This is a genomic window from Chromohalobacter canadensis, assembly GCF_029544075.1.
Classification (GTDB): domain Bacteria; phylum Pseudomonadota; class Gammaproteobacteria; order Pseudomonadales; family Halomonadaceae; genus Chromohalobacter; species Chromohalobacter canadensis_A.
Map to the genome: position 1 here is coordinate 1 of NZ_JAJQJH010000012.1, position 57,157 is coordinate 57,157.

At 60.1% G+C, this 57,157-nt stretch carries 52 protein-coding genes and 1 tRNA gene (1 of these 53 cut by a window edge); 37 read left to right on the forward strand and 16 right to left on the reverse strand.

Annotated elements, in window-relative coordinates:
* Positions 1–55: 55 nt before the first annotated feature.
* Together LUN51_RS13420 and LUN51_RS13425 are read right to left on the reverse strand one after the other, a co-directional pair.
* Positions 56–131: transfer RNA gene (locus tag LUN51_RS13420), tRNA-Gly, on the reverse strand.
* A 224-nt stretch (positions 132–355) separates the two neighbouring features.
* The gene (locus tag LUN51_RS13425) at positions 356–766 is read right to left on the reverse strand and encodes a CBS domain-containing protein (RefSeq protein WP_277811670.1); all 411 of its coding nucleotides are present in this window, start codon (positions 764–766) and stop codon (positions 356–358) included.
* A gap of 262 nt (positions 767–1,028) precedes the next feature.
* Between LUN51_RS13425 and LUN51_RS13430 the strand changes: the two genes are divergently transcribed.
* From LUN51_RS13430 to LUN51_RS13490, 13 genes are all read left to right on the forward strand, one after another.
* Positions 1,029–1,298 carry a hypothetical protein gene (locus tag LUN51_RS13430; protein ID WP_277811671.1) on the forward strand — a complete coding sequence of 90 codons (270 nt, stop codon included), beginning with the start codon at positions 1,029–1,031 and terminating at the stop codon, positions 1,296–1,298.
* Between the two features lie 118 nt (positions 1,299–1,416).
* Complete coding sequence (locus LUN51_RS13435; RefSeq protein ID WP_040244018.1) at positions 1,417–1,575, forward strand: YqaE/Pmp3 family membrane protein; 159 nt, start codon at positions 1,417–1,419, stop codon at positions 1,573–1,575.
* Positions 1,576–1,750: 175 nt separating this feature from the next.
* Positions 1,751–3,544, forward strand: a complete 1,794-nt coding sequence (locus LUN51_RS13440; protein ID WP_277811672.1) for a type IV pilus assembly protein FimV — start codon at positions 1,751–1,753, stop codon at positions 3,542–3,544.
* Between the two features lie 55 nt (positions 3,545–3,599).
* Entirely contained in the window at positions 3,600–4,526 is a 927-nt protein-coding gene (truA, locus tag LUN51_RS13445; protein WP_277811673.1) for a tRNA pseudouridine(38-40) synthase TruA, read from the forward strand.
* On the forward strand, positions 4,523–5,158 hold the full coding sequence (locus LUN51_RS13450; RefSeq protein WP_277811674.1) for a phosphoribosylanthranilate isomerase: 636 nt from the start codon (positions 4,523–4,525) through the stop codon (positions 5,156–5,158). Before truA ends, LUN51_RS13450 begins: the two co-directional genes overlap by 4 nt.
* Positions 5,159–5,169: 11 nt before the next feature.
* A complete protein-coding gene (trpB, locus tag LUN51_RS13455; protein ID WP_277811675.1) occupies positions 5,170–6,384 on the forward strand; it encodes a tryptophan synthase subunit beta in 1,215 nt (404 codons plus the stop codon).
* Positions 6,385–6,392: 8 nt separating this feature from the next.
* Positions 6,393–7,196, forward strand: a complete 804-nt coding sequence (trpA, locus tag LUN51_RS13460; RefSeq protein WP_277811723.1) for a tryptophan synthase subunit alpha — start codon at positions 6,393–6,395, stop codon at positions 7,194–7,196.
* 90 nt (positions 7,197–7,286) lie between these two features.
* Complete coding sequence (accD, locus tag LUN51_RS13465) at positions 7,287–8,219, forward strand: acetyl-CoA carboxylase, carboxyltransferase subunit beta (protein ID WP_277811676.1); 933 nt, start codon at positions 7,287–7,289, stop codon at positions 8,217–8,219.
* Positions 8,220–9,521, forward strand: a complete 1,302-nt coding sequence (gene folC / locus LUN51_RS13470) for a bifunctional tetrahydrofolate synthase/dihydrofolate synthase (protein ID WP_277811677.1) — start codon at positions 8,220–8,222, stop codon at positions 9,519–9,521.
* Positions 9,518–10,192, forward strand: coding sequence for an SPOR domain-containing protein (locus LUN51_RS13475; RefSeq protein WP_277811678.1), 675 nt, complete (start codon positions 9,518–9,520; stop codon positions 10,190–10,192). The genes folC and LUN51_RS13475 overlap by 4 nt, the downstream gene beginning before the upstream one ends.
* On the forward strand, positions 10,192–10,788 hold the full coding sequence (locus tag LUN51_RS13480) for a CvpA family protein (RefSeq protein ID WP_277811679.1): 597 nt from the start codon (positions 10,192–10,194) through the stop codon (positions 10,786–10,788). Before LUN51_RS13475 ends, LUN51_RS13480 begins: the two co-directional genes overlap by 1 nt.
* Before the next feature lie 88 nt (positions 10,789–10,876).
* Positions 10,877–12,397, forward strand: a complete 1,521-nt coding sequence (gene purF / locus LUN51_RS13485; RefSeq protein ID WP_040244006.1) for an amidophosphoribosyltransferase — start codon at positions 10,877–10,879, stop codon at positions 12,395–12,397.
* A gap of 11 nt (positions 12,398–12,408) precedes the next feature.
* Positions 12,409–13,599, forward strand: a complete 1,191-nt coding sequence (locus tag LUN51_RS13490) for an O-succinylhomoserine sulfhydrylase (RefSeq protein WP_277811680.1) — start codon at positions 12,409–12,411, stop codon at positions 13,597–13,599.
* A 91-nt stretch (positions 13,600–13,690) separates the two neighbouring features.
* Here the strand turns inward: LUN51_RS13490 and rsgA are convergent, their stop codons facing one another.
* Positions 13,691–14,722, reverse strand: coding sequence for a small ribosomal subunit biogenesis GTPase RsgA (gene rsgA, locus LUN51_RS13495; RefSeq protein WP_040244003.1), 1,032 nt, complete (start codon positions 14,720–14,722; stop codon positions 13,691–13,693).
* Between the two features lie 101 nt (positions 14,723–14,823).
* Here rsgA and orn point away from each other — a divergent pair, with 101 nt between their 5' ends.
* Positions 14,824–15,387 carry an oligoribonuclease gene (gene orn / locus LUN51_RS13500; RefSeq protein WP_277811681.1) on the forward strand — a complete coding sequence of 188 codons (564 nt, stop codon included), beginning with the start codon at positions 14,824–14,826 and terminating at the stop codon, positions 15,385–15,387.
* 22 nt (positions 15,388–15,409) lie between these two features.
* On the opposite strand, the gene queG is transcribed toward orn, so the two are convergent.
* Positions 15,410–16,510, reverse strand: coding sequence for a tRNA epoxyqueuosine(34) reductase QueG (gene queG, locus LUN51_RS13505; protein ID WP_246939427.1), 1,101 nt, complete (start codon positions 16,508–16,510; stop codon positions 15,410–15,412).
* Positions 16,511–16,603: 93 nt separating this feature from the next.
* Here queG and LUN51_RS13510 point away from each other — a divergent pair, with 93 nt between their 5' ends.
* The 11 genes from LUN51_RS13510 (at position 16,604) to LUN51_RS13560 (ending at position 29,838) form a co-directional block, all read left to right on the forward strand.
* Entirely contained in the window at positions 16,604–18,100 is a 1,497-nt protein-coding gene (locus LUN51_RS13510) for an NAD(P)H-hydrate dehydratase (RefSeq protein ID WP_277811682.1), read from the forward strand.
* A gap of 31 nt (positions 18,101–18,131) precedes the next feature.
* Entirely contained in the window at positions 18,132–18,611 is a 480-nt protein-coding gene (gene tsaE, locus LUN51_RS13515) for a tRNA (adenosine(37)-N6)-threonylcarbamoyltransferase complex ATPase subunit type 1 TsaE (protein ID WP_246939421.1), read from the forward strand.
* A 77-nt stretch (positions 18,612–18,688) separates the two neighbouring features.
* Complete coding sequence (locus tag LUN51_RS13520; protein ID WP_277811724.1) at positions 18,689–20,107, forward strand: N-acetylmuramoyl-L-alanine amidase; 1,419 nt, start codon at positions 18,689–18,691, stop codon at positions 20,105–20,107.
* A 45-nt stretch (positions 20,108–20,152) separates the two neighbouring features.
* A complete protein-coding gene (gene mutL, locus LUN51_RS13525; RefSeq protein ID WP_277811725.1) occupies positions 20,153–22,075 on the forward strand; it encodes a DNA mismatch repair endonuclease MutL in 1,923 nt (640 codons plus the stop codon).
* A 31-nt stretch (positions 22,076–22,106) separates the two neighbouring features.
* Positions 22,107–23,045 carry a tRNA (adenosine(37)-N6)-dimethylallyltransferase MiaA gene (gene miaA / locus LUN51_RS13530; protein ID WP_277811683.1) on the forward strand — a complete coding sequence of 313 codons (939 nt, stop codon included), beginning with the start codon at positions 22,107–22,109 and terminating at the stop codon, positions 23,043–23,045.
* A gap of 124 nt (positions 23,046–23,169) precedes the next feature.
* Positions 23,170–23,421, forward strand: coding sequence for an RNA chaperone Hfq (gene hfq / locus LUN51_RS13535; protein ID WP_040243993.1), 252 nt, complete (start codon positions 23,170–23,172; stop codon positions 23,419–23,421).
* A gap of 14 nt (positions 23,422–23,435) precedes the next feature.
* Positions 23,436–24,755, forward strand: coding sequence for a ribosome rescue GTPase HflX (hflX, locus tag LUN51_RS13540; RefSeq protein ID WP_277811684.1), 1,320 nt, complete (start codon positions 23,436–23,438; stop codon positions 24,753–24,755).
* 61 nt (positions 24,756–24,816) lie between these two features.
* Positions 24,817–26,178 carry an FtsH protease activity modulator HflK gene (gene hflK, locus LUN51_RS13545; protein WP_277811685.1) on the forward strand — a complete coding sequence of 454 codons (1,362 nt, stop codon included), beginning with the start codon at positions 24,817–24,819 and terminating at the stop codon, positions 26,176–26,178.
* 2 nt (positions 26,179–26,180) lie between these two features.
* Positions 26,181–27,074, forward strand: a complete 894-nt coding sequence (hflC, locus tag LUN51_RS13550) for a protease modulator HflC (protein ID WP_277811686.1) — start codon at positions 26,181–26,183, stop codon at positions 27,072–27,074.
* A gap of 253 nt (positions 27,075–27,327) precedes the next feature.
* Positions 27,328–28,509, forward strand: coding sequence for an ATP phosphoribosyltransferase regulatory subunit (locus LUN51_RS13555; protein ID WP_277811687.1), 1,182 nt, complete (start codon positions 27,328–27,330; stop codon positions 28,507–28,509).
* A 33-nt stretch (positions 28,510–28,542) separates the two neighbouring features.
* The gene (locus tag LUN51_RS13560; protein WP_277811688.1) at positions 28,543–29,838 is read left to right on the forward strand and encodes an adenylosuccinate synthase; all 1,296 of its coding nucleotides are present in this window, start codon (positions 28,543–28,545) and stop codon (positions 29,836–29,838) included.
* Between the two features lie 164 nt (positions 29,839–30,002).
* Here LUN51_RS13560 and LUN51_RS13565 read toward each other — a convergent pair whose 3' ends face one another.
* The 3 genes from LUN51_RS13565 to LUN51_RS13575 all read right to left on the reverse strand — a co-directional run bounded on the left by LUN51_RS13565 (position 30,003) and on the right by LUN51_RS13575 (position 33,255).
* Entirely contained in the window at positions 30,003–31,598 is a 1,596-nt protein-coding gene (locus tag LUN51_RS13565; RefSeq protein ID WP_277811689.1) for a solute:sodium symporter family transporter, read from the reverse strand.
* A gap of 200 nt (positions 31,599–31,798) precedes the next feature.
* A complete protein-coding gene (locus LUN51_RS13570) occupies positions 31,799–32,248 on the reverse strand; it encodes a hypothetical protein (RefSeq protein ID WP_277811690.1) in 450 nt (149 codons plus the stop codon).
* An 8-nt stretch (positions 32,249–32,256) separates the two neighbouring features.
* Entirely contained in the window at positions 32,257–33,255 is a 999-nt protein-coding gene (locus tag LUN51_RS13575; RefSeq protein WP_277811691.1) for a glucosyltransferase domain-containing protein, read from the reverse strand.
* 326 nt (positions 33,256–33,581) lie between these two features.
* Here LUN51_RS13575 and LUN51_RS13580 point away from each other — a divergent pair, with 326 nt between their 5' ends.
* From LUN51_RS13580 to LUN51_RS13595, 4 genes are all read left to right on the forward strand, one after another.
* Positions 33,582–35,171, forward strand: a complete 1,590-nt coding sequence (locus LUN51_RS13580) for a glucan biosynthesis protein G (RefSeq protein ID WP_246893771.1) — start codon at positions 33,582–33,584, stop codon at positions 35,169–35,171.
* Positions 35,164–37,665, forward strand: a complete 2,502-nt coding sequence (mdoH, locus tag LUN51_RS13585) for a glucans biosynthesis glucosyltransferase MdoH (RefSeq protein ID WP_040243978.1) — start codon at positions 35,164–35,166, stop codon at positions 37,663–37,665. The genes LUN51_RS13580 and mdoH overlap by 8 nt, the downstream gene beginning before the upstream one ends.
* Before the next feature lie 110 nt (positions 37,666–37,775).
* Entirely contained in the window at positions 37,776–38,018 is a 243-nt protein-coding gene (locus LUN51_RS13590) for a GlsB/YeaQ/YmgE family stress response membrane protein (protein ID WP_040243976.1), read from the forward strand.
* 66 nt (positions 38,019–38,084) lie between these two features.
* Positions 38,085–39,416: an acyltransferase family protein gene (locus tag LUN51_RS13595; RefSeq protein WP_277811692.1), complete on the forward strand. Its 1,332-nt coding sequence runs from the start codon at positions 38,085–38,087 to the stop codon at positions 39,414–39,416.
* Positions 39,417–39,498: 82 nt separating this feature from the next.
* Here LUN51_RS13595 and gabT read toward each other — a convergent pair whose 3' ends face one another.
* Together gabT and LUN51_RS13605 are read right to left on the reverse strand one after the other, a co-directional pair.
* Positions 39,499–40,779 carry a 4-aminobutyrate--2-oxoglutarate transaminase gene (gene gabT / locus LUN51_RS13600; RefSeq protein WP_277811693.1) on the reverse strand — a complete coding sequence of 427 codons (1,281 nt, stop codon included), beginning with the start codon at positions 40,777–40,779 and terminating at the stop codon, positions 39,499–39,501.
* A 13-nt stretch (positions 40,780–40,792) separates the two neighbouring features.
* Complete coding sequence (locus LUN51_RS13605; RefSeq protein ID WP_052445102.1) at positions 40,793–42,241, reverse strand: NAD-dependent succinate-semialdehyde dehydrogenase; 1,449 nt, start codon at positions 42,239–42,241, stop codon at positions 40,793–40,795.
* A 204-nt stretch (positions 42,242–42,445) separates the two neighbouring features.
* Between LUN51_RS13605 and LUN51_RS13610 the strand changes: the two genes are divergently transcribed.
* The 3 genes from LUN51_RS13610 (at position 42,446) to LUN51_RS13620 (ending at position 47,111) form a co-directional block, all read left to right on the forward strand.
* Complete coding sequence (locus LUN51_RS13610) at positions 42,446–44,902, forward strand: DUF1266 domain-containing protein (protein WP_277811694.1); 2,457 nt, start codon at positions 42,446–42,448, stop codon at positions 44,900–44,902.
* Positions 44,903–45,186: 284 nt separating this feature from the next.
* Entirely contained in the window at positions 45,187–45,807 is a 621-nt protein-coding gene (locus tag LUN51_RS13615) for a C40 family peptidase (protein WP_277811695.1), read from the forward strand.
* A gap of 101 nt (positions 45,808–45,908) precedes the next feature.
* Positions 45,909–47,111 (forward strand): MFS transporter, encoded by a 1,203-nt coding sequence (locus tag LUN51_RS13620; protein WP_277811696.1) that lies wholly within the window; start codon positions 45,909–45,911, stop codon positions 47,109–47,111.
* Between the two features lie 10 nt (positions 47,112–47,121).
* Here LUN51_RS13620 and msrA read toward each other — a convergent pair whose 3' ends face one another.
* Positions 47,122–47,724, reverse strand: coding sequence for a peptide-methionine (S)-S-oxide reductase MsrA (msrA, locus tag LUN51_RS13625; protein WP_277811697.1), 603 nt, complete (start codon positions 47,722–47,724; stop codon positions 47,122–47,124).
* A gap of 86 nt (positions 47,725–47,810) precedes the next feature.
* On the opposite strand from msrA, the gene LUN51_RS13630 reads away from it, so the two are divergent.
* A complete protein-coding gene (locus LUN51_RS13630; RefSeq protein ID WP_246893764.1) occupies positions 47,811–48,485 on the forward strand; it encodes a CDP-alcohol phosphatidyltransferase family protein in 675 nt (224 codons plus the stop codon).
* 70 nt (positions 48,486–48,555) lie between these two features.
* Here LUN51_RS13630 and LUN51_RS13635 read toward each other — a convergent pair whose 3' ends face one another.
* Positions 48,556–49,044 carry an FKBP-type peptidyl-prolyl cis-trans isomerase gene (locus tag LUN51_RS13635; protein ID WP_040243966.1) on the reverse strand — a complete coding sequence of 163 codons (489 nt, stop codon included), beginning with the start codon at positions 49,042–49,044 and terminating at the stop codon, positions 48,556–48,558.
* 266 nt (positions 49,045–49,310) lie between these two features.
* Between LUN51_RS13635 and LUN51_RS13640 the strand changes: the two genes are divergently transcribed.
* A complete protein-coding gene (locus tag LUN51_RS13640) occupies positions 49,311–49,595 on the forward strand; it encodes a hypothetical protein (RefSeq protein WP_246893763.1) in 285 nt (94 codons plus the stop codon).
* A 61-nt stretch (positions 49,596–49,656) separates the two neighbouring features.
* Here LUN51_RS13640 and LUN51_RS13645 read toward each other — a convergent pair whose 3' ends face one another.
* The 3 genes from LUN51_RS13645 to LUN51_RS13655 form a co-directional block, all read right to left on the reverse strand.
* The gene (locus tag LUN51_RS13645) at positions 49,657–50,646 is read right to left on the reverse strand and encodes a lipid A deacylase LpxR family protein (RefSeq protein WP_246893762.1); all 990 of its coding nucleotides are present in this window, start codon (positions 50,644–50,646) and stop codon (positions 49,657–49,659) included.
* A gap of 149 nt (positions 50,647–50,795) precedes the next feature.
* On the reverse strand, positions 50,796–51,263 hold the full coding sequence (locus LUN51_RS13650) for a glycine zipper 2TM domain-containing protein (RefSeq protein ID WP_246893761.1): 468 nt from the start codon (positions 51,261–51,263) through the stop codon (positions 50,796–50,798).
* A gap of 109 nt (positions 51,264–51,372) precedes the next feature.
* Positions 51,373–51,837 (reverse strand): DUF6314 family protein, encoded by a 465-nt coding sequence (locus LUN51_RS13655; RefSeq protein ID WP_277811698.1) that lies wholly within the window; start codon positions 51,835–51,837, stop codon positions 51,373–51,375.
* A gap of 28 nt (positions 51,838–51,865) precedes the next feature.
* Between LUN51_RS13655 and LUN51_RS13660 the strand changes: the two genes are divergently transcribed.
* Together LUN51_RS13660 and LUN51_RS13665 are read left to right on the forward strand one after the other, a co-directional pair.
* Entirely contained in the window at positions 51,866–52,741 is an 876-nt protein-coding gene (locus LUN51_RS13660) for a carboxylate/amino acid/amine transporter (RefSeq protein ID WP_246939387.1), read from the forward strand.
* 94 nt (positions 52,742–52,835) lie between these two features.
* A complete protein-coding gene (locus LUN51_RS13665) occupies positions 52,836–54,512 on the forward strand; it encodes an FMN-binding glutamate synthase family protein (protein WP_277811699.1) in 1,677 nt (558 codons plus the stop codon).
* 37 nt (positions 54,513–54,549) lie between these two features.
* Here the strand turns inward: LUN51_RS13665 and zntR are convergent, their stop codons facing one another.
* A complete protein-coding gene (gene zntR, locus LUN51_RS13670) occupies positions 54,550–54,990 on the reverse strand; it encodes a Zn(2+)-responsive transcriptional regulator (protein WP_040243956.1) in 441 nt (146 codons plus the stop codon).
* 15 nt (positions 54,991–55,005) lie between these two features.
* Complete coding sequence (locus LUN51_RS13675; protein ID WP_246939355.1) at positions 55,006–55,986, reverse strand: DUF1853 family protein; 981 nt, start codon at positions 55,984–55,986, stop codon at positions 55,006–55,008.
* Positions 55,987–56,152: 166 nt separating this feature from the next.
* Between LUN51_RS13675 and LUN51_RS13680 the strand changes: the two genes are divergently transcribed.
* Positions 56,153–57,157: the 5' portion of a PLP-dependent aminotransferase family protein gene (locus LUN51_RS13680; protein WP_277811726.1), read on the forward strand. Its footprint extends 459 nt past the window's final position; 1,005 of the gene's 1,464 nt are visible here — the first part of the coding sequence; it begins with the start codon at positions 56,153–56,155; its stop codon lies off the right edge, out of view.

Here is a 57,157-nt window from a genome sequence, read left to right on the forward strand (position 1 = left end):
CGGGCTGGCGCACCAGCTCGCGACCCTAGTGTTACTTCAAAGGATTCAAACAAAATGGAGCGGGCAACGAGGCTCGAACTCGCGACCCTCAGCTTGGGAAGCTGATGCTCTACCAACTGAGCTATGCCCGCTCGACGCAGGGATGTTAATCAAGCCAGCCAGGGCTTGGCAAGCCTGACTGTGGCAGCGCTCGATAAAAATGCGCGAGGCGAGGGAACTTTTGCCTGTAATACGGTCTGAGTTAGTGCAAGAAACGTGATTCCAGGCAGTCGCTAGGAAATGCGTTTTGAGCTTACTGTTCTCGATTGACCGCCGTGCCTTTGCACGGCGGTTTTTTTATGGGTTGGCGTCGGCCTCAGCAGCGGTTGCGCATTACCAATAGGGCGGCGAGAACCTCGCGACGGGTCACCAGGCCGATGACGTGTCCGTCATCGACAACGGGATATACCTTGGGACGTTCGCCACGCATGGATTCGGCCAAGTCGACGATGCTCTTGTCGGGCGTCACCGTCAGTACCTCGTCTCGCATCAACTCGCCGACCAATGCGGGTTGGCCGCAGTGATAGGCGCTATCCAGCAACTGGCCCAACACATCCTGTTCCGAGATGAAGCCGATCAGGCGGTCTTGGGCATCGACGACGGGCGCACCGGGCAGTCGGTGGCGACCCAGACCATCGGCGAGCGCCGAGATCGAGGTGTTGGCGGTGACTCGATAACCATCGCCTATCATGATATCGCCGACGACGGCGGGGGATGAGCGCGACATGGCAGGCCTCCTGGGAACGACGGGCAGGATCGAAGAATAGCCCCTAGCCCTCTAGTCGAGGATAGCTCATTCTCACGTTAGCATTGTCGAGCGTGGCGGTTGTCTAAACGATCAAGAGGCGGTTACTTGAAAGTCGCTCTCATGCCTTCATCTTAAAGGAGTTACGCTATAGTGATGGCGTAGGATAATGACGTCGCGCTGAAGTAGCGCAAACCATTGGCACGAGACGTAATACACAGGGCTCGGCTCTTCGGGAGGCAACATGAACGCACGCGATTACTTGGCCAAGCAGGGCATCGGCCTCGATAAAGAAGAGGACAAGCCTACCACTCTCGAAGAGCAGGCTTGGGCACGCGCCCGGGGCGCGGCAAGCCATCGTCCGCGTAGTGGTACCCCGCATGACTGGGAAGATTGGGAGCGTCATCATGACACGTTGGCCTCCGGCGCCGACGAGGTGCGCCAGAAAATAGACCCCGATGCGCATTCGCATGCGCCGGGAGTCGAATATTGCGACCCTCGCGACAAGCAATAGCCAGGCTATCGAGGCGCCATACCAATGCGTATCATGCGAGGCGGTGAATACCACCTGTGGGGGCGCCCCACACTACTTTGAAAGACTCTGAAAGGAAGCATTCACAAGGAGAGGATGTATGGACATTATCCGCATAATTCTGGCTATTTTGCTGCCGCCCCTGGGGGTTTTCCTGCAGGTCGGTTTCGGTCTGCATTTCTGGCTCAACATTCTGCTGACGTTGTTGGGGTATATTCCCGGCATCATTCACGCCGTCTGGATCATCGCTACGCGTTGACAGATATGGTGCCACCGAGATGGTGGCCATGACTAAGTGCCATCTGAGCAACGAGCCCGCCTAAGCGGGCTCGCCTTGTTTTGGTAGGGCGCACTTTGGAGGGCTTAGTATGAGGTGGCTGGTTAAAAGATATGATAAAACTGAAGCCATCGTTGACGCCTTTCCTGAGGATTCCATGCTGCGCAAGATTGCCCTGGCATTATGCCTAGCCGTGATGAGCCCCGTAGCACTTGGGGTGAGTGTGGGAGCGCCGCAGATCACCTCTTATCTCAACCAGCCCTTGCGCGCCGAACTGACGCTGCCCGGTGCCGGCGATGTCGATCCCCAGCGACTCAAAGTGCGTTTGGCGGACGATGCTGCCTTTGAGGCGGCAGGGTTGGATAAAAGGGCGCTCGATATGCCGTTGAATGTCGACCTATCGAGTGAGACCACACCGCCACGCGTCACGATCAGCAGTCAGGCGCCGGTGGGGCGCGCGTATCTCGAATTATTGCTGGAGGTATCATGGCCACAAGGGCGTATCCAGCAGCCGGTGACATTGCTGTTTGATCCGCCTGGTTACGCCCTGGCGAGTTCTTCCACTGGGTCGCAGACAGCGCAAGGCACGTCGACGCGGCAAGCTAATGCATCGCCGTCTTCTCCCGCGACCTCTCAGTCCCAGCCTGAGACACCGCAGGGCGTTGTCGGGACCGTTCGCGAGAGTGCCGAGCCCTCGATTCCTGCATCGGCCGACACTTCATCGGTGCAGCGCGCAGGGGAGGCCAATGCTCGACGTGCAGGCGAGCTGGAGGCGGCACTGCAAGCCCTGCGCTTACGCGTGGCCTACGTCGAGCAGGAACGTGATGCATTGGCCGAGCGTCTCGAAGCGCTCTCGGCACTACCGCCGGTCAACGTGACCGGTGTGGCGGCCTTGCTGGCACAGACGGCGCCCGATACTTCGTCGGCAGCGTCCGGCGAGCGGGCGGCATCGTCCGGCGAAGAGGCGCCGCCGAGCACTGCCAAGGGTGATGACGCATCGTCATCCTGGCTGGGACCATGGCAGGTAGGATTGTTGATCGTGCTTGCAGCACTGCTGGCGCTCTGGGGGTGGCAACGTTGGCGTACCGGGCGTGAAGCGACCTACCAGGATATGACAGCGCGGTTGGGGGCGACGCAGTCCTCCGCTAAGGCTCGCCCGATCCTCAGCGACGATGATGTACCCGAGACGGCCACCATCGACGAGGCCGATATTTATATCGCCTATGGACGTTATACCCAAGCGCGCGACTGGCTGCAGGCGCGACTGGCTGCACAGGAAAATGCCGAGTTACGCCTCAAATTGCTGTCGGTGTTGGGCGAACTGGGCGAGCTCACCGCGTTGGAGCGGGAGGCTGAGTGTTTCGCGTCGGCAGTCAGTGATGAAACGCATCGTGAGGCCGAGGCCTTGGTGACGCATTATCGTCAAGTCGGCGCCACACAAGCCGCCAACGCGCCGCATGAGTCGGTGGCGTCTTCCCCCGAGGTGGACTCGCTGTTCGAAGGTGTCTCAGGGGCTGCTGACAATGCCAAGTCCGAGACGCCGTATGATGAGCCGGACGAGGGGGGCGTGACGCCGGCCGCACGCCCCGACGAGGAGGCAGCACCGCTCGAGTTCGACCCTCCCGAGGTGCCCGAAGCGCCTGCGCGTCTGGACTATCAATTGCCCGAGGTCGAGCCCTCGGCGGGGACTGAGCCGTACGCTGAGTCACGCGAGTCATCACATGATGTTGCGCGTTGGGAGGTGGAGGAAGTGGCGTTCGCCCCCTCGCATCTGGATAATGGGCGCGCCGCCGAGGCGCCAGCCGACGCGCTGGAAAAGGCGCGGGGCTTGCTGGCCGCCGAAGGCGAAACCACGCAGGTCAAGGCGTTGCTGCAAGTCGCTGCGCGAGCCGAGGATGATGGCGTCGCACGCGAAGCCAAGGCGCTGATGCGTGAATATGACAGCGTCTGAGTGCTATACGCAGACGTTTGCACGACATACCCAAGACTCAACGTGACGGATATCGATGGCCTTCTTCGAATTCCAGGATGACCACCAGCCGCTGGAAGGGCGCATTGCACTCGGTGTCGAGTACGATGGCAGTGCGTACTGTGGTTGGCAGCGCCTCACACAGGCGCCTTCGGTGCAGGCCGCGCTTGAAGCGGCGCTTTCGAAGATTGCCAATACGCCGGTGCAGGCGCTGTGCAGCGGACGTACCGATACCGGCGTACATGCCACCCGTCAGATCGTGCACTTCGATGCGCCGGTGCCCCGTACGCAAAAAGCCTGGCTGTTCGGCGCCAATGCCAAATTGCCGCGTGATATTGCAGTGCGCTGGGTGGTACCGGTCGCTGATGATTTTCATGCGCGGCTCTCGGCCTTGGCGCGGCGCTACCGTTACGTGATTCTCAATCAGCCATCGCGACCGGTGTTGGAGCGCGCCAATGCGACTTGGTGCCGTGAGCCGCTGGACGCCGAGCGCATGCATGCCGCCGCCCAGGCGTTGATCGGCGAGCAAGATTTTTCGAGTTTCCGCGCCGCTGGCTGCCAGTCGAAAAGCTCTCATCGTCATGTACACTTCATCGAAGTACGGCGTTATGGGCCGCTGATCGTCATCGACATTCAGGCCAACGCGTTTTTGCATCACATGATCCGCAATATCGCTGGCGCATTGGTGGCCGTCGGGCGCGGCGATCATCCGACGACCTATCCTGGCGAGCTGCTGTCGCTGCGTGATCGGACGCAGGGCAATGTCACGGCGCCGGGTTGCGGGCTGCACTTCGTCGATGTGTACTACGATGAGCGCTTCCAATTGCCACAAGAGCCGCTTGGCCCGAACTTGCTGGCATTTGTTGGAGAATGGAGCGGCGAGCGCACATTGCCGGATAGCGAGTGGGCGCGTGCGCGTCGCCAGCGCCGCGTCCATCCACCGCGTCGGGAGGTGTCGTCATGAAGACGCCGATGCAGCGAACTCGCGTCAAGATCTGCGGCCTGACGCGTGAGGAAGACATCCAGGCGGCCGTGGAGGCGGGTGCCGATGCGCTGGGCTTCGTGATGTGGCCGGGCAGCGCGCGGGCCATCGACGAAGCGCGCTTGGCGCGGCTATCGGCGTGCGTGCCGCCCTTCGTCACACGGGTGGGGCTGTTCGTCGACCAGCCGGAGGCCGAGATTCGGCGTTGCGCGCGGCATCTTGATTTGGTGCAGTTGCATGGCGACGAGACCGCCGAGGCGTGTGCGGCGTTGGATCTCCCCTGGATCAAAGCCTTGCGTATGCGCGACGGGCTCGACTTGCATGCCGAGGCCGCGCGTTATGCCGGTGCGCGCGGCCTGTTGCTAGATGCCTATCGTCCCGGAATACCGGGAGGAACGGGCGAGACCTTCGACTGGTCGCGAATCCCCGCAAACCTGGCAAAACCTGTTATTCTCGCAGGAGGCTTGACGGCAACCAATGTTGCCGAGGCCATCCAGCGGGTGCGGCCCTACGCCGTTGACGTCTCGGGAGGCGTCGAGGCGGACAAGGGCATCAAGGAACCCGCGAGCATCCGGGCGTTTCTGTCCCAAGTGTTCCATACCCAAGCCCCATAGAGGTGTCATTCGTGACCAAGTTCAGCGACCTGACCCGACTGCCGGACGCCCAAGGCCATTTCGGTCCTTACGGTGGCCGGTTCGTCTCGGAGACTCTGAGCTTCGCCCTGGAAGAGCTGGAGAAGGCTTACATGAGCCTTCGCGACGATGCCGATTTCCAGGCCGAATTCGACCGTGATCTGGCCCAGTACGTGGGCCGCCCGTCTCCGCTATACCACGCTGAACGATGGTCCGAGAAAATCGGTGGTGCGCAGATCTGGCTCAAGCGTGAAGATCTCAACCATACCGGTGCCCACAAGGTGAACAACACCATCGGCCAGGCGTTGCTTGCCAAGAAGAGCGGCAAGCCGCGTGTCATCGCCGAGACTGGTGCTGGCCAACATGGCGTGGCCACCGCTACCGTGGCTGCGCGGCTAGGTCTCAAGTGCGAGATCTACATGGGCGCCGAGGACGTCGAGCGTCAGAAGCTCAACGTCTACCGCATGCGTCTGCTGGGAGCCGAAGTGCATCCGGTCGAGTCCGGGTCGCGAACCCTCAAGGACGCCATGAATGAGGCGCTGCGCGACTGGGTAACCAATGTCGACGATACCTTCTATATCATCGGCACCGTGGCGGGGCCGCACCCCTATCCCGCCATGGTGCGCGATTTCACCGCGGTGATCGGTCGCGAGGCGCGCGAGCAGAGCCTGGTACAGATCGGTCGCCTGCCCGATGCCCTGGTGGCTTGCGTGGGGGGCGGGTCCAATGCCATCGGTCTTTTCTATCCATTCATCGAGGATGAAGAAGTGGCCATGGTGGGCGTTGAGGCCGGTGGTGACGGCATCGAAACCGGGCGTCATGCCGCACCATTGACTGCCAATGCGCCCAGCGGTGTGCTGCACGGCAATCGGACCTATCTGATGTCAGACGCGAGTGGCCAGGTGTCAGATACGCACTCGATCTCCGCGGGTCTCGACTACCCTGGCGTCGGCCCTGAGCATGCACTGTGGAAAGACGTCGGTCGCGTCAGCTACGTGGCTGCCAACGACGATGCGGTGCTCGAGGCGTTTCGCGAGTTGACCCGCATAGAGGGCATCATGCCCGCCCTGGAATCGGCTCATGCGTTGGCCCATGCCAAGGTGATGGCAGCCTCCATGCGTCCCGATCAGCACATCGTCGTCAATCTTTCCGGGCGCGGTGACAAGGACATTCACACGGTGGCCAAGCTCGACGGTCTGGAATTTTGAGCATGACTATGAATCGTATCGATCAACGTTTTGCGGCGCTCAAGGCCCAGTCACGCCGTGCCTTGATTCCGTATATCACCGCCGGTGACCCCGCGCCGCAGTATACCGTCGGCTTCATGCACGCTTGCGTTGAGGCAGGTGCCGATGTGTTGGAATTGGGCGTGCCGTTTTCTGATCCCATGGCCGATGGACCGGTAATCCAGAAAGCTTGCGAGCGCGCGCTCAAGCATGGAACGCGCTTGGCCGACGTGCTCGACATGGTCGCGTCGTTTCGCGAGACCGACCAGACAACGCCGGTGGTGTTGATGGGGTATCTCAACCCCGTCGAGCGCATGGGCTACGAGGCGTTTGTACGGCGGGCGCGGGATGCGGGCGTCGATGGCATACTGATGGTCGACATGCCGCCTGAAGAAGCGACTGCGGTAGCGCCCCTGTTCACCGAGCACGGTCTACAGTCGATATTCCTGCTGGCCCCTACCACCTCGCCCTCCCGGGCCGCTACAATATGTGCGCACGGCGAGGGTTATTTGTATTATGTATCACTCAAGGGTGTGACGGGCGCCGCATCGCTGGATGTCGAGGCCGTGGCGCGGCAGTTGGCGCCGCTACGCGAGATGACTGATCTGCCGTTATGTGTTGGCTTCGGCATTCGCGATGGCGAGACCGCTGCGGCAGTAGGCCGGGTAGCCGATGGTGTCATCGTCGGCAGTGCACTGGTGTCACGTATCGCCGAAAACGCTGAACGCCCCGAGGCCATACCGGCGGCGCTAAAGGCTGTGCTTAGCGATATGCGTGATGCCCTGGATCGCTGAGGTCGTCATGCGCGCCCCTATTATTCGCTGCATTGGGCCACGGACGTGGCTCGATGCGTCAGACAAGCAACACGGAAGCGTCTCAGAACCATGAGCTGGCTAGACAAAATTGTGCCGTCAATGAGCCGTACCCAGCGAACCGATCGCCGGAAAAGCGTGCCGGATGGCCTGTGGCGTAAGTGCCCCAATTGCGAGGCAGTGCTCTATCTTCCCGAGTTGGAGCGCCATCAGAGCGTGTGCCCCAAGTGCGATCATCATCTGCGCCTGACGGCACGCAAACGACTCAACTGGTTCCTGGATACGGAAGGTCGTGAGGAGATCGCTGCCGACCTGCAGCCTAGTGATCGGCTCAAGTTTCGCGACTCCAAGAAGTACAAGGATCGCTTGGCGGCGGCCCAGAAATCTACCGATGAAAACGATGCCTTGATCGCCATGCGCGGCAAGCTCGATGGTTTGCCAGTGGTCGCGGTGGCGTTCGAATTCAGCTTCATGGGCGGTTCCATGGGGGCTGTGGTGGGCGAGAAATTCGTGCGTGCCGCGACCCAGGCGATGGAGGAAGGTGTACCGCTGGTCTGTTTTGCCGCCTCCGGCGGTGCCCGCATGCAGGAAGCGCTTTTCTCGCTGATGCAAATGGCCAAGACATCCGCGGCCTTGGAAAAACTCAAGCAGGCAGGCGTGCCTTATATATCGGTGTTGACCGACCCTGTCTTCGGCGGGGTTTCCGCATCGTTGGCGATGCTGGGCGACCTTAATATCGCCGAGCCCAATGCCTTGATCGGGTTCGCTGGGCCGCGTGTCATCGAGCAGACCGTGCGCGAGCAATTGCCGGAAGGCTTCCAGCGCAGCGAGTTCTTGCTTGAGCACGGCACCGTGGACATGATCGTGCATCGTCATGATATGCGTGAGCGTCTGGGCGGTGTCATGCGCAAGCTGACGCATCAGTCGCGTCTCGGCCAGGAGAGTGAGGCTGACGAAGCGCCGACCCAGAGCACACTGGACGAGTTTTCCCAGGCCGATCACTGAATGGCTGACAAGACCACTCTGGAGGCTTGGCTGGCGCATCTCGAGCGCCAGCATCCCGTTGCCATCGACCTGGGGCTCGAACGGGTCACTGCGGTCGCCGCACGCCTAGGGCTCAACACCAGGGCGCTGGCGGGGCGTGTCGTCACCGTGGCCGGCACCAACGGCAAGGGCTCGACCGTGGCCATGCTCGATGCGCTGGCGCGCGAGCATGGCTGGAGTAGTGCTGCTTATACGTCACCGCACCTACAGCGTTACAACGAACGCCTGTGCTTCGATGGCCAAGAGGTCGATGATGCCGCTTTGGTCGAGGCCTTCGAGGCCGTGGAAGCGGCGCGCCTTGCGGATGAAGAGATCAGCCTGACCTATTTCGAAGTCGGCACTTTGGCAGCCTTGTGGTTGATTAAGCATCAGCAACCCGATATCGCGTTGCTCGAAGTAGGGCTGGGCGGACGATTGGACGCGGTCAACGTCATCGACTCGGACGTGTCTGTGGTTACCACCGTAGCTCAAGATCACGCAGCCTTTCTGGGCACTCATCTCGAGACCATCGGTCAGGAAAAAGCTGGCGTCATGCGTCCGAATCGCCCGGTGGTGCTGGGTAGTACCGCCTTGCCGTCGAGTGTGCGCCAGCATGCCGAGCGCCTGGCGGCGCCGGTCTTCGCACTTGGCGAACGTTTCGACTGGCAAGCCACAGCCGATGGCTGGCAGTGGCAGGGCGAAACCGCCACCGGCGAGGCCTTGACCCTGCGTTCGCTCCCCGACCCCTACCTGCCATTGGACAATGCTGCGACGGCATTGCAGGCACTGACGCTAGCCGGCATTTCCCTGGAGGGAGCGGCATGCCAGCGGGCTCTTGGCCGAGCCATACTGGCCGGGCGGCTGCAATGGCAGGGCCCTTGGTGTCTGGATGTCGGCCATAATCCGCATGCTGCCGCTTATGTCGCCACCTCCTTGGCGAAACGCCCGCCGCACGGGCGACGTCTTTGTCTTCTGGGCATGCTGGCGGACAAGGATGCCAAGGGTGTGATCGAGGCGCTGGCGCCTCAGATCGATGCCTGGGTGCCGGTATCGTTAAGCGGCGATCGCGCGCGCGATGCTGAGCAGTTGGCTGCCTTCCTGAAGGCGTGCGACGCTCAGGTGCTGCATTGCGCCGCGTCGCCGGACGCCGGCGTACGCTGGTTGCATACCAATATGGGCAATGGCGACGAGGTGCTGGTTTGCGGCTCGTTCTGGACCGTCGCCGAGGCTTTGACCACCCTGGAATCACTCGGGGTCGTGGCGAGCCCAAGGAGTGTGTCATGAAATATGGAATGCGTGAGCGCATCAGTGGCGCGATCATCCTTGTCGCGTTAGCAGTGATTTTCCTGCCCATGCTGCTCGATGAGCCGACTCCGAGGAGTGAGCGCCCCGAGCCGGTACTGACCATAGAACAACCGATTTCCGTGGATCAGCGCGATGTCGATTCTCCCGAGCCGCCTGCCAATCTCGAGGAAGGCACGGGCGATGACAGAGTTGTCGAGCCGGCGACGGGGGCTCAGCTTGGTCAACCCGACGTCGATGCTTCTTCACAGCCCGAGCCTTCACAGCCAGCAGCGTCCGATGATAGCGAGGCTTCCGGCGAAGCGGGGCCCGCGAACGATGACCCCATTGCTGCCATTGCAGCGCAGTCTTCCTCTTCGCAAGCTCAAGAAAAGGCTGGGGGCAACGAGGCATCTTCGACGTCTGATGCGCCCGCAGCACAAGACGGTTGGGCAGTTCAAGTAGGCAGCTTCGGGCAGCCGGACAATGCCACACGGCTCGTAGAAAAGCTCACGTCACAAGGGTTCGATGCTTATCAGCGTCCGCGCGACAATGATCTGACCACTGTATACGTCGGTCCGTTTGGGACCTCCGATGAAGGTGAGCGCGTGCGCACCGAACTCAAGGAAGACGCCAATATCCAGGGGCTCTTGATTCGCGCGCGGGAGGAGTGATGACGCTGACCTGGCTCGATTGGGCCTTTCTGACGGTATTGACCGTCTCCATGCTGGCCGGTTTCATGCGGGGGCTGGTGCGCGAAGCCTTGGGACTAGCGGCCTGGGTGGCAGCATTGTTGGGTGCGCGGATGTTCGCCCCAGCGGTAGCCGAAATGATGGCGCCCTATATCGATCATCCCGAGATTCGCCTGGTGCTGGGCTTCGTGCTGGTCATTTTCGTCATCGTTATGCTCTGCGGGTTTTTGATTCGCATGATCAACGCCGCGATCGAATGGGTCGGCATGGGTTTTTTCAACCGTGTCGCCGGCGCGACGTTCGGTGCTGCGCGAGGTGCCTTGATCCTGGTGCTGGCGACGGTCATCTTGACGTTGACGCCTCTGTCAGGGATTGCTGCATGGCAGAATGCGCAACTGCGCCCGGCCTTCGAGCAGTTGCGCGATTGGTCGGTGGACCGCCTGGAGGCGTGGGAAATCGACACCTCGGGTGCCGAACGTGCCTTGCGCGACACGGGCCGCGAGGCGGCCGAACAGGCTCTGGAAACGCCGCCCGAGGCACCTGCATCGAACGCACCAGCGGATACGACGGCGCCCTGAAGGCGCCTTTATGCATGACAGGCTTTAACCGCGAACGGCATTCATCGCATGCCGTTCGCTACTCTCAAGGCAAGCGAGGAAAGGCACAATGTGCGGTATCGTGGGCCTCATGGCCAACCAGGCGGTCAATCAGTCGCTGTATGACGCGCTGACAGTGCTCCAACACCGTGGCCAGGATGCCGCCGGGATGATGACATGGCATGAGGGACGCTTCCTGCTGCGCAAGAGCAATGGCCTGGTGCGTGATGTGTTTCATACGCGCCATATGACGCGTCTGCGCGGCAATATGGGGATCGGACATATTCGTTACCCGACTGCCGGCTCGTCGAGCGAAGCTGAATCGCAGCCGTTCTACGTCAACTCGCCTTACGGGATCTCGCTGGCGCACAATGGCAACCTGACCAATTCCGAACAGCTCAAGCGTGAGTTGTTCTTTTCCGATCTGCGCCACATCAATACCAGCTCCGATTCCGAAGTCCTGCTTAATGTGTTCGCGCACGAGCTGGGCAAGCAAGGGCACGACCTCTCGCCAGATGATATCTTCGATGCCGTACGCCGAGTACATCGTCGCTGTCAGGGCGGTTATGCTGCGGTTGCGTTCATCAATGGCTTTGGCATGGTCGCGTTCCGTGATCCGCACGGGATTCGCCCGGTGGTTTATGGTACCCGCGACAGCGACGATGGTCAGGACGTGATGATCGCCTCTGAGTCGGTGGCGCTGGATGTCGGCGGCTTCGAGCTGTGTCGCGATCTGGCGCCCGGTGAGGCGATCTTCATCGAGACCGAAGGCAATCGGGTGCATACCCAGCAGTGTGCCGACCGCCCACAGTTGACGCCGTGCATCTTTGAGCATGTCTATCTGGCGCGTCCCGATTCGATCCTCGATGGCGCCTATGTCTACGGCACGCGCATGGAGATGGGGCGCAAGCTGGGCGATCGTATCCAGCGTGACTGGCCGGAGCATGACATCGACGTAGTGATTCCGATTCCCGATACCTCGCGGACCTCGGCATTGGAAATGGCGCAGCATCTGGGCGTGACTTACCGCGAAGGCTTCATGAAGAATCGCTATATCGGGCGGACCTTCATCATGCCCGGGCAAACGCAGCGCAAGAAATCGGTACGGCAGAAGCTCAATGCCATCGATGTCGAGTTCGCCGGCAAGAACGTACTGCTGGTCGACGATTCCATCGTGCGCGGTACCACGTGTAAGCAGATCATCCAGATGGCTCGCGAGGCTGGGGCGCGCAAGGTCTATTTCGCCTCCGCCGCGCCGCCGGTTCGCTATCCCAACGTATACGGCATCGATATGCCGGTGGCATCGGAATTGATCGCGCATGGGCGTAGCGAAGAGGAAGTCGGGGAGCTCATAGGCGCTGATCGCATCATTTATCAAAAACTCGAGGACCTCAAGGCGGCCTGTCGAGACGTCAATCCCTCGCTTGAGGAGTTCGACTGCTCGGTTTTCGATGGCGAGTATGTGACCGGCGATATCGATGCTGCCTATCTGGCCGACCTCGAGGCCGCGCGTAGCGATATGGCCAAGCGCCAGGAGAACTCAGTGCACGCTGTGGTCGATTTGCATAACGATGTCGAAGAAGAAGACTGAGGAGGTGAGGTATGCATGACGATCATGACGACACCTTCGCGCTCGACACGCTAGCGATCCGTGCCGGCCACGACCGTACGCACGAACAGGAACATGGCGAGCCGATTTTCCCCACGTCGAGCTTCGTCTATGGCAGTGCCGCTGAGGCGGCACGCAAGTTCTCCGGCGAAGAGCCGGGTAACATCTATTCGCGTTTCACCAATCCCACGGTGCGCACCTTCGAGCAACGCCTGGCGGCGCTCGAGGGGGGCGAGCAGTGCGTGGCTACCAGCTCGGGCATGGCGGCGATCCTCGCCACGGCGCTGGCGTTCCTGCAAGCCGGTGACGAAATCGTCGCCTCGCGTTCGTTGTTCGGTTCCACGGTCAGCCTGTTCGACAAGTATCTTGGTAAGCTAGGCATCGTGACCCGCTACGTGGAACTGGGCGATTTGGACGCCTGGCAGGCCGCGATCACTCCGAAGACGCGCTTGCTGTTCGCCGAGACACCCTCCAACCCGCTTTCCGAGGTGGTGGATATCGCAGCCTTGGCTGATTTGGCGCATCGCCATGACGCTTGGCTCGCCATCGACAACTGCTTTTTGACCCCAGCGTTGCAGCGTCCCCTCGACTTGGGCGCCGATCTGGTGATTCATTCGGCGACCAAATATCTGGACGGCCAGGGGCGTGCCATCGGCGGCGCCATAGTGGGGCCCGAGGAGATGCTCAAGGAGCTGGTGGGCGTCGTACGCACCTGTGGTCCCTGCATGAGCCCCTTCAATGCGTGGATCTTCCTCAAGGGGTTGGAAACGCTGGGACTGCGCATGAAGGCGCATTGCGAGAATACTCTGGCCCTGGCGCAGTGGCTGGAGGCGCAGCCGGAAATCGCCCGGGTGCATTACAGTGGCCTGGAAAGCCATCCACAGCATACGCTGGCCAAGCAGCAGCAACACGGCTTTGGCGCCGTGCTGGGCGTGGAGGTGAAGGGCGGTCGCGACGGCGCCTGGGCGCTGATCGATCATTCACGCCTGATGTCGATCACCGGCAACTTAGGGGATGTGAAAACCACCGTCACGCACCCGGCGACGACGACGCATGCGCGCTTGAGCGACGAGCAGAAGGCTGCCGCGGGGATCAGTGAAGGCTTGGTGCGCATCGCCGTGGGGTTGGAAGCGCTGGATGATCTCAAGCGCGATATCCGTCGCGGACTCGACACGCTTGGTTGAGTCGTATCCCAGCCTGTCGGTGCGCTCGGTATGTCGTTCGAATGACGCCTCGCCCCTCCAGGGGGCGAGGCGTTTTTTCATGGGGCGTTCTTCATGGAGAACGGTCGGGTTCCAGGCTATCGACGATGTGCCGGTAGCTATTGAACCGTGAGGCGAGAATGTCGCCGCGTTCCACGGCCTCACGCAAGGCGCATCCCGGTTCCTGGCGGTGGTGACAATCGCGGAACTTGCAAAGGCCGAGATACGGTTGGAATTCGATGAAGCCGCGCGCTACCTCGTGCTCCTCGAGATGGCCCAGGCCGAATTCGCGAATGCCCGGCGAGTCGATCAGTTCACCGCCCGCCGGCAGGTGGTAGAGCGTGGCCGTGGTGGTGGTGTGCGTGCCCTTGCGCGAGTCCACCGAGAGCGCGCCGACCCGCAGTTGCCTATCGGGCAGCAGGCGGTCGATCAAGGATGACTTGCCAACCCCGCTCTGGCCCACGAACACCGAAGTACGCTCGGTAAGGCCGGCATGCAGGGCATCGAGCCCGTTTTCGCGCTGGGTAGAGGCGCTGACCACGTGGTATCCCAGCTCGCGATAGCGCGCCAGTAAAGTACGCAACTCACCGCCCTCGTCGGGTAGTAGGTCGGTCTTGTTGAGCACCAGCACGGGCGTGATGCCGGTCGCCTCGGCGGCGACGAGATAGCGGTCGATGAGATTGGGGTGGGGCGCGGGCTCCACGGCGAACACGATCAGAATCTGTGCGATGTTGGCGGCCACGGGCTTGAGCTGGCCGCGCGCGTCGGGACGTTCGAGCACACTGCGGCGCGGCTGGCGCGCCACGACCACACCACTGCCGTCGCTCGCCGTACGCCATACCACGTCGTCGCCGGTGACCAGGCCCTCGAGATTGGCGCGCAGATGGCAACGGTGGCGTTGGAGGTCGCCGTGTTCATCCTCGGCCTCCACCTCCAGAGTGCGTCCGAAATGCGCGGTGACACGTCCAAGACGTTCGGGGCCGTAATCACCGGCCTCGAGCGCCGTATCGTCGCGCTGGGTGCGGCGTTCGGCACGTTCGGCGCGCTGGGCTTGAATCTTTTCGACCCGCCAACGTTGCTGGCGGCTGAGTTTGCGTTTGCTCATGCGCTCTCGGGACAGGGTACAATGGCCGCCATTGTAGCGTTCATTGCGCCATGCTGTCCCTAGGCCTGTACCTAGACAATGGCGCCCCGATGGAGACCCCCATGGCAAGTGACACTCCGCAAGCCCCGCGTAACGACCTGCTGATCTGGATCGACCTGGAAATGACCGGGCTCGATCCCACCCGCGAGCGCATCATCGAGGTCGCGACTTTGATCACCGATGGCGACCTGAATCTTATTGCCGAAGGGCCGGTGCTGGCGGTGCATCAGCCGGATGCGTTACTCGAGGCGATGGACGAGTGGAATACCCGTACGCATGGTGCCTCGGGGCTGACGCAACGCGTCCGCGAGAGTCGCATCGATACCGCCGAAGCCGAGCGCCAGACGCTGGCCTTTCTCAAAACATATGTGACGCCGAACAGCTCGCCGATGTGCGGCAACAGCGTGCATCAGGATCGTCGTTTCATGGTGCGGGAAATGCCCGAACTGGCCGAATTCTTTCACTATCGCAATCTCGATGTCTCGACGCTCAAGGAACTGGCCAAGCGCTGGAACCCACAGGCTCTGGCGGGCTTCGAGAAGCGCAATACGCACCAGGCGTTGGACGACATTCGCGAGTCGCTGGCCGAGCTGGTGCATTATCGCAAGACATTTCTGCGCGTCTAGGCGGCCTGGGGCGGCTAAAGGCCTAGGCGCTGACATGACTGACGATCAACTGCTCACGTTTGTGGCGTTGTTGCTCGAGCCCCCAGCGCACGTGTTCGCGGACTAGGTCCGAGGGGTAGGCCAGGCGCGCACGTAAGGCGCCTTCGACGCGTTCGCTCCAAGGCGCATTGCCCAGGCCGATGGCCAGGTTGCGCAGCCAGCGCTCGTAACCGATGCGACGAATCGCGCTGCCTTCGGTGCGCATCAGGAACTCTTCCTCGCTCCAGGCGAACAGGCGGATGAGCGAGGCGCGGTCGAGGTCGTGGCGCGGCGCGAAATCTTCTTCCTGCGACGCACGCGTGAAGCGGGTAAAAGGACACACCAGTTGGCAATCGTCGCAGCCGTATACCCGGTTACCCATCGCCTTGCGATATTCTTCGGGGATCGAACCGGCGAGTTCGATGGTCAGATACGAAATGCAGCGCCGCGAGTCGATGACCTTATCGTCGACAATGGCACCTGTCGGACAAGCCGTCTGACAGCTCGAGCACTTACCGCAATGCTCGCTCTCGAAGGGCGCGTCCACCGGTAGCGGCAGATCGGTGTAAAGTTCGCCGAGAAAGAACAGCGAACCGGCCTGGGGATTGAGCAGCATGGCATTCTTGCCGAACCAGCCGAGGCCGGCTTTCTGCGCCAGGGCACGCTCCATGACGGGGGCTGAGTCGACGAAGGCACGGTAGCCGTAAGCGCCGACTTCGTCCTCGATGCGCTTGGCCAGGGTGGCAAGGCGCTTGCGGATTAGCTTGTGGTAATCGCGCCCCAGTGCATAGCGCGAAACATAGGCGCGCTCGGGTTGTCCGAGCACCTTGGTGGTTTCCACCTCGGGGGGCAGGTAATCCATGCGCACACTGATGACGCGCAAGGTACCGGGTATGAGTTCCTCGGGTCGCGTGCGCTTGTGGCCATGTTTGGCCATGAAGTGCATTTCGCCGTGGTAGCCGGCCGCGAGCCAGCGCTCGAGATAGCGCTCATGCGCTTCGAGATCGGTGTCGGTGATGCCAACCTGCTGGAAGCCGAGTTCGCGTCCCCACGTATGGATGCGATCGGCCAGCGAGGCGTAATCGATGGGCGAGGATGAGGACATGACGAGACCCCCGTGAAGCGAGGGCGCCACCCTAGCGCAATCGTCACGTGGAATAAATGCTTATCGTCGGCGAGCAGGAGAAAGGAGACAGTCATGACAACGACATGCAGAGTGCCGCATCCCTTGTATGGTGCTGATCAGGTCCAGGCGCTGGATCGGCGACTCATGGCTGAGGGAATGGCAGGGTTCGAATTGATGCAGCGCGCCGCGCAGGCGGCCTATAAGGCCCTTCGCTCGCGCTGGCCGGAAGCGCATCGTTTGAGCATCTTGTGTGGCGGTGGCAATAACGCCGGCGATGGCTATGTGATGGCGGCATTGGCGGCGGGCGATGGCCTCGATGTGCAGCTTGTCGCTTTGCGCGACCCCGCGACGCTGAGCGGCGACGCGGCGCGGGCTTACGAAATGGCCTGGCAGGCGGGGCTGGATGTAATCGAATGGCGACCCGAGACGGTGATCAACGGCGATGTTGTGATCGACGCGCTGTTGGGCACCGGCGCGACGGGGGAGGTGCGCGAACCACTGCGTAGTGCCATCGAGACGCTCAATGCGACGCCGCGTCCGGTGCTGGCGGTGGATGTGCCTTCGGGGCTTTCGGCACAGACTGGGAGTATCGGCGGTGTGGCAGTAAAAGCCAGCCTGACCGTCACTTTCATCGTCGATAAATTTGGCTTGCATACCGGCGCTAGTGCGGATCATGTCGGCGAGCTGCGTGTCGAAACGCTTGGAGTGACACCTCATGGACATGATGATCTCGTGCCACTGGGCGAGCTGCAGGCGGCCGACATGCTGCAACAGGCCTTCCCTCCTCGGTCACGGGGGAGCCACAAGGATGACTTCGGGCATGTGTTAGTGATCGGCGGTGCTCCCGGTTTCGGAGGCGCGGCGTTGATGGCCAGCGAGGCCGCGCTGCGTAGCGGAGCGGGAAAGGTCAGTTTGGCTATTGATGCCGCGCATGTGTCGGCAAGCTTGGTGCGCAGCCCGGAGGTCATGGCGCGCGGAGTGGGAAAGGCCGAGGATCTCCTCGCGCTGTTCGATCAAGCCAATGCCCTGGTGGTCGGCCCGGGGCTTGGACGTCAGGCCTGGGGGCACGCCCTGTGGCAAGCGGCGCTCGCCGCAGGGTTGCCCAGCGTTCTCGACGCCGATGCGCTCAACTGGCTGTCCGAAGAAGCGACCAACCGCCGTGATGACTGGGTGCTGACCCCGCATCCCGGTGAAGCCGCGCGTTTGCTGCGTGTGTCCGGCGCCGAGATTCAGGCCGACCGGCGCGCGGCGGCACTGGCGTTGCATGAGCGCTATGGGGGCAGTGTGGTGCTCAAGGGGGCGGGTACCCTGGTCGCCGACACGAACGGCGTCACCGTGTGTCCGTACGGCAATCCCGGCATGGCGAGCGGCGGGATGGGGGATGTGCTCTCCGGGATCGTCGGGGCGTTGTTGGCACAGGGCCAAACGCCGGGCGAAGCAGCGCGGCATGGTGTTCTGCTGCATGCCTTGGCCGGTGATGCGGCGGCGCAAGATGGGGGCGAGCGTGGTCTGGTAGCCACGGATCTGGCATCCTATGTGCGCGCGATTGGCAACCCACGTCCCCTTTGATGCCATGCGCTAACGCGAGATACCACGATAGATGCAACGCTTTCTACCCAATGAAGCCGCCCATGTCGCTTTCGGTGAAGCGCTGGGGCGTGCCCTGGATGGCCACGGCCAAGTTCACCTGGAAGGTGAGCTGGGGGCCGGCAAAACGACGCTGACGCGCGGCATCTTGCATGCTTATGGCCATAAGGGAGCCGTCAAGAGCCCCACTTATACACTTGTGGAGCCGTACATGCTGGATGGGCGCAGTCTCTATCATTTCGATCTCTACCGATTGGGCGATCCCGAAGAACTCGAGTTCATGGGCGCACGCGATATGCTCGGCGAGGACGGCTTGAGCCTCATCGAATGGCCTTCCCGAGGTGCTGGATGGCTGCCCCAGGCCGATCTCGTGGTACATCTGGCCTTGGAAGGCGAGGGCCGCCAAGTGACGCTCGAAGGACTCAGTCCGCACGGCCAGGCAGTGATCGCTGCACTGCACGCCACTCGTCAGGACAAGGAAAACGACGCTTGATGCCGTTTCATGAAAAGCCCTGGCAGACGCGATGCCATGTGAATGCCGTCCGGCAACTCATCAGCCTTGTCGTGCTGATGGTGTTTGCGATATGTCATGTGGCGCCTGCACAGGCCGCCGACGTTGACGTCGACAATATCCGTCTTTGGGCAGCGCCTGATCATGTGCGCGTGGTATTCGATTTGTCCGACGAGGTGGATAGTTCCGTGTTCAAGCTCGACGACCCGCGCCGACTGGTCGTCGATTTGAAGGATACGCAACTGGCCTTCGACCCGGACGGGGTTGATCCGGAAGATAGTGCGATAGAGGCATTGCGCACGGGGAGGCGCAATGGCGATGACTTACGTGTGGTCTTCGACCTCAATCGGAAGATAGAGCCCCACCACTTCTTGTTGCCGCCCACCGATCAGTACGGCTACCGTCTCGTGGTCGATCTCGACTACCCGGGCGAGGGCGCGCTAGATGAGCCCGTCGATCCCATCGCGGCTATGATTCGCGATCAGGAAATGGATGCTGAGCGGGAGCTGAGGCAGGCCGAGGCCGAAGGGGCGTCGCCAAGCGCGGCGTTGGCCAAGCGCGACAGCCAGGCGAAACCCCACCCCAAGCGCGATATCATCGTTGCCGTCGACCCCGGCCACGGGGGCGAAGATCCGGGAGCGATCGGACCTAGCGGTACGTATGAAAAGGACGTCGTATTGGCCATTGCACGCAAGGTCAAGGCATATATTAGTGCCACCTCGGGGTTCAAGGCCTTCCTGACGCGAGATAGTGATTACTACGTGGGCCTGCGCAAAAGGACATTGCTGGCACGCGAGCAGAAAGCCGATTTCTTCGTCTCGGTGCATGCCGATGCGGTCAAGAGCCGGGGGCCCACCGGTAGCTCCGTCTATGCGCTGTCCAAGAACGGGGCTACCTCGGAGAGCGCGCGTTGGCTGGCCGAGTCGGAAAACCGTTCCGACCTGATTGGTGGTGTCGATGGCAACCTCGACCTATCCGACAAGGACGAGGTGCTGCGTGGTGTCTTGCTTGACCTGACCATGACCGCGACGATGAATGAGTCGCTAAGCACAGGTGGTCAGGTTCTCGATAAATTGGGGCGTATCAACCGTCTGCACCGCTCTCAGGTCGAGCAGGCGGGTTTTGTGGTGCTCAAGTCGCCGGATATCCCATCGTTGCTGATCGAAACCGGGTTTATCTCCAATCCTGGTGAAGAAAAGAAACTGCGCTCGTCGGCGTTTCAAGAGAAGATTGCGGATGCCATCGGTGATGGCATCATCGCACATTTTCGTCGCCATCCACCGCCTAGCAGCCTGTTGGCCTGGCAACGTGACCAAGGGCGTGGCGAAGAGCCCGACGAATATCGTGTGCAAAAGGGCGATACCTTGTCTCAGGTGGCGGCGCGTCATGACGTGACGATGCTGGCTCTCAAGCAGGCCAACGATCTTAGTGGCGATATCCTGCGCGTGGGCCAGGTGCTGAAGATCCCTCATTCGTGAGCGTGGACATGACGTGAGCCCTATGCGCGAGGCACAATGGCGGCTATGACTGAATCTCGACGCATTCATATCCTTGATCCTCGGCTCGCCAACCAGATCGCGGCCGGTGAGGTCGTCGAACGACCGGCTTCGGTATTGAAGGAGCTGGCCGAGAACGCCATCGATGCTGGCAGCCAACGCATTGAAATCGATCTTGAGGCCGGTGGCGCCCGCTTGATTCGCGTGCGTGACGATGGGCGAGGTATCGCCGAAGACGATCTGCCGCTGGCACTGTCACGGCATGCCACTAGCAAGATCGCCTCGCTGGACGATCTCGAAGGCGTAGACAGCCTCGGTTTTCGCGGCGAAGCGCTGGCCTCGATCAGTTCGGTCTCGCGGCTCGAACTGGTTTCAAATACCCAGGATGAGCCAAGCGAAGGCTGGCGTGTGGTCGCCGAAGGGCGTCAGATGGAGCCGCGTGTGAGCCCCGCACCACATCCGCGTGGCAGCTCGGTCGTGGTTCGCGACCTATTCTTCAATACCCCGGCGCGACGCAAGTTCCTGCGTACCGAGAAGACCGAATTCGGCCATGTCGAAGAGACGTTTCGGCGGCTGGTGCTGTCGCGCTACGACATCGCTTGGGTGCTGCGCCACAATCAAAAGGTCGTGCATCAACTGCGAGCGGGCGATGAGCCGGCGGCGATGGAACGGCGTGTCGGCGCGCTGCTGGGGCGCAAGTTCCTCGAGAATGCCCTGCATGTGGATATCGAAGCGACCGGTTTGCGTCTGTGGGGCTGGGTCGGGCTGCCGACGCATTCCCGGGCGCAGGCGGATCAGCAGTATTTCTTCGTCAATGGCCGCGTCGTACGTGACCGCTTGGTCGCCCATGCTGTGCGTCAAGCCTATCGCGATGTGCTGTTTCACGGTCGTCACCCGGTTTTTGTGCTCTACCTGGAGCTCGATCCGCACGTAGTCGATGTCAACGTGCATCCCACCAAGCATGAAGTCCGCTTTCGCGATGGGCGCCTGGTGCATGACTTCCTGTTCTCGAGCCTTCACCGTGCGCTGGCCGATGTCCGCCCCAACGAGCCCACCTCGCCAGACGCGGTGCCCGTGAGTGAGAGTGATGAGGTGTCGACACCGGGGGCGTCGACGGCTGCGGCCAATGGGCAACCTCGCTGGCAGCAACAGGGCATGGCGCTCGGCGCCGATCAGGAGCGTCCCGCAGCCCATCGCGTGCGCGAGTTCATGGCCGGTTACCAGGCCCTGCATCCAGAGCATGAAGAACAGCTTCTGACGCCACAGCCGCAACACACTGAGCCCGAGGCGCCGGTGGCACGTGAGCCTGATGCCCAGGTGAGGGCGATGCCCGAGGCCGACGCGACCCAGGCGCCGCCATTAGGCTATGCGGTGGCGCAGTTGCATGGTGTCTATATCCTCTCGCAGACCGCACGCGGGCTAGTCGTGGTCGACATGCATGCTGCGCATGAGCGCATTACCTACGAGCGCATGAAGCAGCAAGTGCATGGTGATGGACAAGCCCTCGGAAGATTGCAGACACAGCCGCTGCTGGTGCCGATGTCGCTGGCGGTCAGCACGCGCGAGGTGGAGACCGCAGAGCGCGAGCGCGAGACCTTCGAGCGCTTGGGGGTCGAGCTGGATGTCGCCGGCCCGGAGACACTACTCGTGCGCCGAGTGCCAGTGCTGCTCGACAATGCCGATGTCGAATCGCTGATTCATGGCATGCTGGGCGATCTTGAGCGTTTCGGGCGGTCGGACAGAGTCGAAGCGCATATCAATGAATTGCTTGCCAGCATGTCGTGCCATGGCAGTGTGCGGGCCAATCGCCGACTGACAGTACCCGAGATGAATGCTTTGCTGCGTGACATGGAGCGCACCGAGCGTAGCGGGCAGTGCAATCATGGGCGGCCGACTTGGACCGAGATGCCGATGCACGAGCTGGATAAGCTCTTTCTTCGTGGCCAGTAACGCTGGTCATTGACCGTTTTCAGGATTCTCGATGAACGATACGCGGCCACTGGCCATCCTTTTGATGGGCCCGACGGCGGCCGGCAAGACCGATTCGGCCATCGCCTTGCGCGAGCGCCTGGGTGGCGAACTGATCAGCGTCGACTCGGCGATGATCTATCGCGGCATGGACATCGGCACTGCGAAACCTTCGGCGGAAGAGTTGGCGCGTGCGCCGCATCGTCTGATCGACATTCGCGACCCTGCCGACACGTACTCCGCTGCTGAGTTCCGCGAAGACGCCTTGGCCGAGATGCGCGACATCTCGTCGCAGGGGCGTATCCCCATACTCGTGGGTGGCACCATGATGTACATCAAGCGTTTGATCGATGGCGTAGCGGAGTTGCCTGCCCGAGATTCCGCGCTGCGCGATGAGCTGGCCCTGCGTGCCCAGCGCGAAGGGTTGGAGGCGCTGCATGCAGAGCTCGCGCAGGTCGACCCGGTCGCCGCGAGTACTATCCATCCGCATAATCGGCAGCGCCTGATGCGAGCGCTGGAAGTGTATCGTCTCACTGGTCGGGCATTAGGTGAGCTTTGGGCCGAGCAGCCCCGTGAAACCTTTCCTTGGCGTCTTGTGTCCATAGCGCTGGCGCCAACCGAACGCCGGGTGCTGCATGAACGTATCGCGCAGCGCTTCGAAGGTATGTTGGCGGGAGGCTTCCGCGAGGAAGTCGCCGCTCTCAGAGCGCGTGGCGATTTGCATCGCGGCTTCCCCGCGATTCGCTGTGTCGGCTATCGTCAGATGTGGGAGCATCTGGATGGTGAGACCGATGAGGCCACGATGCGCGAGCGAGGCATGGCGGCAACGCGGCAACTCGCCAAGCGTCAGTTGACCTGGCTACGCAATTGGCAAGGCGTACAGTGGGTCAATAGCGAGGCAAGCGATATGCACGAGCAGGTATTGAAAATCGTGCGCGGAAGCGGCACTTAGCGTAAGATGACCGGTCACGACAACGCCTGGCGAGTAGCGCCGCGAACGGCGGTGGTAACGCGAATGGCGGCTGTGACCCTTCGAAAACGACCATAAACCACAGCGAGAAGTTAGGGAGAGCAAAATGTCCAAAGGACAGTCCCTTCAAGATCCGTACTTGAACATTCTGCGCAAGGAGCGCATTCCGGTCTCCATCTTTTTGGTGAACGGTATTAAATTGCAGGGCCAGGTCGAGTCTTTCGATCAATTCGTCATCCTGCTGCGCAATACCGTCAGCCAGATGGTGTACAAGCACGCCATTTCCACTGTCGTGCCATCCCGCAACGTGCGTCTTCCCGTCCAGGATCCGAATGCTCCGGCGGAAGAAGACGTTTGATCGAGAGGCGCTGATTGTTTTTCGAACGTCCCGACGCCGGTGAAACGGCGGTTCTCGTCCATGTGGATTTCCACGACGAACAGGAGCGTGAAGACCCGGGAGAATTCCTGGAGTTGGTGCGTTCCTCGGGTGTGATGCCGGCGACCCTCATTGAGGGCAGTCGGCGTCGTCCCGACCCCAAGACATTTATCGGCAGCGGTAAGCTGGAGGAGATTCGTGAGATACGCGAACTTCACGGTGCCGAAGTCGTCATTTTCAATCATGCCCTGTCGCCTTCGCAGGAGCGCAATCTGGAGCGCGCCCTGAAAAGTCGTGTGCTAGATCGCACGGGTTTGATACTTGATATATTCGCGCAACGCGCGCGTACGCACGAAGGCAAGCTTCAGGTCGAGCTGGCACAACTAGAGTACATGTCGACGCGCCTGGTGCGTGGCTGGACTCACCTGGAGCGCCAGAAAGGCGGAATCGGCTTGCGCGGCCCGGGGGAAACGCAGCTTGAGACCGACCGCCGCTTGTTGGGTGGACGTATCAAGGCGATTCACAAGCGGTTGGAGAAGGTTCGTACACAGCGCGATCAAAATCGCCGTGCGCGGGCGCGTGCCGAGATCCCCAGCGTTTCCCTGGTGGGCTACACCAATGCCGGCAAGTCAACGCTGTTCAATGCCTTGACTCAGTCAGATGTGTACACCGCTGACCAGTTGTTCGCTACGCTCGATCCGACGCTGCGTCGCATCGACGTGGAGGATGTCGGACCGGTGGTCATGGCTGATACCGTGGGGTTCATCCGCCACCTGCCACACAAGCTGGTGGAGGCGTTTCGTGCGACCTTGCAGGAAGCGACCGAAGCCTCGTTGTTGGTGCATGTCATCGATGCGGCGGACCCAGATCGCGATTTCAACGTGGCGCAGGTCGATGCGGTGCTCGAGGAAATTGGCGCCGCTGAGGTGCCGCGTCTGCTGGTCATGAACAAGATCGATATATTGGACAGCGCCCCACGTCTTGAGCGTGACGGACACGGGCGTCCTCAGATCGTGTGGCTATCGGCGCGTGATGCACGCGGCTTTGAATTGCTGCATCAAGCACTCGGCGAGCTGCTGGCTGAAGAGCTGCTCGAGACGAGTTTGACGCTGGAGCCCGATCAGGGAAGATTGCGGGCATCGCTGCATGCGTTGAATGCCGTGCAGCAAGAACAATTTGACGAGCAGGGTCGAATCCTGCTGGATATCCGTCTGCCTAGACGCGATTTCTTTCAGTTGATGGCCCGTCTCGGCGAGAAGGCAGCACATTATTTGCCGCCGGGAACCCTCGATCGCCCGGAGTGGGAGCGCGACTGACAGTGCCCGTCACTGGCGCCCCTGGCGAGATGCATCGCAATCAATGCAGTGGAGAAAACGTATGGCTTGGAACGAGCCTGGTGGTGGCAATCAGCAGGACCCGTGGAGCGGCGGCGGTCGCCGCGGCAGCGGTAACGGTGGGGGCAATGGTGGCAACAACCAGGGCCCACCGGATCTCGACGAGGCGCTGAAGAAGTTTCAGGACAAGCTTAGTCGTTTGATGGGCAAGCGCGGCAAGCGTGGTAGCGATAGCAACGGCGGCGGATCGGGCGGTAAGGGGAATCCCTTCATACTGCCGGGTGTGCTAGTGATCATTGTATTGATCATCTGGGCTGGGTCCGGATTCTACGTGGTCGATCAATCTGAACGCGGCGTGGTGCTGCGCTTCGGCAAGTATCACGAAACGGTGAATCCTGGTCTGCATTGGAGTCCGACCTTCGTCGATCAAGTGACGAGGGTGAATGTTACTGAGGTGCGTTCGTTCCGGCAGGATGCCTCCATGCTGACGAGTGATACCAACATCGTGACGGTGCGTCTCTCTGCTCAGTATCAGGTCGCCAATCCTCGCGATTATGTGCTTAACGTGCGTGATCCCGAGCAGAGCCTGCGCAACGCGCTTGACTCCACGTTACGCCATGTCGTCGGCGCGAGTGGCATGCAGAACGTGTTGACCAGTACCACTGAGGTCGAAGAAGTCAAACAGATCGATGAAGGTGGCAAGGTACCGGATATGCCGGAAACCGTGGACGATCCCAGCGAATTGCCGGTGGTCACCATGACGCCGCCGGTTCCGGATTCGTTGCTCAGTGGCCGTGAGGAGCTCGGGCCCGAGGTCGCCAAGCGGCTTCAGGAATCGCTGGATGCTTATGGATTGGGGCTGCGTTTGCAGACCGTCAACCTGGAAAGCACTCAGGCGCCGGAACAGGTGCAAGATGCCGTGGACGATGTGATTCGCTCACGCGAGGACCGTCAGCGCTTGATCAACGAAGCACGGGCCTACGAGAATGCCCTGCAGCCGCGCACTGAAGGGGAAGCGCAGCGCTTTATCGAGGAAGCCACCGGTTACCGTAATACCGTGGTATCGGATGCCGAAGGTCAAACCAGCCGTTTCCTCGCTGTGTTGGACGAATATCAGCAGGCACCGGAAGTGACACGCCAACGTCTCTACCTAGATACGGTAAGCGAGGTGTTGGGTAACAACCGCAAGGCATTGATCGATGTTGGTTCTCAAAACAACTCGATGATTTACCTACCGCTCGATCAGCTGGGTAAGCCTCGTGCCGGTAGCGGTAGCAATGCTGACTCGCAAGATATACGTGAACTTGAGTCGGTCTCCCAGCAGGTTCAAAACGAACCACTTTCTGGTAGCGACAACAGCAGTGGTCAGCGCCAGTCGAGCGGAATTTCGCGGGAGGGTCGTTAATCATGGTCAACAATCGTGCCTTGGGTATCGTCGCATTGCTGGCCGTGGGGGCCTGGATCGCCAGCGCCAGCTTGTATGTAGTGACGGAGAAGCAGCGTGCCATCAAGTTACGCTTCGGTGAGGTAGTGCAGGCCGATATCGAACCTGGCCTGCATGTGAAATGGCCGGTGCTCAACACCGTGCGCTTCTTCGATGCGCGCGTGCAGATGCTGGAAAGTACCGAAAGTCGCTTCCTGACAGCGCGGCGCAATGCCTTGATCGTCGACTCCTACGTCAAGTGGCAGGTCGTCGATCCCAGCCTGTTCTATCAGGCCACACGAGGCGAGGTGTCACGTGCTGAGGGCCTCATCGCGCCGCGCGTCGATGAAAGCTTGCGTAACGCCTTCGGTAGTCGCGAAGTGGATAAGATCATCAGCGAAGAACGCAACGAGATGCTCGAGGAGCCTCAGAAGCAGTTGGATGAACAACTGCGCGAGGAAGTGGGTGTCTCGATATTGGACATTCGCCTTAAGCGTGTCGAACTGCCTCAGGAAGTTCAGCAGGCGGTTTTCCAGCGTATGCGCACCGAGCGTAATGCCGAAGCGCGTCAGTATCGCGCCCAGGGCCAGGAGCAGGCCGAGCGTATTCGCGCTCGTGCCGATCGTGAGCGTCAGGTGACGCTGGCTAACGCCCGCAAGAAGGCCGAAACGCTGCGTGGTGAAGGCGATGCCAAAGCCGCGGAGATCTACGCCAATGCTTATAAGCAGGATGAGGACTTCTTTGATTTCTATCGTTCCCTGCAGGCGTATCGGAATAGCTTCGACAAGGGCGACGATATGTTGTTGTTGAGCCCGGATAGCGAGTTCTTCCGTTATTTCCGGTCGCCGAACGGCGAGGCAAGGAACAACGACGAATAAGTCACGACCCTGGCCTCCGGGGAACCTCCGTTCGGGATACATCCGTTCGGGGTACACCCGGAGGCCAAACGTGATAGACTCTTGACACCGGGCGTCGCCCGGTTTTTTTGTGGCCTGTCAGCGGATATGGACGCCTCTATGGCGATTCGCGACGGGCTCGGTATGCGACTCCGACATGACGTGTCAGCGTTCGTGTCGTCTCGCCCTCAGCCGACGATGCCAATACGCCACTCATTTCTGGCAGGACCGAAAAATGACCATCGCTGACCGCTGGCTGCTTCCCGACGGTATGGATGAAGTACTTCCGCCTCAGGCAACGCGCATGGAACAACTGCGTCGTGCGTTGCTCGATCTTTATGATCGCTGGGGGTATGACTTGGTGATCCCTCCGACGGTTGAGTTTCTCGATTCGCTTTTAACCGGCACGGGAACCGATCTCGATCTTCAGACGTTCAAGCTGACCGACCAACTCTCCGGACGGATGATGGGCGCCAGCGCGGATGTGACGCCGCAGGTGGCGCGAATGGATGCACATTCATTGAAGCGCAATGGGCCGGCGCGACTTTGCTATTGCACGACCGTGTTGCGTGCCAAGGCCGATCAACACCAGGGGGGGCGCAGCCCGACTCAGGTTGGAGTGGAGTTGTTCGGCCATGCGGGGTTGGATGCGGACATCGAGGTGTTGCGGCTGGCACTCACAGGGCTGGAAGTCGCCGGGGCCGGCGAAACTCACCTGGCGCTCAGCCATATCGGCATCTATCGTGCCTTGGTGCACGCGGCGGCATTGAATGCGGAAAGCGAGTATGCGCTTTTCGAAGCAATTGAGCGCAAGGCCTTCAACGACGTTGACGCCCTGGTCGCGCGGGACGTGCGTGACCCTGCGTTGGCCGAAATGCTGCAAACGTTGCCGCGCCTTTACGGCGGCCAAGAGGTGCTCGACCAGGCCCGGGAGGTCTTTGCGGGCGCGCCTCCCGCCGTTGCGGCGGCGCTGGATGAACTTCAGGCGTTGTGCCGTGCCGTCACGGCTAACCATCTACAGGCCGAGGTGTATATCGACCTGGCCGAATTGCGCGGGTATCAATATCACACTGGTATGGTGTTTGCGGCGTATGTGCCGGGTTATGGTCAGGCGTTGGCCAAGGGAGGGCGCTACGACGATACCGGACGCGCCTTCGGCCGGGCGCGCCCGGCGACGGGGTTTTCCATGGATCTCAAGTTGTTGGCCTCGCTCATCGAGAGCGGCCCGCGTGGCGATGCCATCTGGGCGCCTGCCGATGATCGTGCCACGCTCACCCAGGCCATTGCGGATCTGCGCGCTGCCGGTGAGCGCGTCATTCAGGCATTGCCAGGACAGCGTGTGGGGCCTCGTGAACAGCGTTGTGATCGGCAGCTAGTGGAAACCAACGGCGAATGGCGGGTCGAACCGCTCGCGTAAATCGGCGGATCCTTTGATCGAGAGACGAAAGCAATGGGCAAGAACGTAGTCGTATTGGGCACCCAGTGGGGTGACGAAGGCAAGGGCAAGGTCGTCGACCTGCTGACGGAATCCGCCACCACGGTGGTCCGCTTTCAGGGAGGGCACAACGCCGGCCATACGCTTGTGATCGATGGCGAGAAAACCGTCCTGCACCTAATTCCCTCTGGGGTGCTGCGTGCCGATAAAACCTGCGTGATCGGCAATGGTGTGGTGCTCTCGCCGGAAGCGTTGATGGAAGAGATCCGCGAGCTGGAAGCGAAAGACGTGCCCGTGCGTGAACGGCTTCGCTTATCCCCAGCCTGTCCTCTGATTCTGCCGTATCATGTGCGCCTCGATCAGGCGCGCGAAAAGGCGCGTGGCGTTGCCAAGATCGGTACCACCGGTCGAGGAATCGGGCCGGCCTACGAGGACAAGGTCGCGCGGCGTGGGTTGCGTCTCGGTGATATCCTGCATCGCGAACGTTTCGCGTCGAAGCTGGGCGAGGTGCTCGATTACCACAATTTTGTGTTGACGCAGTATCACAACGAGTCACCGGTGGATTTTCAGCAGGTACTCGATCAGGCGATGGAAATGGCCGAGGAACTTCGTCCGATGGTCTGCGATACCGTGTCGCTGGTACATGAGATGCGCAAGGCCGGCGACAATATCCTGTTCGAAGGGGCGCAGGGCTCATTGCTGGATATCGATCACGGCACTTATCCGTATGTGACGAGTTCCAATACCACGGCAGGGGGCACGGCGACGGGCTCGGGTGTGGGGCCGCTATATCTTGATTACGTGCTGGGGATTACCAAGGCCTACACCACGCGTGTCGGGTCTGGGCCGTTCCCCACCGAGATCTTCGATGAGTTCGGTCGCCACTTGGCGGAGAAAGGCCATGAGTTCGGTGCCACGACGGGCCGCGCGCGACGCTGTGGCTGGTTCGATGCTGTGGCGCTACGCCACGCGGTGCAGATCAATTCGGTATCGGGGTTATGCCTGACCAAGCTGGACGTGCTTGATGGCCTGGAAAACATCCGGGTTTGCGTGGGGTATCGCAGCAAGGATGGCGCCACTATCGATAACCCCGTCGACTCCGAAGGCTATGAAGCCATCGAACCGCTTTATCAGGACCTTCCCGGGTGGAGCGAGTCGACATTGGGGATCAAGCGCATCGAGGACCTGCCCAAGAACGCACGGGCCTATATCAGCTTTCTCGAGGAGCAGACGGGGGTGCCGATCGACATCATTTCGACGGGGCCTGATCGCAACGAGACTATCGTGCTGCGCAACCCGTTCTCTGACTAAGATGGGTCGCTTGCCTGGCTCTTGGGCACTTGCCCGGCCGGGCGCTTTCGTGTCGGAGCTTAGGTTGCTAGAGCCGACCCTGTCACGCTGACTACGAAAGACAATGAAAGGGCTCGCGCCGTTACCGGCGCGAGCCCTTTTAGGTGTTGCTGAGGGAAAGCCGTCTAGCCGGCGAATGCCGCATAGATGGCAATGACGCACAGGACTAGCACAAAGCCCACGGGCCAAGCGCCTTTCCAGGGAGTCAGGTCGACTTCGCCCGCATCCTGATGAACCCACTTGGTTTCGCGCGGACAGACTTTACCGATGATCAACATGATGGCGATCAGCAGCACGAAGACGCCAGCTACGAAATGGTATTGACTAGTGACATCGAGAATCTTGTTGAAGGGCGGTATGAAATATCCCGCTGCTATCAACAAGCAGCCTGCGACCAAGCCCACTTTGGCGGCAACCGCGGGTACGCGCTTAGTGAGCAGCCCCACCAAGACCACGGCCAGGATGGGGATGAAGTAAATCGCGTTCATCGTCTGCAAGTAGCTGAACAGGCTTTCCTGGCCTGCGAGAAGCGGAGCGATGACCATAGCGGCGATGGCCATGATCCAGCCAAAGATCTTGCCGGACTTAACCACTTGTGCTTCCGTTGCATCTTTTTTGATGACGCCTTTGTAAATTCCCAGACTGAATAGCGTCGTGGTGCTGTTGAGGGCCGAGTTGAACGACGACAGGATGGCACCGACCATCACGGCAGCGAAAAAGCCGGTCAGGTACGGGGGCAAGATGTCGAACACCAGATGGCCGTAGGCTGCATCGGCTTCGACGCCCTGGTCGGCATACATGTGGTACGCGATGATGCCCGGAAGTACGAGGTACAGGGGGCCAAGGAGCTTGAAGAAACCGGTCAGCAGAACGCCCTTCTGGCCTTCGGCGAGAGTCTTGGCGGCGAAGGTGCGCTGAATGATCTGTTGGTTAGTGGTCCAGTAGAACAGATTGATCAGGAAGACGCCGGTAAAAAGCGTAGCGAACGGGACGGCTTGGTCTTCGCGCCCCATTGAGTTGAACATCTCGGGATGCTGATTGTTGAGGATATTCCAACCGGCGAGGACGCCTTCGCCATCACTAACGGCATTGAGAGCGAAGAATACGATCAAGAAACCGCCAATGAGTAGTCCCACGCCGTTGAGTGTATCGGACACTGCGACTGTGCGTAGCCCCCCGAAGAGTGCATAGACGGCGCCGATCAAGCCCACGATCCACACGGTCGCCCACAGCAGAAAACTGCTCGACTCGATGCCAGTCAGTCCCTGTAGGTCAAGCATACCTTGCAAGCCGATGGCCCCGGAGTACAGCACGATAGGCAGCAGTATGACCGCGTAGGCGATCAGGAAGATGATATTGCAGATCAATTGCGTGCCGCGGTCGAAGCGGATTTCCAGCAGCTGTGGCACGGTCGCGATACCACTGCGTAGGAATCTCGGTAGGAAGAACAGTGCCAAGAGTACCAACGCGATGACTGCGACGACCTCCCAGGCCATGACACTTAGCCCATCAGTAAAGGCTGCGCCATTGAGTCCCACCATTTGCTCGGTGGACAGGTTGGTCATCAGCAGAGAGCCGGCGATTAACGGAAAGGTCAAACTCCGGCCGGCTAGGAAGTAGCCGCGGGTGCTACGCAGGTCGTCTCGGCGCGTGATCAGCCAGGTGATCAGTGCGACGAGCCCCGTGAAGAAAAGAAACGAGATCAGCGTCAGGGCATGCATGGAATAGGCATCCTTGGACTTTCATGAATCATGGCCGTGTCGCTTGAAGACCGGCGACATGCCCTTGGCATATCGTCAGTCTTCAAACGCACGGGCGCGTCGATAACACTACATCATGGGGACGAATTTTAGCCGGCGAACAGTAAACTACCATTCGCCATTTGTCTGACATTACTGAGGTAATGTCTGTATAACTCGGCTTATGGGTCGCTAGTCCCCTGTCGACAGTCCTCATTCAAGGAGACGAATGTTGCGTCTTGCCACTGGTAAAGTGTGTACCAGCCACGCTTCAGAAGAGGCTCGAGGATGGCGCAGTGGTTGGCGAAGGCATCGCGCAGCGCCTGATCGCCATAGAACTCGTAACGTTGGGGCAAGCCCAGGCGGTAGAGGTTTTGATAGCCCCACCAGTAGCCGTTGTCGAGATAGCTTCCCATGAGCTTCTTGACTACGGGGAATGCATGCACGGTGTTGTCGGCGCTTTTACTGAGTGGAAGCGTGCCGACGACGACGAGGGGACCGTTCGCCTCGAGTCGTCGCAGGTCGTCGACCAACTGGCGGGATACGCTTTCCTCGAAGGCTTTCTGACTACCCTGGGCATTGCCGTAGGCATACGCGATCACCGTGGCACCTCCCAGCACGAGAATGAGCATTGACGCGCCTAGGCGGCGCCATCCGTAATGCTCGCAAGTAGCCACCGCACAGAACAGTGAACCGGCACACAAAGCGCCGAACCCGATGAAGGTGCGCGGGCGCCAGAGCGGGTCTTCAAGCGCCGCCATGATACCCAGCGCGCCAAGCGGTAGTAGCAGCAAGATGACCAGCATGAGCAAGAGCCGCCAGGGCCATGCAAGGGGGGGTTGGCCTGTGCAGGGCGGAGGGTGCCCAAGATGAGACCGGTCAGTGCGATTAGGGCCGTGACCGATAGGCCCCACCGCGGTGCGCCAGCGAGTGTCCTGGTCGCATAGCGCCAGAAGGTCAGAGTGTTGTCGAAGATATGCATAGGCAATGTCGCTGGGGCGACCATCTGGCTATGCGACAGGCTATAACCGCCAGCCAGCCACCAGCCTGAGATCAGCTTGTACCCTAGGAGCGTGACGGCACCAGCGGCCAGCAAGCCGACATGGCGCCGCCATTGTAGCGTGCCATACGTGGCCAGGCTGAATAGGGCATGAAACGCGAGCAACACGAAGTAAACGCTCACTGCCGCCTGATAGAAGCATAGACTGGCGAATAAGCCGATGACCGACAGCATGAATCCCTTTGTCGGTGACGCCCTCATGCCGGCGGCGAGGGCCATTCCAGCGCAGCTGACGGCAAGTGCCATTGGCAAAGCATCGAACTGATAGGAAAGGTTCTGCAGGAAGAAGGGCTGCAGAACCAACAGCGCCATAGCAAGCCAGGCATGGCCGTCACTAAATTCTACAAAGGCCTGACGTAGCGCAACGAGCATTGTCGCGATGCCGGCCAATCCCAGCCATAAAGGAAGTGGGGCCAGCTCAACGACACGTGTACCTTGATTGAGTGCGAGCATGACGACATCGGCAAGAGGGCGCGCATTCGAGGTCCAGCCGGGATCGCCATACATGCTGCGCCAGATATCGTCGAGATAGAGACGATCGGCTGCCACGATCGGATAAGTGGCCAGCACAAGACCCATGAAGGCCCCTATCCATCGCCAGACATTGGGGCTCGGCGTGCGAGAGTAAGGCAGAATTGACGGTATCGACATCAGGCACCCTTCGTGGTGTGGAGAAAACGGGGATGAGCGCAATGTGACGACAACGCTGTCGGTGGGCTCCCTTCATGCCCTGCGTGATGCTAAGCTCTTGTATCGGGAGCATGGAGGGCTTCTCGTCTCATCGATCTGCGTCGCCTCTGGAACTTTCATCTTCGTTAGGTGTATTGCATACACTAGTGTGTTCAGCCGAAGAATGTGACGTAAAGGGGTGACTTGCCCCTGAAAAGCCGCAAGGGAGTAGTAATGTGAGTGTACCGAATCGACATTTTTTGACGGCAATTTCCTCGCGTCGTTGTAGTCGCCCTCTCGCGGGCATGCTGGGTGTATGGCTAGCCTTCGCGGCGCAGGCGTGTGTTGCCTTTGGCTTCGAGGATGTGGTCAAGAAAGCTGAGCAACTTTCCGAACAAGGGTATCAATCCCCCGGAACAAACTTGCCGGAATCGCTGAGCAACCTGGAGTACTCGGACTACGCCAAGATTCACACCAAAGATGGGCACGCGCTGTGGGAAGACGACGACCTACCCTTCAATCTTGCTTTCTTTCATAAAGGGATGCATTACGACACCTCGGTGAAGATACATACCGTGGTGGATGGTGAAGTGGCAGATATTGCTTTCGATCCCGACGATTTCACTTACGGTGACCTGGATATTCCCGAGGAAGATCTCGAGGATCTTGGGTTCGCGGGGTTCAAGGTTACCAATGCGCTCAATGACGCCGATCACATGAATGAAGTCATGGCTTTTCAGGGGGCGAGTTATTTCCGCACCTTGGGGCGTGATCAGACTTATGGTGCTTCCGGTCGTGGTCTGGCGATCGACACGGCGTTGCCCAGTGGAGAGGAATTCCCCGCATTTCGTGAGTTCTGGGTCGTCAAGCCAAGTAGCGATAGTCAGTATTTGACGGTGTTCGCACTACTTGATTCGCCGAGCCTTGCCGGCGCTTATCGTTTCGTTCTCCGTCCCGGCGAAGACACCGTCGTCGATGTGACATCGCATCTCTTCATGCGTAACGCCGTGGAAAAATTGGGGGTCGCGCCTTTGACGAGTATGTACTTGTACGGTCCTGGCCAGCCCACGGATTCACTCAATTACCGGCCGGCGATTCACGATTCCAATGGCTTGTTGGTGCACGATGGTGGCGCCGATGAGACGTGGACATGGCGCCCGCTTGTAAATCCCGGCAAGTTGATGGTCGACGAGCAGGATGTCGACTCACTCAAGGGCTTCGGACTGCTGCAGCGCAGTCACGACTTCCACGATTATGAAGATCTCAAAGATCGCTATGATCGCCGTCCAAGTGTGTGGATCGAACCTCAAGGCGACTGGGGCAAGGGCCAGGTAGAATTGATCCAGATTCCCACGCCAGACGAGACCAACGACAATATCGTCACCTTGTGGAAGCCCGACGAAGCGCCGCAAGCGGGCGATGAACTCAACTTCAATTATCGCATGTACTGGACGACGCACGAAGCCAAGTTCCATAGCCCTGATTTGTCCTGGGCGAGCCAGACGCGTCGCTCGCAAGGCGAGGTACGTAAAGACAATTTGGTGCGTGAGACCGATGGCTCGCTGGCGTTCATCGTCGATTTCAAGGGGCCGGGACTGGAATCGATCAAAGACGGTGCCAGCATGACGGTCGATGCCTCCGTCGGAGACAACGGAGAACTGGTCGAAAGCCGTGTCATCCCCAATGACGCCGTAGGTGGTTGGCGGATGTTCGTGCGCGTCAAACGTAGTGATGATAGTCAACCCCTGGATATTCGCGCCTACCTGAAAGATGGGAATGAGCGGCTTTCGGAAACCTGGTATTACCGGCTCCCTGCCAATGGCTGATACACAAGTTGATACAGCGACCGGCGATTATCTCGAACGCCTGGCACAGGAAACGGACACCAGAGGGGCGCGTCGCGAGCTGCTCGCGAGTCGCCTCGATGAACAAGGTATGGAAGCCTTACACTCGAGTCTAGGCGCTCGCGAGGCCGCGGAGGATGATCCGGCTGCGGCATCGGTGGGCGCGCGTCTGTCGCTGGCGTATAGCGCTCGTCCGTTGGCGCCGCCCACCGTGCTCACGACTGACGCGCAAGGCATTACGCGGCTTTGCACTACGCCGCCGATCGTGCGTACACCCTTGGCGCCGGAGCCATGGGCGACCAATCCTTTCGTGCGTTATGCCCAGCGTACGCGCAACTGGATAGAGCGTGGCTTTCGCCGACGTCAAAAAGGTGGGTCGGACGCCATGCTGACCCCGCGTTGGCAGAAAGTCGGCAGGCTGCGTCGCAAGATTCTGTTGATCCTGGTGGTAGGGCAGAGCCTGGTGGCGGCGGAATACATGCGCTCGGTATTGCCCTATCAAGGCAAGCAAGCGCTCGAAGTCGCTATCCTGACGTTGTTCGTGCTGTTGTTTTGCTGGGTTTCGGCGGGATTCTGGACGGCCCTCATGGGGTTCTTTCAACTTTTGCGTGGACGCGACCGCTACGCGATCGATGCGCGTGATGTGCAGGAGGATGCGCCGATCGACGAAAAGGCGCGCACGGCGCTGGTCGTGCCTATCTGCAATGAGGATGTGGCGCGCGTTTTTGCCGGCGTGCGTGCCACGCTCGAATCGCTGCGCGATAGCGGCCAGGAAAGCCGCTTCGACCTGTTTATTTTGAGCGATACCTTCGATCCCGAACTGGCGATCGCGGAGACGCACGCCTGGCTGGCGTTGTGTAGAGAGTTGGATGTCTTCGACCGAGTCTTCTATCGGCGCCGCCAGCGTCGAATGAAGCGTAAAAGCGGCAATATCGATGACTTTTGCCGTCGTTGGGGCGCCAATTATCGCTATATGGTGGTGCTGGATGCCGACAGCGTCATGAGCGGCGCTTGCTTGACGCGTTTGGTGCGGCTGATGGAAGCGCATCCCAAGGCTGGGATTATCCAGTCCGCGCCGCGTGCCTCTGGCCGCTTGAATCTTTATGCACGCATGCAGCAGTTCGCGACGCGTGTCTATGGGCCGTTGTTCACGGCGGGACTGCATTTCTGGCAGTTGGGCGAGTCGCATTACTGGGGGCATAACGCGATCATTCGCCTGGCCCCCTTCATGCGTCACTGCATGCTGGCACCGCTGCCTGGGAAAGGCTCGCTTTCCGGGGAAATTCTGTCTCACGATTTCGTCGAAGCGGCATTGATGCGCCGAGCGGGATGGGGTGTGTGGATCGCCTACAACTTGGATGGCAGTTACGAAGAGATGCCACCCAACCTTCTCGACGAACTCAATCGCGATCGTCGCTGGTGTCATGGCAACTTGATGAACTTTCGCCTGTTTCTGGCCAAGGGCATCCACCCCGTGCATCGCGCGGTCTTCCTGACCGGAGTGATGTCGTACATATCAGCGCCGCTGTGGTGCTTGTTCCTGATCTTGTCGACCGCCTTGCTGGCGGTACATACGTTGAGTACGCCACAGTATTTCCCCGAGCCGGGCATGATGTTTCCTGTCTGGCCGCAGTGGAATCCGACTATGGCGGTAGGGCTGTTCGCGGCGACGGCCACGCTTTTGTTCTTGCCCAAGGTGCTCAGCGTGATATTGGTCATTGCGCAAGGGTCCAAGGAGTTCGGCGGCGGCTTGCGGCTATTTGCGGGCATGGTCTTGGAATCGCTGTTCTCCATGCTGATGGCGCCGGTAAGAATGCTCTTCCACACACGCTTCGTACTGACGGCGCTTCTAGGGCGCGCCATACAGTGGCGCTCTCCGTCGCGTGATAACAGCGATACGCCGTGGGGCGATGCCGTGCGTCACCACGGCGTTCAGACGCTTATCGGAGCGGCGTGGGCCGCGGGCGTGTATTACATGGAACCGACTTTTCTCTGGTGGCTGGCGCCTATCGTTGGCGCCTTGATGGTGTCGATACCGGTTTCGGTGTTTTCTAGCCGTGTGTCGCTGGGGCGCTGGTGTCAGCATGCGCGCCTGTTTCGTATTCCCGAAGAGACGCATCCCCCGCGTGTGTTGCGGCGCATGGTGCGTCATCTGAAACGTATGCGTGCCCAGCAGGCGGCGGCACCGACATTCGTGCAAGTGGTCGTCGATCCTATGGCCAATGCGCTAGGGTGTGCGTTGGCCACGAGCAGACATGGCATATCGGCACTTCTGAGGCAGCGTCGAGAGGAACGGGTCAGGGCGATCGTCGCCGAGAACCCCGGCAAGGTGGAGCCAGCGACCCGATTGAACGTGCTCGATGACCCCGTGTTGCTGTCGATGCTGCATTACTGGGTATGGACATCGCCCGACGCACACCCGGACTGGCGCGAACTCGGTACGCCGAAACCTGTCTCATGGCGGGTGCCGGGATGAAACGACGGGCTATGAAGTCATCGCCGCTGGCCTAGCTGCTATGCTGGAGACGATGTCTATGAGTGGCCTTTCGTTTAGCGTCGCATTCAAGGAAAGAAGGAGATGAAGGAATGAGCATCATTTTGTGGTTGATCATCGGGGGCTTGGCCGGCTGGATTGCAGGCAAGATCATGCGCGGTGGCGGCTTCGGTATCCTCGGCAACATCGGTGTCGGCATCGTGGGTGCGGTTATCGGCGGCTTTCTCTTCAGTCTACTGGGGCTTGCGCAGACCAATATCATCGGCTCATTGATCATGGCCGTGATTGGTGCCGTGCTGCTGTTGTGGATCGTGGCCAAGGTACGCAAGAGCTGACGCCTGGCTGGTGACGAAAGCACGACAATGTGTGGCCCCGGCTTCGACGAGAGGCCGGGGTTTTTCGTGGCTGCCGCCGTTCAGGCGCCACTCGAGGAACTTGGGCTTATGGAAAAGGCACGGCAAACGAGTCAGAAAGAGCGCTTTATCGGTCTGGAATGGCTGCGCTTCGCGCTCGGGCTTTATATCGTTATCTTCCACACTTTGCATACTTACCCGTCGATCAGCGACTGGTCGCATTACGTGACCGACATCGGCTTCTTCTCGACCAGTACCTTCTTCGTGCTGTCGGGGTTTCTGCTGACCCACGTATACCTGGATAACCAGCGCAAGCTGCGCGAACCGGCACGCAGCTTCTGGATCAAACGCTTCTCGAACTTGTATCCGATTCATATCGGGTCGCTGGTGCTGGCGGTCAGCATGTCGGCTTTGATCGGGTATTTGGCGATTTCACCGGAGGACGCTGGGATGTCGCCTCGTTTCGTCATTTACGACGTCAACAATGATCTGGGACAAGCGACGCCGGGTGCCCTGGAGCATTTCATGAGCAACGGAGAGCTTGCGCTTAACCTGGTACTCAACGTCGGGCTACTGCATGCATGGAATCCGTATTACTTGACCTTCAATCCGCCGTCGTGGTCGATTTCGGCGCTGATGGGATTTTATCTGGTCTTCCCGTGGATAGCGCCTCGCCTATTTCGTATCCGTCGCGTGGGCCGGGCCTTAGCGCTGACCAATTTGCTGTACCTGATCCCCCCATTGTTGGTTATCATCACGACCGATTTCGGTATGCCTGAAACGGGGATCCTGCACCGCAACCCCTTGATTCGCTTGCCTGAATTCGTGGGGGGGATATTACTGTGTGTATGGTATACCCGCTATCGTGCGGCGGGCGGCTGGCTGAGTGTTATACAGCGCCTGATGCTGGCGACATTCGTGGTGGGCTGTGTGGTGGTGGCGGTCTGGCTGTTGGGGCAGGGTCATGCCTGGTATTACCTGCTGCATAATGGACTGTTACTGCCCGCGCAGTTGGCATTGATTCTACTGGCCACACAATGGAGCACGCCCGAGAGTCGTCGTGTCCGTCGCTTGGCAAGCCGGTTGGGTGGAGCGTCGTTGCCGATGTTCGCACTACATGTCCCGCTGTTTGTTATCTTCACCCGATTCGAGCGCGTGTTCGCGGGCGATCCAGCCCTGTGCGCGAGCGGATTTCGTGCTTGTTTCGATGCCGCGGGTGACAGCTCACTGGCGTTCTATCCGTTGTTTCTCTTGCTGACGGTGCTGTTCTGCGTGATGTTTCAGGAGCAGTTCGTACTGCGGGTGCGCAATGTCATGCAGCGTTGGCTGCTGCCTAGGGTGGGGACGCCACCGTCGCATACCGAGAAGGTGGCGCGCTGACGTTAGTTGCCGTCTGGTCTGAACGACAAGAGGGCGCCATGTAGATGGCCCCCTCTTGTGTTATGCGATTACGCTCGCGCGTTTACGCGTGGCTCAATTCCTTGAGGCAGGCCTCAATGATATCCAGACCTTCCTGGAGGATATCGTCTTCGATGGTGACCGGCATCAAGAAGCGGATGGTGTTGCCGTAGAGCCCGCAGGACAGTAGGACCAATCCCTTCTCACGCGCTTTTTTGCATAGCGCCCCGGTCAGTTCAGCATCCGGTGTGTGATTAGCCTTGTCGGCGACCACGTCGAAGGCGGCCATGGCCCCCAGGTGGCGGATATTATCGACGCAGGCGAAGTCTTGCTGCCACTTGGCGAAGCGCTCACCCAACTTGTCGCCCAGCGCTTGGCTCTTCTCGAGGATTTTCTCCTCCTCGAAGACTTCCAGTACCGCGAGGGTAGCGGCACAGGAGACCGGGCTACCGGTGTAGGTGCCGCCCAGCGAATTGCCACCAGAGGCGTCCATGACCTTGTCGGTGCCGACCACAGCGGAGATCGGCATGCCGTCGGCCATGCTCTTGGCCATGGTGATAATGTCGGGCTCGACGCCGCTGTGTTCAATGGCGAACAGCTTGCCAGTGCGCCCGAAGCCGGATTGCACTTCGTCGACGATCATCAGCATGCCGTGTTCGTCACAGATCTCGCGGACCGCCTTGAGAAAGCTGGGCGAGGCCGCATAGAAGCCGCCTTCGCCGAGTACCGGCTCGAGCACGATGGCGGCAGTGTTGCGCGGGTTGGCGTCGGTCTTGAGCGTCATCTTCAGACCGTTTAGCGCGTCTTCCTCGCTAACTCCGTGATAAGGCACCGGGTAGGGTGCACGGAAGACGTTGCCTGGCATGCTGCCGAAGTCGGTGGCGTAGGGCGCGACCTTGCCGTTCATGGCCATGGTCATGAAGGTTCGGCCATGATAACCGCCGGTGAAGCAGATGACGTTGTCGCGTCCCGTCGCTGCGCGGGCCACCTTGACGGCATTTTCTAATGCCTCGGCGCCGGAGTTGGCGAGCATCACCTTGCCGTGGCCGCGTACCGGAGTGAGCTGGCTGAGTTTTTCGGCGACCTTCACGTAGCCCTCGTAGGGCATCACCGTCTGGCAGGTGTGCATCACCTTGTCGAGTTGGTCCTTGACCGCTTGCACCACCTTGGGATGACGGTGGCCGACGTTGAGCACGCCGATACCGCCAGCGAAATCGATGATGCGATTGCCATCGGCGTCCCAGATCAGGGCGTTTTCGGCACGTTCGGCAAACTGGGTCGCCGGGCTCGCGGCGCCGCTGGCGACGTAACGTGTCTTGAGTTCATTGAGCTGTGCGTTGTTCATGCTTGCCTCCTTGTTAAAGTCCGCCCATGCAGACGTATTTTAGCTCGGTATATTCCTCGAGGCCGTGGTGGGAACCTTCGCGTCCCAGTCCGGACTCCTTGATGCCGCCGAAGGGCGCCAGCTCGGTCGATAGAAGCCCTTCGTTGATGGCGACCATGCCGTATTCGAGGCCCTCCATTACTTGCCATATACGTCGATAGTCGCGCGCATAGACATAGGCGGCAAGGCCGAATTCGGTGGCGTTGGCCATGTCGATGGCTTGGTCCTCGTCGGTGAAACGGAAGACTGGCGCCACGGGGCCGAATGTCTCTTCGCGGGCGACATGCATGTCGTCGGTGACGTCGGCGAGCAGGGTCGGTTGAAAGAAGGTGCCGCCCAACGCGTGCGGTTCGCCGCCACACACCAAGCGTGCGCCCTTGGACCGGGCATCGGCAATGTGTGCCTGCACCTTGTCGATGGCTGCGGTATTGATCAAGGGACCTTGAGTCACGTCGTCATCGAGACCGTTACCGACCTTGAGTTCCGCAATGCGCTCGGCGAACCTGGCGATAAAGGCGTCATAGATGCCGTCTTGCACCAAAAAGCGGTTGGTACACACGCACGTTTGCCCGGAATTACGGAATTTGGAGGCGATGGCCCCTTCCACGGCGGCATCCAGGTCGGCGTCGTCGAAAACCACGAAGGGCGCATTTCCGCCTAGTTCCAGAGACGCTTTCTTGACGGTCTCCGCACACTGCGCCAACAAGCGTTTGCCGACCGGTGTCGAGCCGGTGAACGAAACCTTGCGTACCCTTGGGTCGGTGGTCAGTACGTGACCAATCTCGGCGGGCTTCTCGGCAGTGAGCACGTTGATAACGCCTGGGGGTAGCCCGGCATCATCGGCGAGCTTAGCCAACGCCAGGGCAGTCAGCGGTGTGGCTTCTGCGGGCTTGATCACCACTGGGCAGCCGGCCGCCAAGGCCGGGGCGCATTTGCGGGTGATCATCGCCAGTGGGAAGTTCCAGGGCGTAATCGCGGCAACCACGCCGATCGGCTCGCGCATGACAAGAATACGCTTATCGGCGCCGTGGCCGGGTAAGGTCTCGCCAGCGATGCGCTTGGCTTCCTCGGCATAGTATTCGATGAAGCTCGCCCCATAGGCGACCTCGCCCCGCGATTCGGTGAGTGGCTTACCCTGTTCCAAGGTCATGAGTTGCGCCAGTGCCTCGCGATGGGTCATGACACGCTCGAACCAGGCGCGCAACAAGGAGGCGCGCTCCTTGGCAGGGCGTCGACGCCATTGCGGCCATGCGGCTTCGGCGGCGGCGATGGCGTCGTGTGCCTCGTCCGCGCCCAGATCGGGAACCTGCGCTAGGCATTCGCCCGTGGCAGGGTCGGTGACCGCGAAACGGTGCTCGCTATCGCGCCATTCGCCGCCGATGTAGGCGCGGTCGATTAAGATGTTGGGTGTTGGTTGACTCATGGAAGCCTCCGGATGAAGCGTGGTTCATCGCCTATTATTTGACGGTGTGTGCATTATTTAAAACACTTGATCAGGGTGGCGTCCAGCGATTTTTCGCATCTCGCACGGGCAGGTTATCGTGCCTTGTGTATCGGCGACACCAGCCTCTTTCCGGTACACTATGGCGCCGTTGTATGAATGCCGAGTCTATGAGTGAGGTGCGTCTTGATCGATCCTCTTAACGCCTGGTGGGCGCAGCAATTGGTGCTGTGCGGCTGGGCGTTTGATCCCGAACCGTTGAGTGTGCCGCCCGAGACGGCGCAGGCACGCCTAGCGTTGTTGGACGTGCGCGAACGGGGAGAGCTCGGCTGGCGCTTGGCCGAAGCGGGCATGCCGGGGCAGGGCGAGGCCTTGCGCCAGCTACAAGCACTTGAGCTGCTGGCATTGTCGGGTGCTGCCGGCTGGCTGGATGCCCCTCGAGCCCACGCCTGGGCGGAGTGGATTGCCGCCGACATCCAGGCGCATCATGCCTCGCTGGATGCATGGCTGACGGCGTTGCGTCACGAGAGAGGGCAAATTGACTGGACTCAAGACGATGATGGTTTTCTCGAGGCGTGCGACGCATTGTCGCAACTCGAGCGCGAAGCGGCCGGTATCACCTGGGCGGCGCTCGCCGCGTGGCTGTCTGACCGGTCTCGCCAGCTACCGTGGCCGATCGATCAGAATAGCGGTGTATGGCGCCTGCGTGCGGTTTTCGCCCCCGTGCTGACCACAACGTGCGACGCGCGTTTGGACTGGCCGGAGGTGGAACGCTGGTTGGCCGAAGTCTGGCGCATCGACGGACGCGATGAATTGATTCGCATGCTGCTGTGGCTGGGCGGGCAAGGGCATCGTTATACATGGGATCTCGATGCCGCACGTTTGACCACCCAAGGGGAGAGTGCTCGACGTCAGTGGTGGGAATCGCTCGGTGAGGCGAGTGACTACGGTCATATGATGCTGACATTCCTTGACAGCGGAGAGCCTCTGGAATGGGCGGCGTGGGATTGGTTGCGGTTAGCGGATCTAGCCTACGCGGGCTGGAATGCGGGCTGGCTCAATGCGCAGGAAGCCGAGGCATTCGCCGCACACGCGGGCGATCTGCTGATGCGCCGATATCGCGACTGGATGGCCATTGCCAAGGCTTACCAGCGTGGGCGTAGTCTTTTCGAGGGGGCAGATCGGCGTGCGGATTTCGTGCGTGACTGGGACGTCTTGTTGCGCTCACGGTCGAGCCCCTGGCAGGTGACGCTTGAGGCACTGCTGGACGACGCCCAGCGCGAGGCCGCGCGGCAGGCTATACGCAGTTGGCGCGCGCCGGCGTGGCACTGGGTTCTGGCATTGGCGGCGATGCGTGAACCCGATCTGTTATACCGACAGGGCATTGATCGCACCCCGGATTCGCAGCAGCGGGATGAGGCGCGTCGCTATCTTCGTGACACGCTGGGCCTTGAGCCTGCCATGGGGACGGCCGGCCTGGCCAGCTTGTGGCTGCCCGGGCAGGTGCATCATCTCAATCAACTGGCCGCCGATGCCGCCCATGGTGCATTGCCCGCGGCGAAAACGCCCTTTGGAAACGCGATGCCGGAGGCCGTACGACTACGCAACGGCCTCAAGCACTGCACGCGCCATGCGGCGACGATCTTCATGGCGGAGAAATACGCCTTCTACCTGATGATGTGTGCCGACAGCGGCGATTACGACCGCCGTGAGCTCGAGACGTTGGCGGAATCACTGCGCGGCGTGCTGAGCCGCTTTTATAGTGGCCCTAAGGCGTTGCTCGAGGCGTGGGCGGCATGGGAGGCGGCATTGCCCGAGGCGGAAGAGCCGTCCCTGGTGGCGGAAATCCATTGGCACCGCGATGACCCCGGTAGCCCCTTCCATTGGCTCGACTGGCGCCATGGTACCTGGCTTGAACCCGGCGAGCGCTTGTCGCTGCCACGCTTTACGGCCTTGGCGTTGGTCGGGCCTCTCAATGCCCCTGTCTGGAGCGCCCCGGGTCCTGAAGTTGGCAGCGAACGTGAGGAACTTCGTGAATGGCTCGATAGCCATTATGGGTTATTGTCGGCGGAGGCACTCAAGGAGTTCCTGAATTTCCTGATCGAGGCGGGCGACCGCCAGGAATATCAGATCAACTATGCGCCTTATACGCTCAATTCCGCGCGCTTGCGTGAGGAAGTCGCGATTATCGAATCCGGCGAGTGCAGCGAGGATGATCGCAATCATCTACTGCGCCTGCGGCGCGTCGAGAATAACGCCTCGGGATGCAACGAGTACGACATGGCCGCCTGGGATGTGGCGCAGGCCGTCGATCTTGCCATTGCCGGGCGACAGATGAATTGGCTGTCGGCGATGGAGTTCGACACCTTTATAGAGCGCGCCGCTCATTTGGCGCAAGCGCACTATGCGAGTTGGTATGATTACGCCCGGGGGCTTTATGCGGGTTTTTCCTTCTTCATGGGCGAGACAGATGAGCGTGAGGCGTTTCTGCAGGGGTTCGGAGAGGCACTGACCGCTTGGTTGACGGCCGCGCCACCGCTGGCCGGTGGCTGGGCAAGTCTCGATTTTCCGGGCGCACCCGCACGTCACTGGGCGCCTCTGCATATCGATACCCTGCCGGGTGATGAACGGACGTTGCACTGATCGCGCAGAGCGCGGGATGAAATATTTCGTATCCTATTTCCGAGAGCTCTCGTCAAAAGGCGGGAGTTTCTCTATCATCACCTCGGTCTTGATGCCCCCGATGGCACACGACAGGTTAACGAGTTGAGTCTAGGCCGCTCTGGCGGTGGCACCTGCGATGCGCGCGCCACCACCACAGCGACCCCCTCGCCAGGTAGTGCCTAGTAAGGCAGGGCGTCGTCTTGCATGCATGCAAGCGCCCCGAGGCATCCGCGAGGTTGAATACGTGTGATGAGGTCGCTTGGATGCTTCGAACCATGGCATGGGGATGGTTTCTGGCTGCTCTGTTGGGTGGCTGTGCCACGCAAAGCCCACAACATACCGCTCCACAATCATCTGCGCTGTCTGCGTCCGCCAAGGTCGGTGAAGGCGCGCTGTCCGACGTGGGTCGTAGATCTCCGTTGGCCACCTTTCGCGCCAGCGATGTTCAGCGGGCGCTCGTATCTCCGGTGCGTATTCGCAAGGCACTACTCTCCGAACACCAGCGCTGGGTAGGCACCCCGTATCGTCTTGGCGGGACCACGCAACGCGGCATCGATTGTTCGGCGTTGATGCAGCATGTCTATCGCGATGCGTTCCATATCTCTTTGCCGCGTACCACCGGGCAACAAATGCAAGAGGGGCGTCGAGTTCAACGCAGCGAACTTGAAGCTGGCGACTTGGTCTTCTTCCATTCCCCCGGCCCGTACAATCATGTTGGCGTCTATGTCGATGATGGCTATTTTCTGCATGCCTCGACGTCACAGGGCGTCAAGTTGTCACGCCTCGACAACGTCTACTGGAATCGTCACTACTGGCAGTCACGGCGGCCCATGGATAGAACGCAGTTGGCGGCGCGTATTGATCGCCCACCCCACGAAGGATGAGCGGCTCGCAGTTTTCGTCATGCCGTCCGACAGGTTCGTCACACATCTTGTTTGTATAATGCTGCGTCGGGCGAGATCATGATGCACTCATGGAGGATGTCATGATCGAAGCGCATACCCGCGCCTGGTGGCGCGCGACCTTGGCACTGTGCCTGGGCTCCTTTACTGTCTTCATCAACTTATACGTTCTCCAGCCATTGCTGCCGGCCATTCGCGAGAGCTTCGAGGTCTCGACGCTAGCCGCGGGCAGTGCGATGTCGGTGAGCATGTTGACGCTAGCGCTGTCGCTACTGTTCTACGGACCGCTTTCCGATGCCATCGGTCGAGCCGCCATCATGCGTGTCACGCTGGTACTCGCCAGTCTCTGCACCTTGATCATGGCATTTGCGCCTAACTTCGCGAGTCTACTGGCCTTGCGTGCCTTGCAGGGGTTCTTGCTGGGCGGGTTACCGGCGGTGGCGATCGCCTGGATGGGCGATGAATTCAACAAACCGGCGCTTTTGCTGGCCGTCGGGCTCTATATCAGTGGTAACACGCTGGGTGGGATCGGCGGACGCGTCATCGGCGGTACGGTCGCCGAACATTGGGGGTGGCATAGTAGTTTCGTGGCGATCGCGTGTCTGAGCCTGGCATGCACTTGGGTCTTCTGGCGCGCCTTGCCGCCTGCCCGACAGTTCCGCCCCTCGCCATTGCGCGCGGGACAGGCCGCGCGGGACATGCAGGGGCATTTGCGCGATCCTCGGTTGATTGCCGCCTACCTGATCGGCGGATTCAATTTCTTCATCTTCATCAATCAATACAGTTATGTGACGTTTCGGCTCAGCGAGGCGCCGTTTTCTCTCACCTCGCAATGGTTGGGCCTGATCTTCCTGACCTATCTCGGCGGTACCGTGGGCTCAGCGTTGTCCGGGCGTATTGCGCAGCGCTTGTCGCAGCCGGCCTGCATGATGCTGGGTATCGCTATTCTGATGAGTGGCTCGTTACTCACGTTGATACCCTCCTTGGTCACGATCATCGTGGGGCTGACGATCAATGCCGTGGGGTTCTTTCTGGCGCACTCGATGGCCTCCAGCTGGGTGGGGCGGCACGCACAGCGCGCCCGGGGCAGTGCATCGTCGCTGTATCTGGTGTTTTACTACCTGGGGGCTAGCCTCGGCGGTTTCTATCTAGAGCCGTTCTGGGCGCGCTGGCAATGGAGCGGCGTGATCGCTGCCTCGCTGCTGGTGTTGCTGGGAACCTTCAGCGTGGCGGCTTGGTTGTGGCGTCGCGAGCGACGCATGGTCGATATGTCAGCGGCGACCTGAGCGCGTACTCTCAAGGCTTGCCGGCGTCATCGCCCCACACAGCCTCGAGTCGGTCGTCACGACCGCAGCCGGCACGGTAGAAGCGATAGCGCACGGGGTTTTTCTTGTAGAAATTCTGATGATATTCCTCGGCGTCCCAGAAGGGCGCCTGTGGCTCGATACGTGTCTTGACGTCGCGCTCGAAGCGCGTTTCCACGGCTTCCTTGGAGGCTTCGGCGAGGCGTCGCTGACGCTGGTCAAGGGGGAAGATGGCGCTACGGTATTGGCTGCCGACATCGCAAAATTGGCGTCCCTCGGCAAAGGGATCGATATTGTGCCAGAACACGTCAAGCAGCGTGTCGTAGCCGACGACCTCGTCATCGTAGACGACCTTGACCGCCTCAGCATGGCCGGTATTGCCATTACTGACCTGCTCGTAGGTAGGACGCTCGCTTTCACCGCCGATGTAGCCAGAAGTTGTCGAGATGACGCCCTCGAGTTTGTCGTAAGGCGGCTCCATGCACCAGAAACAGCCACCGGCGAAGATGGCCTCGCGCTGTTCGGCATGTGCCTGGGAAATGGGAACGAATGCAAGCGTTGCGAGTAGGGCTAACGCCATCACGGGAAAGCGCATCGGGGAGCTCCTGAACGTCGGGTTAATATGCCATGCTGCTGCGGTGAACATACATCAAGTCTACTCGAAAAATAGCGGAAGCCAGCATGCTGGATAAATGGACGAACGCTTGGGTCGCGCCGGTACTGGCGCGCTGTGCCACTGACTTGGGGCGTCGCGGTATGACGCCGACTCAACTGACGGTGGTCGGTTTTGCAATCGGCATGCTGGCGTTGCCGTTATTGGCCTATCAGGCCTATGGTCTGGCACTGGTGGCGATTGTCCTCAACCGCGTGTGTGACGGTCTGGATGGCGCCTTGGCGCGTCATCTGCAATATCAAAGCGATGCCGGTGGCTTTCTCGATATTGTCCTGGACTTCATCTTCTATGCCGCCGTGGTCTTGGGGTTTGCACTTGCCGACCCGGTGCAAAACGCCTTGCCCGCAGCCTTTTTGCTTTTCGCGTTCATGGGGACCGGTGCGTCGTTTCTGGCCTTTGCGATCGCCGCGTCACGCCATGGCTTGGAGCGGCCGCATTTTGAGCACAAGGCGTTTTACTATCTGGATGGCTTGACCGAAGGCACCGAGACGATCATTGCCTTCGTCGTGTTCTGCCTTTGGCCGGCATATTTCCCCTGGTGGGCGGTCTTCTTTGCGGTGGCGTGCCTAATCACGACAGCAATGCGCATCGGGGGAGGCTACCGTGCCTTGGCCAGGGCTGAAGGGGCATCCGAAGGGGCGCTCGAAAAAGGCGTTGGCTCATCGAAAGTCGAGCCAAGGTAGGCGGAGCGTAGACATGAAACGGGCGGCCCGCAGGCCGCCCGTTTTCACGTCAGGTGTTGCGAAGGAGCGCTTAGTGCTCCTGTTCTTGCTCGCCTTCACCGTGTACGTGACCGTGTTCGGCTTCTTCCTCGGAAGCTTCACGCACTTCAGCGATCTCGACATCGAAATTCAGGGTCTGACCGGCCAGCGGATGGTTACCATCGACGGTGACGGTGTCGCCTTCGACCTGAGTGACCGTGACCATGAGCGGCCCACCTTGGGTCTGCGCTTGGAACTGCATGCCCGGTTGAATTTCGTCGACGCCCTGGAAGGCATCGCGCGGCACTTCTTGCATCAGGCCGGGCTGTGTTTCACCGTAGCCTTCTGCCGGCTCGACGGTGACTTTGAGGTTCTCGCCGCTCTGACGGCCTTCCAGTTCCTTTTCCAGCCCTGGAATGATGTTGCCCGCGCCGTGCAGGTAAGTCAGAGGATCGCGGCCTTCCGAGCTGTCCAGCACTTCACCCTCGTTATTGGTGAGGGTGTAGTGGAAGGAAACCACGGAATTCTGGGCAATCTGCATGTTGAAGACCTTTCTGGGTGTATGTCGCTACCCATGGTAACGCGCTCACCCAAGTGTGTCAGGGGCCTCTCGGGGTTTTCATATGCCCTTTGAGTTGCATGACGACACTTCAAGGTGCATCGGGAACGAATTCGCCGCCGAACGGTCTCTTGAGTAGCGCCCTGCGTCAGGACGTCGCGCCGGTTGCGCGGTAAGGGGGGTGGCGGTACCCTGCCGTCAATTGGTGTAATTGAAAGACTACCGACGTTGCCTATCAGGAGGCCAACATGACCGTAACGCTGATCTGGCTGATCGCTTTCGCCGTGATTCTTTTCCTGGCGCTGCGTGCGTGGGACGGCTCTCTCGGAAAGGTGGTCATGCGCCGCATCCCGGCGGCGTTGCAGCTGGACGGTGACGATCGCTGGGTGTGGAGTATTGCCTTGGCCGTGTTGGGCGCCACTTTTATCGTCAATCCGATCTCGATGTTATTGACGTTGATCATCCTGGCGCTTTTTTACTGGATCGCCAAGCGCGTGGGATGCTGGCTGATGCGCCGCGTCAAGTTACATTGACGAAAAGCTGTTCTGCGTTAGATCGATGCCCCGCTGATGCGGGGCATTGTCGTCGGGGACGTCACAGCCATAGCGAAAGCGTCAATGAGCCGAATTGGTCATTTTCGTCTTGGGCTTCGAATTCATCGGTTCGCCAGACGCTGGTGTAGGTGAGCTGCCAGCTGTCCCACGTCAAGGCGATACCGGCTAGCGCATCGCCGACCCATTGCCGGCGGTCTACTGAGTGGCTGTCCTCGAAGGTATTGCCATCCAGCAGCAGGTTATGAGCCATGAAGCGGCCCTCAAGGCTCGCGAACGCATACCAGTTGAAACCTTGGCCGGGTGTGAAATGGCTTCTACCGCTTTGGGCGGGGGCTACGGCAGGCATGCCGGCGCTATTTTGTAGGTTATCGCCAATACGCAGGCCCACGCCGCTTGCGGCATACGTATACAGGTTGCCGAGGGCAAAGCCGGCGTTGGGGCCATACTCCACGTCCAGGTTACCGAGCGAGTCTTGCAGCCACCAACTGCGCTTGTAGGTCAGGTTCAGCACCGGTTCGTTATGAATCTGGTTCGACCAGCCGTTGGGTTCGTCGCTACCGATGAGGTGATGAAAGTTCTTCTGTATGGCTTTCCCCCCCGATGCCGGCCCCACGATGCCGGCGTCGAAGTGGAGATCGTCCGCCTGGCGCCAGCCGCTGTACTGGCGGTCATCGAAGAGTGACACGCCAGCATAGAGCAGGCCCGCGTAGGGACGGTCGTTCTCGACGAGGTCTGAGCGGTCGATGTCGTTGGGTGTGTAGATCTGCTGCCCGGCGCGATAAGCCACGCCGTCGAGCTCCGTGCCCGACCAGCCGGGCACGGCGTCGGCGAGGCGTCGTGTCCAATGTCTTTCGTCGGGTGTGAATGACCAGTTTATTTCCAGTCCATTGGTGTAATGCCCGTCGTCGCCGCTGGCGAACAGATCATTTTCGCTCTTGATCGTAAGCATTCCGTCAGCCAGCACGGGACTGGAGAATGTCGCAAAGGCGAGGGCCGAGGCGAGGTAACCGAGCGTGCGTCCTGTGTTCATGAGACGATTTTCCTATCCGTAGCGTATCACGTCACATACGATAGCGTATGTAAGCGATGTCGGGTAGGGAAATTTGGCCCTGCTAATGCCGCCCGGGTCACGAAAACACTCGGGCGGCACATGCTAGCTTGGTAATCGCTTACTGGCGATCAATAAGGCGCGACACTCAGATTGGCTCCACTGCCCACCATGCGTACTTTCTGTCCTACTTGCCAGTTGCGGTCAGCTTTCTGGACCACGACGACGGAATCGCCGCTATCGCGCCGGATTTCTATCTCCCAGGCCTGCGTACGATTGGCGGCATCTTCGACCTTGCTGCCAGCGACGCTACCGCCGATGGCGCCAGCTGCCGTAGCGATGGTGCGTCCAGACCCACCGCCGACTTGGTTTCCGAGCAAGCCACCCAGCACGGCGCCGCCTAGGCCACCCAGAATGCCTTCGTTCTGATCGCCGGCTTGAATCTGCACCTGGCGCACCGACGTGATAGTGCCGTAAGTCACCGACTGCGCGGTTTCGGCTTGCCCGCTGCGATAGACATCACCGGAATAAGGTGAAGTGTTGGCACATCCGGCGAGTGCCAATGACCCGATAAGTGCTAAAGGAAGTAGTGCTTTCATGCGACCTCCGTTACTTTCATGCTGTTTGAAAACAGCGTTCTCAAACTATTCTAGCGCGTTGATACGATACCGGCCAGTGCTGGCGACGAAGATGCGCCACTGCGCTGCGTTAATCGCCTGGCTGCCGATAATGGTAGACGAGTCGCTCATCCTTGCGAGGTCCCACGATATGCCATTCGAGTCGAAAGCCGTGGGGCTCGAAGGTGAGACGGGCCTGGTAGGTATCAGCACCGCAGAGATGTGGCGACTTGCTGGTCAATGTGGTCGCCGAGTCGGCGACGAGGTCGAATAGCCAGACCGCAGCGTCGGGGCCCCGGCGCTCGTGATAGAGCGCGATATGATCAGGATGAAGGTCCCAGCGATAGACATTGCGAAACGCTACCTCGCGGGATTGACCTTGAGGCAGAAAATGGCCTTGTTCGACGAAGCGTACCCAGTCGGTGTGTCTCTCGGGCGCTACCGTTCCTGCACCTTGACCGGACCAGGCCACTTCGGAGGCATGCCCCGAGCGAGACGTGAAGCTCAATCGGTGGATACTAGGCAAGAGACGTGTCAGGCGTATAATGGAAGTCAACTTATATAAATCCGAAGGTTAACTATAAATGGGATATTTGATTGGCGTGACGACGCTCTGGGCATTTTCTTTCAGCCTGATCGGCGTCTACCTCTCTGGCCAGGTCGATAGTTATTTCGCGGTGCTCACCCGCATTGGGTTGGCGGCGCTGGTCTTTCTGATCTGGCTACGTCCGCGACATTTGCCGCTCGAGCATGTATTGGGACTGATGGCCATTGGCGCTGTGCAACTGGGAGCGATGTATATTGGTTTCTATCAGTCGTTTCTGTTGTTGAGCGTGCCGGAAGTCTTGCTGTTCACGATCTTCACACCACTTTATATCACCTTGATCGACGACATACTCAAGGGGCGCTTTACGCCATTCTATCTGCTCACTGCTGCGCTTGCCGTGTTCGGGGCGGCGGTCATTCGTTACGCTGACATCAGCGACGCCTATTGGGCCGGGTTCCTGGTCGTACAGAGCTCGAACCTATGCTTCGCCGTGGGGCAGGTCGCTTATCGTCATTTGGCGCCGCGCTTGCCACAGGAGGTAGCGCATCGCCATGTCTTCGGCTGGTTCTACCTGGGAGCGTTGTGTGTGGCGTTACCGGCGTTCTGGCTGTTTGGCGATACCACGGCGTTGCCGACGACCTCGCTACAGTGGGGCGTCTTGCTATGGCTGGGCGTCGTTGCATCGGGGCTTGGTTACTTCCTCTGGAACAAGGGGGCTTGTCGAGTCGATGCTGGGACGCTGGCGATCATGAACAATGCGCTGGTGCCCGCCGGGTTGCTGGTCAATCTGCTAATCTGGAACCGCGACGCGGATGTGCCGCGTCTGATGTTGGGCGGGGGAATATTGCTGGCCTCGTTACTGATCAATACTTGGTGGCGCCGGCGTCATCAGGCGTCGCTTGGTATTACTTGATCGCGTTGCGGCCGCCTGTTGAGCCAGGCGGCTCTAAACCCGGACGACGTTTCGTGTTTTCATGGTGATGACGCCTTTCGTTCAGGACATCTTCATGAAGCATTCTTTGTTATCGCGTTACGGTTTTTTCACGGTGTGCTGTGTGATCACGCTGGTGACGACGCTCATGGCCATACAGTGGCATGGTGTGTGGCTGGTGCCGTTGGTGAGTGGCGTACTGGTACTCGTGGGTATTGCCGATCTTTCACAGCGTGGATATGCGGTACGTCGCAATTACCCGATCATTGGTAACTTGCGTTATGTCTTTCAGGCATTACGTCCGGAGTTGCGTCAGTATCTTTTCGAGGCTGATACCGAGCAGCTGCCGTTTTCCCATGTGCAGCGTAGTTTAGTCTACCAGCGAGCGCGCCAGCATAACGATGCCAAGCCCTTCGGGACCCTGCGCGATGTCTACGCCAATGCCTATGAGTACATCGGTCATTCGATGGAAACGGCATCTGTGGCAGAGCCGGACGATTTTCGTCTGACCATCGGTAACGGCCAGTGCGCCCAGCCTTATGAGATTTCGCTATTCAATATCTCGGCGATGAGTTTCGGTGCATTGAGCGCTAATGCGATTCGCGCCCTCAACAAGGGCGCCCGGCTTGGACGCTTCGCGCATGACACTGGGGAAGGGGGTATCAGTCCGTATCATCGCGAACATGGCGGTGATCTGATCTGGGAACTCGGCAGTGGTTATTTCGGCTGTCGTACGCCGGCTGGAGAGTTTGACCCGAAACGCTTCGCCGAGCAGGCCAGCGATGCGCAGGTCAAGATGATCGAGGTCAAGCTCAGCCAAGGTGCCAAGCCCGGTCACGGAGGGCTGCTTCCGGCGGACAAGATTACCCCGGAAATCGCCCAGACGCGGGAGATCCCTCAAGGCGAGGATTGTCTCTCGCCGGCCAGCCATCCGGCGTTCTCGACGCCGCTCGAGATGCTTGATTTCATCGCGCAATTGCGTGAGCTTTCCGGCGGCAAGCCGGTCGGCTTCAAGCTGTGTCTCGGCCAACCCTGGCAGTTCATGGCCATCGTCAAGGCAATGCTTGAAACCGAGGTTGTGCCCGATTTCATCGTCGTCGATGGCAGTGAAGGGGGCACGGGCGCAGCTCCGGTCGAGTTCTCCGATCATCTGGGAGCGCCACTGCGTGAAGGGATCTTGTTCGTGCATAACACGCTGGTCGGCGTAGGGTTGCGTGAGCAGGTTCACCTCGGAGCGAGCGGCAAGATCATCAGCGCTTTCGATATCGCTCGGGTCATGGCAATGGGTGCCGATTGGGTTAATGCCGCACGTGGGTACATGTTTGCGCTGGGCTGTATTCAATCGCAAAGTTGCCATACCAACCGCTGCCCGACGGGAGTGGCCACCCAAGACCCGCTACGTCAGAAAGCATTGGTGGTCGGCGACAAGGCCGAGCAGGTGTATCACTTTCATCACAATACCCTGCATGCCCTGGCAGAGATGATCGCCGCGGCGGGGCTGACGCGCCCGTGGCAGATCACCCCGGACCACCTCGTGCACCGGGTCTCGGAAAACGAGGTGAAGCTATTCTCTCATCTACATCCGTTTCTGGAGCCTGGCGAGTTGTTGCGCGACCCCGGTCAGCGCCCGTTCTATGGGCGTATTTGGCGCATGGCGCAGGCCAAGAGCTTCGCCCCCATGCAGGTGGCTGATGCAGGATTTGACCGACCGGGGCGTGTCCCTGGTGCGCTTCGCCCCCATGCAGGTGGCTGATGCAACGAGTGGGTCGACGGCCGCGTAGAGGCATTTTTCAGGCGTCATGACGGTGCTGGTGCGGCTCGGGGGCGGCCTTGCCGTTGGCGAAGGCGGTTAGGATCGTGCATTGTGTGGCTGCGTGCGGGCCGCCGCAGCAGGCATCGGTCAGGTGGGCCAGCGCCTGGCGCATGTGATGCAATTCCGCGAGGCGTGCGTCGATAGCGGCGAGTTTGTCCTCGGCAACACGCTTGACCTCTTCGCAGGTGTGCGCATCGGCATCGACCTGCAGCGAGAGCAGCTCACGAATGTCGGCCAGGGTAAAGCCCAGACGCTTGGCGCGCAGGATGAAATGTAGGCGCTCGAGGTTGTCCGCAGCGTAGTAGCGATAGCCGTTGTCGCCGCGTTGGGCATCCGGGAGTAATCCTTCCTTTTCGTAGTAGCGCAACGTATCGACGCTGACGCCGCTACGCTCGGCCAGTTCTCCGATCCGTAGCATGGTGGGCTCTCCTCCTCATATAGTGGACGTAATGGGTGGCAGTGGCAGGCTTCGCGGCCAGTCATCGGGTACGATGAAAAAACGCCGCTGGGTGCCGTCGGGCGCTTGCAGATGATATTGCTGTGGCGCGCCGGTACCCGTGAAGTGTGTCTCGAGTTCGGCGTCTACGCTCTCTAGCGAGCGATAGGACTCGCCCCCGGGAAGCGCAAGCCAATGTGGCTTGTGAAGCGGGGCGCCCAGGGTCCCCGTTGGCAAGTTGTCACGCAGTATCGGCCAGTCTTGCCATGGCAGCCAATTGCCATGCGTGGCGGTGGTGTGTGCCGGGTGCGGTGCCGCTATCGTGATGGGCCAAGGATAAAAGAGCATCCCGAGCATGGCTGCTCGCTGCCGAAGTGATCTTGGGTCAATAGCCAGCGCGTTCAAGCGTGCCATCGAGCGCGGATGATGTGCCAGGGGCAACTGATGATGATCAGTATGGGCATGCTTGCGCGCCAGCGAGTCGACGCAGCCGGGGCCGATCCAGCGTGCCGGGTTGCGTTCGTCGCCGGGTCCTTCGCGAAGGCCCAGATAATACTTGATGGCCAATTCAAGATGGATGGGCTGTCCCTGTCGATCGGCATAGATCACATCTAGCTCACCGAGGGTGCGGCTGGCCTCGTGAATCGCGATGTTGGTGGCCAGTAGGTGAGTTGCCGGGGCAAGGTCGAGAAGGGCGTGCCAGAGGCGCTCATGATAATGCCCCAGACGTCGCGGTGGCGTCGCGCCGATATACGATATGAGCCGTTGTGGTTCGGCGTCGAGTGCATGCAGCCAAGCCTTTCTGCACGAAGCGTCTTCAAGCCCGAGCTCCTCGAGTGTCGGCCGGCCCGGGTAATCGCTGTCGATGATATCCGGTGCATGCAATAGCCAAGCGAGATCACGCACCCAGGGGTGGTCAAACGATGCCCATTCGTCTTCCAGCGCGGGCATGGCGGCATCGAGCAGTGCTTGCGTCATTTCGTCGTCATGTGTAAGGCGCCTGTCGTCAACTGATATGCTTTTTTCATACTTATCTGAATCTGTACTCTCCATGGTATTCCCCTGACAATATCTCCAGTTGCAAGACAATGCGAACCCGTTGCCGTTGCGTTTAAACAGGTAGTGAGTGTTGTCGGAGGTGGACATGAAGCGTTATCAACATCTGGCTGAAGCACTTGAGTCTTCAATTCTCTCCGGTGCGTTGCATGCCGGGGATCGTCTGCCTTCGATTCGTGCTGCCAGCATCAGCCGTAATGTCAGTCCCACGACTGTTTTCAAGGCGTATTATCTACTGGAAGCCAAAGGACTTATCCGGGCGCGTGACCGCTCAGGGTTCTATGTCGTTGGGCCGGAAGGCACCCGTCCGCCGGAAATCGAGATGACCAGCGCGCCTGACGAGCGTGTATTCAATGTCGATGTCAGCGACCGTGTTCTCCAGGTGCTAGGCGCCACTATGCGCCGCGATCTGGTGCCTTTGGGGTCTGCACTGCCGAGTCCTGAGCTCTATCCTATCCCGAGGCTTTCTCAGGTCATGGCATCCACGCTACCCAAGCTGAGTGTCTGGCACACGGTGGATGATTTGAGCCCGGGTAGTGCTCAACTGCGTCATGCTATTTCACTGCGCTATCACGCGGATGGTATGCAAGTGTATGCGGATGATCTCGTGGTGACCAATGGCGCACTGGAAGCGCTCAATATCTGCCTGGGTGTCGTCACCCAGCCGGGGGATGCGGTCATTGTAGAGTCCCCTACCTTTTATGCGGCGCTCCAAGCGCTGGAACGGAATCACCTACGGGCAATCGAGATATCGACACATCCACGCGATGGTGTTGACCTAGAGGCGATGGAACGGGCGATACAGCGGTATAAGCCGGCGGCATGCTGGTTGATGACCAACTTCCAGAACCCGTTGGGTAGCCTGATGCCAGAAGACAAGAAACGTGATCTTGTCGCGCTACTGCAACGCTATGCTTTGCCGATGATCGAGGATGATGTCTATGGTGAGCTTTATTTCGATAGCCGCCGGCCGCTGCCTGCCAAAGCCTTCGACCAGGAAGGTTTGATCATGCACTGCAGCTCATTTTCCAAAAGTCTGGCACCTGGCTGGCGTGTTGGCTGGGTGGCAGGGGGGCGCTATACCCAACACATC

Excerpts from the sequence above, each read along its gene's own strand:
- LUN51_RS13425 (WP_277811670.1), bottom strand. The coding sequence starts at position 766 with ATGTCGCGCTCATCCCCCGCCGTCGTCGGCGATATCATGATAGGCGAT.
- LUN51_RS13430 (WP_277811671.1), top strand. The coding sequence starts at position 1,029 with ATGAACGCACGCGATTACTTGGCCAAGCAGGGCATCGGCCTCGATAAA.
- LUN51_RS13435 (WP_040244018.1), top strand. The coding sequence starts at position 1,417 with ATGGACATTATCCGCATAATTCTGGCTATTTTGCTGCCGCCCCTGGGG.
- LUN51_RS13440 (WP_277811672.1), top strand. The coding sequence starts at position 1,751 with ATGCTGCGCAAGATTGCCCTGGCATTATGCCTAGCCGTGATGAGCCCC.
- truA (WP_277811673.1), top strand. The coding sequence starts at position 3,600 with ATGGCCTTCTTCGAATTCCAGGATGACCACCAGCCGCTGGAAGGGCGC.
- LUN51_RS13450 (WP_277811674.1), top strand. The coding sequence starts at position 4,523 with ATGAAGACGCCGATGCAGCGAACTCGCGTCAAGATCTGCGGCCTGACG.
- trpA (WP_277811723.1), top strand. The coding sequence starts at position 6,393 with ATGAATCGTATCGATCAACGTTTTGCGGCGCTCAAGGCCCAGTCACGC.
- accD (WP_277811676.1), top strand. The coding sequence starts at position 7,287 with ATGAGCTGGCTAGACAAAATTGTGCCGTCAATGAGCCGTACCCAGCGA.
- folC (WP_277811677.1), top strand. The coding sequence starts at position 8,220 with ATGGCTGACAAGACCACTCTGGAGGCTTGGCTGGCGCATCTCGAGCGC.
- LUN51_RS13475 (WP_277811678.1), top strand. The coding sequence starts at position 9,518 with ATGAAATATGGAATGCGTGAGCGCATCAGTGGCGCGATCATCCTTGTC.
- LUN51_RS13480 (WP_277811679.1), top strand. The coding sequence starts at position 10,192 with ATGACGCTGACCTGGCTCGATTGGGCCTTTCTGACGGTATTGACCGTC.
- purF (WP_040244006.1), top strand. The coding sequence starts at position 10,877 with ATGTGCGGTATCGTGGGCCTCATGGCCAACCAGGCGGTCAATCAGTCG.
- LUN51_RS13490 (WP_277811680.1), top strand. The coding sequence starts at position 12,409 with ATGCATGACGATCATGACGACACCTTCGCGCTCGACACGCTAGCGATC.
- rsgA (WP_040244003.1), bottom strand. The coding sequence starts at position 14,722 with ATGAGCAAACGCAAACTCAGCCGCCAGCAACGTTGGCGGGTCGAAAAG.
- orn (WP_277811681.1), top strand. The coding sequence starts at position 14,824 with ATGGCAAGTGACACTCCGCAAGCCCCGCGTAACGACCTGCTGATCTGG.
- queG (WP_246939427.1), bottom strand. The coding sequence starts at position 16,510 with ATGTCCTCATCCTCGCCCATCGATTACGCCTCGCTGGCCGATCGCATC.
- LUN51_RS13510 (WP_277811682.1), top strand. The coding sequence starts at position 16,604 with ATGACAACGACATGCAGAGTGCCGCATCCCTTGTATGGTGCTGATCAG.
- tsaE (WP_246939421.1), top strand. The coding sequence starts at position 18,132 with ATGCAACGCTTTCTACCCAATGAAGCCGCCCATGTCGCTTTCGGTGAA.
- LUN51_RS13520 (WP_277811724.1), top strand. The coding sequence starts at position 18,689 with ATGGTGTTTGCGATATGTCATGTGGCGCCTGCACAGGCCGCCGACGTT.
- mutL (WP_277811725.1), top strand. The coding sequence starts at position 20,153 with ATGACTGAATCTCGACGCATTCATATCCTTGATCCTCGGCTCGCCAAC.
- miaA (WP_277811683.1), top strand. The coding sequence starts at position 22,107 with ATGAACGATACGCGGCCACTGGCCATCCTTTTGATGGGCCCGACGGCG.
- hfq (WP_040243993.1), top strand. The coding sequence starts at position 23,170 with ATGTCCAAAGGACAGTCCCTTCAAGATCCGTACTTGAACATTCTGCGC.
- hflK (WP_277811685.1), top strand. The coding sequence starts at position 24,817 with ATGGCTTGGAACGAGCCTGGTGGTGGCAATCAGCAGGACCCGTGGAGC.
- hflC (WP_277811686.1), top strand. The coding sequence starts at position 26,181 with ATGGTCAACAATCGTGCCTTGGGTATCGTCGCATTGCTGGCCGTGGGG.
- LUN51_RS13555 (WP_277811687.1), top strand. The coding sequence starts at position 27,328 with ATGACCATCGCTGACCGCTGGCTGCTTCCCGACGGTATGGATGAAGTA.
- LUN51_RS13560 (WP_277811688.1), top strand. The coding sequence starts at position 28,543 with ATGGGCAAGAACGTAGTCGTATTGGGCACCCAGTGGGGTGACGAAGGC.
- LUN51_RS13565 (WP_277811689.1), bottom strand. The coding sequence starts at position 31,598 with ATGCATGCCCTGACGCTGATCTCGTTTCTTTTCTTCACGGGGCTCGTC.
- LUN51_RS13570 (WP_277811690.1), bottom strand. The coding sequence starts at position 32,248 with ATGCTCATTCTCGTGCTGGGAGGTGCCACGGTGATCGCGTATGCCTAC.
- LUN51_RS13575 (WP_277811691.1), bottom strand. The coding sequence starts at position 33,255 with ATGGGTCTTGTGCTGGCCACTTATCCGATCGTGGCAGCCGATCGTCTC.
- mdoH (WP_040243978.1), top strand. The coding sequence starts at position 35,164 with ATGGCTGATACACAAGTTGATACAGCGACCGGCGATTATCTCGAACGC.
- LUN51_RS13590 (WP_040243976.1), top strand. The coding sequence starts at position 37,776 with ATGAGCATCATTTTGTGGTTGATCATCGGGGGCTTGGCCGGCTGGATT.
- gabT (WP_277811693.1), bottom strand. The coding sequence starts at position 40,779 with ATGAACAACGCACAGCTCAATGAACTCAAGACACGTTACGTCGCCAGC.
- LUN51_RS13605 (WP_052445102.1), bottom strand. The coding sequence starts at position 42,241 with ATGAGTCAACCAACACCCAACATCTTAATCGACCGCGCCTACATCGGC.
- LUN51_RS13615 (WP_277811695.1), top strand. The coding sequence starts at position 45,187 with ATGCTTCGAACCATGGCATGGGGATGGTTTCTGGCTGCTCTGTTGGGT.
- LUN51_RS13620 (WP_277811696.1), top strand. The coding sequence starts at position 45,909 with ATGATCGAAGCGCATACCCGCGCCTGGTGGCGCGCGACCTTGGCACTG.
- msrA (WP_277811697.1), bottom strand. The coding sequence starts at position 47,724 with ATGCGCTTTCCCGTGATGGCGTTAGCCCTACTCGCAACGCTTGCATTC.
- LUN51_RS13630 (WP_246893764.1), top strand. The coding sequence starts at position 47,811 with ATGCTGGATAAATGGACGAACGCTTGGGTCGCGCCGGTACTGGCGCGC.
- LUN51_RS13635 (WP_040243966.1), bottom strand. The coding sequence starts at position 49,044 with ATGCAGATTGCCCAGAATTCCGTGGTTTCCTTCCACTACACCCTCACC.
- LUN51_RS13640 (WP_246893763.1), top strand. The coding sequence starts at position 49,311 with ATGACCGTAACGCTGATCTGGCTGATCGCTTTCGCCGTGATTCTTTTC.
- LUN51_RS13645 (WP_246893762.1), bottom strand. The coding sequence starts at position 50,646 with ATGAACACAGGACGCACGCTCGGTTACCTCGCCTCGGCCCTCGCCTTT.
- LUN51_RS13650 (WP_246893761.1), bottom strand. The coding sequence starts at position 51,263 with ATGAAAGCACTACTTCCTTTAGCACTTATCGGGTCATTGGCACTCGCC.
- LUN51_RS13660 (WP_246939387.1), top strand. The coding sequence starts at position 51,866 with ATGGGATATTTGATTGGCGTGACGACGCTCTGGGCATTTTCTTTCAGC.
- LUN51_RS13665 (WP_277811699.1), top strand. The coding sequence starts at position 52,836 with ATGAAGCATTCTTTGTTATCGCGTTACGGTTTTTTCACGGTGTGCTGT.
- zntR (WP_040243956.1), bottom strand. The coding sequence starts at position 54,990 with ATGCTACGGATCGGAGAACTGGCCGAGCGTAGCGGCGTCAGCGTCGAT.
- LUN51_RS13675 (WP_246939355.1), bottom strand. The coding sequence starts at position 55,986 with ATGACGCAAGCACTGCTCGATGCCGCCATGCCCGCGCTGGAAGACGAA.